Origin of the sequence: Campylobacter sp. CFSAN093233 (assembly GCF_011068165.1) — a bacterium.
GTDB classification, from domain to species: Bacteria; Campylobacterota; Campylobacteria; order Campylobacterales; family Campylobacteraceae; genus Campylobacter_D; species Campylobacter_D jejuni.
In genome coordinates, this window is sequence record NZ_JAAMWY010000007.1 from 1 (window position 1) to 56,909 (window position 56,909).

Sequence of the window (56,909 nt, forward strand, 5' to 3'; positions counted from 1 at the left end):
TAAGAAGAAAAGGTTTTAATCTTAGATAACTAGCTAAAAAGCTAGTTATCTCTAAATTTACTTATTGATTTAAAATTTGATTTTTACTCTTACATAAATTCTGCCAATTTGAAACACTTTTGATTTCAAGACATTGTTTTAAACTTTCTTTTTCAGCTTGTATATTTTGCATTCTTTCATAAGTTAAAGCTTGGATATATAAAGCTCTTGCCTTATCCTTATCTGAAAGTTTTAATTTAAGCAAATCTGTTAAAACAGCTAAACTTTCTTCATTTTTATTGATTTTAGCCAAAGTATCAAGATACATAAATTCCAAATTAGGACTAAAAAGATTTATACCTTTAAAATTTTGATAGTCAATGGCCTTAGGTGCGTAAGTTAAAATCGTTGTTTGCATATTATGATCATTAGCATAAGAAAGTAAAGCATCGTAGGCTTCTACCATACTAAAATTCATTGGAAAACTTTCTAAAATTTGCAAAATTTTAATAGCTTGATTGTAGTCATTTAAACGCAACAAAGACAAAAATTGCAAATAATAAGCCTTAAAATTCTCATCATCGCTTTTTAAAATTCTAGAATTAGCTATATCTTTAGAAATTTTGATCACCTGAGGATATTGTTTATTATCAAAAAGAATAGATGCTTTTTGAAGACCATAAAATATAGAATCTTCATTATAATTTTTATCTATATAATCAAGTGCTTGTTCAACATTAGAAGTTCTGATAAGACAAGCTAACATTTGTTTTTTATTCTCAATTTTCTGACCTATATCATAAGCACTAAAACGCATAAAAATATTTGCAGCATTGATACAATTATCAGCTTTTATGGCATTTTTTAAATCATTAATGGCTGCTTTCTCTAAAAATTGAGTAGCATTTGGAATTTTTTTACTTTCTATAAGATCTTTATAAGCTAAAATGGCACTAAAATTTCCCTCTTTATAATAAAGTGCAACATCTTCATCTAAAGCTTTATTTGCAATATTCTCATCTTTATTTGCATATTGCTTCATTAAATCTGTATAACGCTGATGCAAAAAGCTTGCATTATTATCACCTAAAGCAAAGAATACCTCATCACTTGCTTTTTTAATTTCATCTAAATACTTACCATCTAAATAATCATCCATATACAAATCAAGGTATTTTTTAGCATCACTAGATCTGTTAGCATGTGATAAAACCAAGGCTAAATCTTTTAAAGTTTCTTCATAACTTGGATCAAGTTTGGACATTTTAGCAAAGGCATCTTCATAAATACTTGCACTTATATCAAATTGTCCTTTTTGATTAAATAATTTAGCAAGTTCTAAAGATCTTGGAATATCTTTTCCAAAATATTCAGGATTGGCTTTTAAAATGGTATTAATATATTCTATAGCTTTATTTACTTGCTCATTTAAAAGCAAATTCTTTGCCAAACTCATAGCTGCTCTTGCAGCTAAATCTAAATTTTTTGTATTAAAATAAGTATTTTCATAGATATTTACAGCTTTTTCTTTTTCATTTAAATTATAAATATAATCTGCATAATCAAGTTTTGATAACTGAGTAAAATAATTATTAGGTTGTTCATTATCCAAAATCGACATTGTATACTCTACATCAGCACGCTGAGCTAAAGCGATATAAGTTTTTAACATTATATGTAAAACTTCTGAAAAATTTTTATCACTTGTAAAAGTACGCATCCAATTTTTAGCATCATCAATCATCTTTTCTAAAATTTGCTGATCGCGTATACTTGGATCTTGAGTGTAAAGTTTATTTTGAGCTCTTAATTTATAAAGTATAAATTCACTAGTAAAAATACTGCCACGATATCTATTGATAGCATTTTGTGCATCAATCACCACTTGATTGTAATTAGCCTTATCGTATTCTTTTTTGATGCGTAAATAAGTATTGATATCTGCACTTTGAGGAATAACAACAGGATCAGAATTTAAATCCAAAGCTCCAACATAAGGCAAACTCTCATGTGGAAAATTGATATTAAAATCAAGTCCATCATAGTCTTTAATAGGTGCTAGTTCTGGTGTAAAAATAAAAGTAAAAGCCTTACTTTTATGCGAACTTGATGAACTGAGTTCTTTATCTATATAAATATTTTGAGAAGTGTCAAACATTCTTGCTTGTATTTTTGGCAAAATGATCATTTTAATTTTTTGAGCTTCTTGTATAAATTTTAAATCAAAAGCAGAAAAACTCTGATCTTTTAATTTATTATCAACCATACCTGCAATATCACATTCAAAATGAACTTTTGCTTCGGTAATAAATTTTTGACATGTAAATTCTAAATCATTACTCGCATGTAAAACTGCAAAAGCTTGATTATTTTCGCGACCCGTGTTTAAAACAAGCTCAAAAGCAAAAGCATTTAAAAAACTTAATAAAATTAAAAATAATATTCTCATAAAATAATTATAGCAAAACTCTTATAACATTAACAATATAGCAAAAGTGCTTACACAAACACAAAAAGCTAAAATAAAATTTTGTATAAAACTAAACTTAATATTATGAACCCTATCATTTTTCATAAATAAAACATGAATTAAAATCTTTAAATACGCATAAAGCATAATAACAGAAGATAAAGCCACAAAAAGCGCCAAATACCAATATCCATTTAAAATTGCTGTATTTAAAATCATAAATTTACCCCAAAACACTCCAAAAGGCGGGATACCTGCTAAAGAAAGCACACTAATGCTTAAACAAAAAGCAATTAAAGGTTTTTTAACCAAAAGCCCATTTAAACTCTCATAAGAATTATTCTCATAATTGCTTAAAATCATAAATACAGCATAATTTGCAAAAGCAAATAAAGTCCAATATCCAAAAATAGCAAGCAAAATTCCATCAAAATTTTGTTCTTTTAATAAAGGAATGCAAGCTACCAAAACCAAAGAAGAATGCACTACAGAACTATAAGCAAACATTTTTTTGATATTGTTTTGACTTAGAGCCGCAAAAGCACCTATAAGCATAGAAAAAATCGCTAGAACTATTATGATATATTCAAAACCTGTATTATTTAAAAAATCAAACAAACGAATAACCACAACCAACATGGCAACTTTTGGCACAACTGAAATAAAAGCAACCAAATTTGTATGTGCTGCATAATACACATCTTTAAGCCAAAAATGAAAAGGTGCCAAAGAAAGCTTGATTGCACAAAGAACAAAAATCATCACTCCAGCACCCAAAAGCATGGGATCTTTTTGAAACTCATTTTTTAATGCTAAATTAGCAGATAAATCTAAAGTTCCTGTTTTTAAATAAATAAAAGCTACAGCCATAACAAAAAACCCAGCTCCTACAGCCGCTACACTAAAGTATTTTATCGCACTTGAAATAGCATTATCACTTCCGCGCGTTGCTATTAAAGTATAAAGCGCTAAAGAAGAACTTTCAAGTCCTATAAAAATAAGTACTAAATTTGAGCTTGAAACCATCAAAAGCAAAGATGCAATCATAAATAAAAATAAAGCATAAAATTCACCTTGATTTTCTTCTTTTTGCATTAAAAGATATAAAAATGAAAAACACAAAATTACCAAAGAAGCATAAAATGAAACAATATCATTATTTAAAGTGGCCAAAAAAGCTTTTGCTTCTAAGCCTTGAGCATTTGCATTATTTAAAATCAAAAAAGCACTTACAATTAAAGATAAAGAACTTATACCGATATAAAACGATCGATGAAATTTCCAAAAACCAGAGCAAAGCAAAAGAACTATTGCAGTTGTAATTAAAAATAAAAATGGATAAGATAAGCTTATATTTAAAAGTTCTAAATTTAAAAAATTATTTAACATTTGCCTCTCCTATTTTAGATAAAAAATCTAAAGTATTTTGCTCAACAGCTCTAATATTCATTGTTTTTATAAGATTATCCACATCTTTTTGTATCGGCTTTAAAAGTATATTTGGCATAAGCCCTAGTCCAAAAATCATTACTACAATACACACAAGTGCCACTATTTCTCTAAGGCGTAAAGAAAAATTCTCTATAAAGCTTTGTTTTTGCATGAAAAATATTTTTCTAAATACTGCGAACATATAAATCGCTCCCAAAATAATCACCAAACCTGCCAACAAAGCGTAAAATAAATTAATCTTTGCTATACCTAAAAGAATTAAAAACTCTCCCACAAAAGAAACAGTTAAAGGCAAAGAAACGCTTGCGAGTAAAATTAACATAAAGAAAATTGAAAATAAAGGTGCTTTTTTGGCCAAAGAATGGTAAAAAGAAATATCATAAGTATGATATCTTTGGTATAAAAGTTCAACCATTAAAAATAAAGTTCCTGTTACAATACCGTGTGCAAACATATAAAAAACTGCACCACTAATACCCAAAGCATTTAAAGAAAAAATTCCCAAAATCATCACACCAAGATGTGAAATAGAACTATAAGCGATCAATTCTTTAATATTTTCTGCTCTATAAGCAATTAAAGCATTATAAACGATACTCACTATACATAAAGCTACAATTAAAGGCATAAAATACACACTCGCATCTGGAAAAAGCGGTAAACAAAAAAGCAAAAATCCAAAAGGAGCCATTTTAAAAACTACAAGCATTACAGAAACAAGAACAGGCGAATTTGCATAAACCTTAGGTGCCCAAGTATGAAGTGGAAATAAAGGAGCTTTGATAGCAAAAGCGATAAAAAATGCTCCAAAAAGTAAAAGTTGCTCTGTAAAATTTACTGCCGAGGCATTATTTTTCCAAATTTCTAAGTCAAAAGTGAAGATGTTTAAAAGTTGATAATTTAAATAAGCTTGATAAATCAATGCCACAAGCATTAAAATTGAACCCGCAAAAGCATAGATAAAAAATTTCACCCCTGCTCTAAAATCTTTACCATAAACTCCCATAATATAAAGCAAAGGCAAAAGAGAAAATTCCCAAAAAACATAAAACAACAAACCATCTTTTGCGCTAAAAAGTCCCATAATAGCAAATTCTAAAAAGAATATACAAGATACAAGTGCTTTTTGTTCTAGTTTCAAAAATAAAAAGCTTAAAAATATCATCAAAGAACTTAAAAGCATCAATACAAGTGCGATACTGTCTACTCCTACATGAAGGCTAAAAAATTTCAAAATTTTAAAAGAGAGATTATAATCAAAGCTTGCCCCTTGTAAAAAATCCGCAAAAATATCCAAATTTAAAGCCAAAATCATAAAACTTACAACAACGCTAAAAACCTTAACGCCTCCACGATTTAAAAGCAAAACCACAAAAGCAGCAATCAAAGGAAAAAATATCAAATAATTTAGCATTTTACACCATCCATACCAAAATCAACAAAATCACAAAAGTTGCCACCAAAAACCTAAGCATTAGGTTTAAGCTGTTTGGCATAATCATTTTTTGTGAAATATTTTGAGAATACAAAGCAATTTTTTCAACTATTCTATCAAAAATATAAAGATCACAATGTTTTAAAATCGCACATAAACTTTCATATTTTGAAACGATAAATTGATGATAAAACCTAGGAATAAAATAATCATTACTTAAAAGTTTGTGAATTTTATTTTCTTCAATACTTTCTTTAAACCAAGAATTTTTATAAGCAAAAATAGCCAAAATTGCACCCAAAATAGCTGCTACACTCGCACAAATCATTACAATTTGATTTTGCGCATCAATAAAAACTAATTTTGTGCTTAAATATTCAAAAAAACTATGTTCGAAAAATCCTGGAATAATAGCTAAAACCATCAAAGGACTCATAGCCAAAAGTGCGATTTTACTTGCTTCATGTGGATATTCATCATGTCTTGCAGGGGTAAAAAATACCAACATTAAAAGTCTAAAGCTATAAAATGCTGTTAAAAAAGCTGCGATTAAGAGCACTAAAAAAATACCATGATGAAAAGAAATGAAAGAATATCCCAAAATCAAATCTTTAGAGAAAAATCCTGCAAAAGGATAAATTCCTGCTAAAGCTAAAGATCCTATACACATTAAAATAGCTGTAATTTTTAAAGGTTTAAAAAGTCCACCCATTTTTTTAATGTCTAATTTATCATTCATAGCATGCATTACATTTCCAGCACCTAAAAAAAGTAAAGATTTAAAAAAAGCATGCGTAGCTAAGTGAAATAAAGCTATACCATAAGCCCCAAGTCCTGCAGCCACAAACATATATCCAAGTTGCGATAAGGTAGAGTAAGCAATAATGCGTTTTAAATCCCTAACCACCAAAGCCATAGAGGCTGCAAAAATCGCTACAAAAGCTCCGAGTAAGGCAATAATATAAGAAACTTCAGGAACTAAATCATAAAGCGTACTCGCACGAATTACCAAATAAACCCCCGCTGTTACCATGGTTGCTGCATGGATTAATGCAGAAACAGGAGTTGGCCCTGCCATAGCATCAGCAAGCCAAGTGTGAAAAGGAAATTGTGCAGATTTTCCCATAGCCCCTATAAATAAACAAGTTGCGATTAAGATCAAAGCATTGTGATCTAGGCTTTGTGCCATGGAAAAAACTTCATCATATTTTAAAGTTCCTGCTTGCAAATAAAGCCAAAAAATTCCTAAAAGCATACCCAAATCCGCAATACGATTCATAATAAAAGCTTCATTAGCCGCAAAAGAATAAGTATCGTTTTTATACCAAAAACCTATGAGCAACCAAGAGCAAAGCCCAACGCCTTCCCAACCTACGAAAAGTCCTAAAAAATTATCACTCATGACTAAAAAAAGCATAGAAAAGACAAAAAGCCCCAAATAAGCAAAAAATTTATTAAAACCTTCATCATGAGCCATATAAAAAATACTATAAAAATGCACACAAGTGGCTACAATACCTACAATACTCATCATAGTAAGCGAAATAGCATCTATATCAAAACCAAAATTTACTCCAGCAAACCATTCAAACAAACTCACATTAAAAGCTTCATTGCAAAAAAGCAAATACAAAGAACAAAAAGTACTCAAAGCTACTAGAAGTGAACAAAATATCCCTACGAATTGTTTTTTCTCACTCAAAGCAAAACAACTTGCAAACAAAAAAGCTACAAAAGGACTAAAAAGAGAAATCAAAGCCAAATTTTGCATACTAAGCCTCCACTTCTTTTAAGCTTTTTAATTCCAAAGTGCCTTTTCTTCTATACCAAAGCACGCACAAAGCTACACCAACAGCTACTTCACAAGCCGCTACACCCATGATAAAAAGTGCAAAAACCTGTCCATTTAAATCATTGTGCATTTTAGAAGCCGCTACTAAGGCTAAATTAGCACTATTTAATAAAATTTCACTCGAAATAAAAAGCATGATGAGATTTTGTCTTTTTAAAATACCTACAAGCCCTATGACAAACATTAAAATAGCAACGAAAAAATACTTTTCTATCATTGTTTTTCCTTTGTAAGCTCTTTATGAGTAAGCACTATAGCACACACTAAAGCAATCAAAAGTAAAATAGCTATAAACTCAAAAGCCAAAAGATATTTTGAAAAAATCGCTAAAGCCAGTTGTTTATTAAAATCAAACAAAGCAGGATCATTTAAAGGCAAATCCGTGCTGATATTTTGGTATTTAAAACCTATAAGCATAGTCAAAAGTAAAATCGCACTTAAAACCACCAAAGTAAAAAAACTTTTTTTAGCTTTAAGTTGTTCTTTAAATTCTTTAGAAGCATCAAAAAACATCATCGCAAAACTATAAAGTCCAAGTACAGCTCCACTATAAACAATAATTTGTATCACGCCTAAAAACTCTGCATCAAGTAAAAAATAAAATCCCGATAAAAACACCATTCCACCTGCTAAAGCCGAAAGAGAATAAAGCATATTTTTACTTAAAACCGCAATGCCAAAAAAACCTAAAACCACTACACTAAAAAATACAAAAGCCAAATTTTCTATCATTTGTTTTCTCCTTGCTCTTGTGTGTTTTGATTTTCTAAGGCACTTTCAAGCATCGCATCGTAATAATTTGGCGTTTTTTTAACCCACAAATTTGCATCCTTTCTAAGACTTCCTGCTCCTTCAAATTCAACTTGATTTTTAAGCTTATCAATAGGAGTTAAAAAATCTTGCTTATAACCAAAATAAGATCTTTGCTCGGCCGCATTTTCATACTCTGTGCCATGCACTATAGCAAGTTCAGGGCAAACCTCAGCACAAAAACCACAATAAATACAACGCCCTAAATTAATACTATAATTTCCTACTTTTTTACGCCCATTTTCATCTAAAGAAGTTTCCATTCTAATACAATTGCTAATGCAAATTTTTTCGCAAAGCCCACAACCTATACATCTTTCGTTTTCACTTTCTATAAAACGCATCAGACGATGAACAGCACGGTAACGATTGTCAAGTTTTACCTTTTCAAAAGGATATTTAATCGTAGCGCTATTATTTCTCTTAAGTAATTCTCTCATCATCACAAAAAGCCCTACAAAAAGCTCTAGTTTAACGCTTCTACGCAAAGCTTGTGAAATTTTCTCCCAAGTGCTAACAGGAGTTTTTCTTTTCTCATCCACTAAATAATAATTTTTCATATCAAACTCCTATAAAAGAACTGCTAAAGCAGTGATTAAAAGGTTTAAAACCGCTAAAGGGATTAAGATCAAATAGCACATTTTCATCACTTGATCTGGACGCAATTGCGGAAAAGCTGCTCTTGCCCAAAAATACCAAAAGAAAATAAAACTTGATTTTACTATCATCATAATCCAACCAGGAATAATCCAAAAGCTATTAAAACCCCCTAAAAACAAAAGAGTTACTAAAATAGCTCCAGCTATCATAGAAGCATATTCACCTATAAAAAACATACCCCATCTTAAACCCGAATACTCCGTTCCATAACCCGCTACAATTTCAGCATCATTTTCCGTCAAACAAAGCGGAGTTCTATTAGTCTCTATAAATAAAGCAATTATAAAAAGCACAAAAGCCAAAGGCTGTTTAAAAATAAGCCAAGAAAAAAATCCATCGCTTTGATAATTGTTAATATCCACCAAAGAAAAAGAACCTACAAGCATTACAATAGCAATCAAAGCTAAAGCTCCTACGCTTTCATAGGAAATAATCGCTACAAGCCCTCTTGCAGCCCCTAAAATCGACCATTTATTATTACTTGCAAGTCCACCCAAAAACACCGCATAAAAGCAAAGTCCTGAAGTACCGATGACAAAAAGCAAAGCTACATTGATATCTGCCACTATAGGCTGAATTACCTTTCCAAATAAAGTAAATTCAGGTAGCATAGGAATAGCTGCTAAAGAAACAAAAGCACAAATAGCAGAAATCAAAGGTGCTATAGCAAAAATAAATTTTTGCGAATTTGAAGGGATTATATCTTCTTTAGTAAAAAGTTTTATCATATCAGCTACAAGTTGAATAAGCCCAAAAGGCCCTACCATATCAGGCCCTATGCGTCTTTGAAAATAAGCTAAAACCTTTCTTTCAGCATAAGTTGCAAGACCTGCTAAACTCGCAAATATTGCAATGATAATAATACATTTAATTAAAGCCTCTAAAGCAAAAAAAGCAAAATCACTCATGGCTTGCTCCTAATTTTTCTAAATTTGCCGCAACAAATCTTTCATCAAAAAAGCTTAGCGTATCAAGTTTTTCATCAAAATACGGCAAGAAAGCTCCATTTTTTATATCCTTATCCACACGCACGCTAAGGCTTAATTCTTTATCTTTTATTTTAAGTTTTACAAGATCTTTATCTTTTAAATTTTTCTCTTTAGCTAAATTTTCACTCACACCTAAAAAAATCACCTCATTAATCGCACTAGCACGATTTGAAAATCTACCAAATTGATAGCTAGGATTAGCACTATAAAGCAAAATTTCATCTTCTTTTAGGCTTAAATTTTCAAAATTTGGAGAGATGAATTCTTTTTTAGCAACTTGTTTGAAACATTCTAAATTAAGCTCATATCCCCTTTTACAATCGCCTGCATTGGTATAAAAATTGTCTAAATGATCAAAATCAATCGGAGAAAAACCTTTATTTATAGGGAGTCTCTTAGTATAATTTATAGTATATTCCTCATCAAAACCTAAAGCATTAGCCAAATCATTTAAAAAATATCCCTTAAATTCTAAAGCAGCATTAGTTGGTACCACTCTTTTATCATAATTTAAAAAAGTTCCTTCTTGCTGATTTAAACTCGCACTAGCTAAATTTGCATGCTCTTCATAAGAAAAACTAAAATCACCTTTTTCATTGTAGCCTAAAGTCTTGCCTTCTTGTGTATTGTTATCCAAATCACAAATCATAGCCACACCTAAGGTATTAGTATGCGTAGGATTTAAAAAGACTTTAAAAGGAGTAGTATTTTGGATCAAAGCAAGTAATTTAGCAAGTTTTTTCGCATTTTTATGAAAATAAAAATCACTCCCTACAACAAGAGTAAAATTTGCTTTTTTAAGCAATAAATCTTCTAATTTATCTTCATCTATGCCTAAATTTTTAGCAAAAACAGACCGTTGTACTTCTATGATTTTTTTTACTTTTTTAGGTACGACTTTTTTTACTTCTTTTTGAATTTCATTGCCTTCTTCATCTTTTTCTATGACTTGTTCTACAACTTCTTCGTTGATACTTTCTTCTATTTCTTTATTTTCACTAACAAAAAACTCTGCTAAATGAGTTTTGATACCTTCATCTTGGCTAAATTTTTGAAGTAAAAAATATAAAATTTGCTCTTCATCGCCATTTTTATGAATGTGCGGGATAAAATTTTTAGAATATTTTGCTATACCCATATCTTCCATAGGATGAAAATAAAGCCCTGAGCCTTTATTCATCACTAAAGCATTATTGATTTTATAACTAAGCGTTGGAGCATCATATCTTAAAAGCATTCCAGCCACAACCAAAAAATCACTTTTTGTTATATCTTGAGTATTAGCGCTATAAAACTCACCAGAATTAGCGATAAATTCTTGTAAAAATTCTTTAAATTTCAAAGCTTCTTCATTGATTAAAGAAAGATTAAATTTCTTTTTTAAATTTTGTAAAATCAAAGCTTCTTCATTGGTAATAAAACTATTAAATTTAATGTTTTTAATTTCATTTTTCTCAAAAAGCTCCACAAGTTCTTTAAAGGCTTTTTCATCTTTATCCGCCTCATTTTGCGTATCAAAAGCAAATCTTGCAGCCTTATTTAAACTTGCAAAGGCAAAATCATTACTCACACGATAAATTTTTTCTTTTTGATTGCTAATACCACTTTGCTTAATATCATAATACATCAACTCACAATCGCTTGAATGTGGATTTGAAGCAGGGATTCTTTTAAGTTCCCAAATATTTGAAGTGTATTGAAATTTCGAACCTATCAAAGCTCCTGTTGGACACACGCTTGTACATTCTCCACAAAATGAACAATCAAGCGCGTCGCCATTTGTAGGGCCTATCAAACTTTTTTGAAATTTAGTCCAAATCGCATAAGCATCTTTTCCCATGCTCTCTTTAAAGCTATTATCCACACTATCTCCGCCACGAGGAACAGTCTTTAAAGCACTTTCTCCGATTTTATCCTTACAAACTGTAATACAACGCTCACACACTATGCAAAGTGCGGGATCGTAATTAATCATTCCCCAATGTTTATGTGGTTTATGCGTGTCTTTAATCCAATGTTTTTGAACATTTACACGACTTTTATGAGTAAAATTTTGCAATTCACACTCGCCTGATTTATCGCAAACTCCACATTCTAAAGGATGATTGATACAATAAGCTTGCATGATCTCATTTCTTTCATCCCAAAGATTTTGTAAATCACTTTCTACAACCATACCCTCTTTTGCTTTAGTATTGCAAGAATATACCTTTTTACCATCAGCTTCAACCATACACATACGACAAGCCAAAGTAGGACTACAGCCCGAAAGATAGCAAATCGCTGGGATAAAAATATCATTTCTTCTTGCTATATTTAAAATATATTCGCCTTCTTCAAAGGCGCAATCTATACCATTAATCTTAACTGTCATTTTGCTTCCTTTATGCGAATTGGAGTAAAATCAAAACCATTGTTTTCATAATTTAAAAAAGCTATAGTGCCTTGTAAATTTTCATCTAAACAAAGCTTGGTTTTAAGACTAAAATCTTTAGCCAAAATTTCAACTTCACTTTGATCTTTGCATTTTGCAATTTGTAAAAATTGCTTTGAACAATGTAAATTTTTATCTTGTAAATTTGCTCTAAAAAGCACTAACCCGTCATAATTATCGAGTTCTTTTAGGGTGTTTAATTTTGCCTTTTTAAAATCGCATTCTTCTTCATCGCTATCTAAAATCTTTAATCCATATTTTACACTTAGGAAATTCAAAAAATATTTGATATTTTCACTATCTTTATAAGAATGGATATTTTTATCTATAATTAAATACTTAGTCTCTTTTAAAAAAGCAAGCACTTCGCCTGCTTCTTCCTCTCCAAAACAAGATTCAGCACTTAAATATCCCTCATCTAAATCGCAAAATTGTCCTTCATCGCTTAATTTACAAAGCAAGGCCAAAACAAAACTCAAACTTGCAATTTCGCATTTGTAAAATTTAGCTTTTAAGTTTTTATCTTCCAAACAAGAAATATTAATACTATTTACACCTATTTTTTCACATAAATTTTTGTTTTTAAGGCTTGGCATATCTAAAAAACAAAGAGCATTATCATAAATCATACTCTCTCCTTTTTTATAACAATAGTCCAATCGACTTGATTAAATTTCAAAGAATTTAAAAGCTCACAGCCTTGTTCTTTTACAAAAGAAAAACTTTTTTCAACAGGAGAAAAATCGCCGATTTCAAAAAGCACCACTAAAACCTCACCTTGTTTTGCTTCTTTTATGATTTGTGCTAAATCTTCAAAAAGCTCTTTGCTTTTTCTTAAATCTACCCTTCTCATCGATCTATCTCACCTAAAACTATATTTACATTACCCATAATGGCTACAACATCAGCTAAATAAGTACCTACAAGCATTTCTTCAAAAAACGCACAATGCCAATAACTAGGCGTTCTAGCCTTTAAACGATAAGGTCTTCCTGTACCATCACTATGGATAAAAAAGCCAAGCTCACCTTTTGGACTTTCAGTAGGCACATAAACTTCGCCTTTAGGGGGTTTTAAACCTTGAGTGATTAAAACAAAATGCTGCATTAAAGAATAATTCTGCGTTAAAATTTGTTCCTTTGAAGCACTTACATACTCAGGATGCGTAGCTAAAATTTCAGGTGGAGTATCTTTATAAAGCATGGCACATTGTCTAAGGATTTTCAAACTTTCACGAAATTCTTGCATATAAACTTTATATCTTGCATAAGAATCCCCTTGCGTAGCATAAGGCACGCCAAATTCGACTTCATTATAAAGCAAATAAGGCTCTTCTTTGCGTATATCGTATTTTATGCCACTTCCTCTTAGCATCACACCCGTACAACCCCAGTTTAAAGCTTGTTCTTTAGTAACTACACCTACATTTTCAGTTCTTAAACGCCAAATTCTATTATCATCTAAAAGATCTTCATAATCTTTTAAATCATTTGGAAATTTATCGCAAAATGCAAGCATTTCTTCTAAATAATTCTCAGGTAAATCAAGCATAACCCCACCTATTCTCATAGAAGAATGCGTAAGCCTTGCACCACAATACTTTTCTATCAAATCCAAAACATACTCACGTTCTCTAAAGCAGTATAAAAACACACTCATCGCACCAATATCAAGCGCATGAGTGGCAAGCCAAAGCAAATGTGATGTGATACGGTTTAATTCTAAAAGTATCATGCGTATCACTGCGGCACGGCGTGGAATCTCTAAACCACAAAGCTTTTCAACCGCTGCACAATAAGCATAATTATTCGCTGAAGCAGCGATATAATCCATTCTATCAGTAGTAGGAATAAACTCTTGATAAATCATATTTTCAGCCATTTTTTCCATACCACGATGCATATAACCTATACAAGGACGCGCTTTTACAACTTGCTCTCCATCAAGTTCTAAAATAAGGCGTAAATTTCCGTGTGCTGAAGGGTGTTGAGGGCCTAAGTTGATAATCATTTTTGAGTCTTCTTGCTCAAAAGCTATATTTTCATAATAAGGTTTTAACTTGCTAGGAATTTGCATTTTAACGCCTTTTCTCTAAAATTTTTGCTTCATCACGTTTTACTTTTTTTACAAAAGCCACGCCTTCATCTTCTTGATATTCTTGTTTAAAGGAAATTTCCTTCTTTTGACCACCTTTTGGCACTTCATGATAAAGTCTTGCAAAATTTAGCGTATCTTTATCATCAGCAAAACCAGAATCTCTTTGTTCTTCGCCCACTACTTCGCGGTATTCTTTGCCAAAAATTTTATCAATCTCATACCATCTTGCAAACTCATCGCCCTTTAAAGGATAAGTTTTCAAAAGCGGATGTCCAAACCAATCATCAGGCATTAAAATGCGTTTTAAATTGGGATGATTTATGATGAAAATTCCAAACATATCATAAATTTCTCTCTCACTCCAATTTGCTCCTTTAAAAATATGAGCCACGCTTTGCAAACGCTCTTTTACGCCTACAAAAGTTTTTATTCTCACTCTTAATCTTTTTTCTAAATTTAAAAGCTGATAAAACACTTCAAAACCATTTTTATCTGCTACAAAATCAATAGCACTTGCCTCTGTAAAACTTAAATACCCTAAAGTTTTAAGCATTTGCAAGGTTTTAACATTGTCTTCTTTTTTAATTTCTATTACCCAAAAATCAAGCTCTACAAAGGAATTTAAAATTTCTACTTGAGTTTTTAAAACTTCAAAATCCTCTTTAAAAACACTTTCATTAACATCAGATTTTACAGTGTGTGGCGCGTGATAAAATCTATCTTTGTAATAATTTTGAGTTTGAGCATTTTTTTTATCGCTATACTTTCTCATTATACCAACCTTTTAGGTGCGATTTTACGACTTGCTTTTTCTTTGCGGATCTTTTTTTGCAAAATCATCAAAGCAAACTGAAAACTTTCGGGGCGTGGAGCACAGCCTGGCACATAAATATCTACAGGTATAATTCTATCCACTCCTTGAACCGTAGAATAAGTATTAAACATACCGCCTGTATTGGCACAACTTCCCATAGAAATCACCCATTTAGGATCAGGCATTTGATCGTAAAGTCTTCTTGTAAATTCAGCATGCTTTTTACATAAAGTTCCTGCGATAATCATCACTTCACTATGGCGTGGTGAAGCTCTAAAAATCGTTCCAAATCTATCAAAATCATATCTTGAACCCCCAGCCGCCATCATCTCAATCGCACAACAGGCAAGTCCATAAGATAAAGCCCATAAAGAATTACTCCTGCCCCATTGAACTAGTTTATCAACACTAGTTAAAACTACGGGCAAACCACTTGCATAATTTACTTGATGCTCTGCCATGCAAACGCTCCTTTTTTATAAGCATATAAAAATCCAACTCCTAAAAGTACGATAAAAATAAAAACTTCTAAAAGCCCAAACCAACCTAAATCTTTAAAAATCAAAGCCCAAGGAAATAAAAACACAACTTCTATATCCAAAAGTATGAAGATTAAGGCGATGATGAAAAATTGAGAGTTAATCTTGTTAGCTTGTTTAACAGGAATAGGACCACATTCATAAATTCCAAGTCCTAATTTTTTGCGATTTTTTGCGGCAAAATTATTACCGATTTTTGAAGCTAAAAAAACCAGTCCGAAAAAAATAACACTAGCAAGTACTAGCATTAAAAAAATACCAAAATAAGGATGCGAAGCATCTATATGAGACATTTATTCTCCTTTTTTAAAGCACTTTAATCACTCCACAACAAAAATTAAATTTACACTTTTCTTTATTTTACTCTAAACTTTCTATATTGAAACTTATATTAAAAAATATTTTTTAAAGTTTTAATTTTTTATGATTAAATTTATAAAAAAGATCACTTTGATGGGTTATAAATATATAAGAAATATTATTTTTTTGCTGATAGTCATATAAAAAAGTTAAAATTTCTTTAGAAGTTTTAATATCAAGTGCTGAAGTAATTTCATCTAAAATCAACAATTTAGGATTTAAAATCAAAGCACGGATAAGACCTACACGTGTGGCTTCTCCTCCGCTTAACTCATAGGGTTTTTGTTCTAAAATTTGTTTTTTTAGACTAAAAAAATCAAAAAATTCTAAAATCAAGTCATCATTCTTTTGTAAATTAAAATTTTCCAAACCATCTTGTATAAGATTTTTGATTTTTTTATAAGGGTTTAAAGCCATTTTTTGATCTTGAAAGCAATACTGAATTTGCTTTCTTAAAAGTCTTTGTTTGTTTTTATCAAGCTTGTGTAAGTTAAGATTTTCATACCATACCTCACCCTCACTTGGATCTTCTAAAAAACAAAGAATTCTAGCTAATGTGCTTTTACCTGCACCACTTTTACCTAAAATTATTAAATTGTCATTTTCATTTAAAGAAAAATTGATATTATCAAAAATAATATGTCTTTCTTTTTTTAAATACCAATGCTTTTTAAGCTCATAAAACTTACTTAAATTACAAACTTTAAGCATTATAATACCTTAAAAACTCATTTAAGCTATATAAATTTGAACTATTTTTTTCTAGCATAAGAATTTCATCTGCTAAAGAATTTACCAAATTTAAATCATGAGTGATGCAAACTAAGGCTGTAGTATTTTTTAATTCTTTTAAAATCGATATAATCTTAGAAGCGTTTTCTTTATCCAAAGAAGCTGTGATTTCATCACAAATTAAAATTTGGGGTTGATTTAATAATGCCAAAGCTAGGCTCACCCTTCTTGCCATACCCAAACTTAATTCATTAGCATAAGAATGCCACAAACGATCAAGATTTTCAAATCCTAATTTTTGAAAATAAGAAAAAGCGTAATCTTTTCTTTCTTTTTGTTTTAATTTTGTATGAGTTTTTAAAACAAGATGACATAAATTTCCAATATCCAAATAAGGATAAAGACTAAGCTCTGCATCTTGCAAAACAAGTGCCACCTTAGAACGAAAATTTCTAAGCTCTTCTTTGTTAAAATTAAAAATACAAGAATTATGAAAACTTAATTCATCAAAACTTATTGTGAAATTAGAATCTAAAAGTCTTACCAAAGCTTTTCCCAACAAACTTTTGCCCACTCCACTTTGTCCTAGTATCATTAAAGTTTTGCCTGTTTTTATATCTAAATTAATATCCTTAAGCAATAAATTATTCTTCAAACTGATATTTAAATTTCTTACCTTCAAGATCTTATACCCCAAATTTTTTGTAAAAAATTACCCAACCATAAAAGAGGTAAAAACAACAAAAGCAAGCTTAAAAGTGGAAAAAGTATCATCCACCAAGCGCCTATAAAAACTGCTTTTGAAGACTCACTCAAAAGAGTACCTAAAGTTGGAATTTCAAATCCTAAACCCAGTCCAAAAAAACTCAAAGTAGCTTCTGTGGCTATAGCATGAACGATATTAAATATAAAAAGTGTAAAAATCAGTGTTTTTAAAGCAGGTATTAAATCTTTAAAAAAAGCTCTAAATTTAGTTCTTCCAAGCACTATATTTGCTTTGTAAAAATCTAAATTTTCAAGTCTTTTTAATTCACTTTCTATAATTCTTGCTATGAAACACCAATGAATTAAAGCGATTAAAAAAATCATCAAAAACACATCAGAAGTTATCATACTTTGAAAAAACATCATAAGTAAAAAAGCAGGCAAGGCTAAAAAAAACTCTAAAATACGCATCCAAAAAACGTAAAAAAAACATCGCGCTAAAAACAAATAGCACAAAGCAAAGATAATAGACAATAAAGATCCACCAACACCTATAATCAAAGAATTTCTCAAAGCAAAAAGCAAACGAGAAAACAAATCTCTGCCTAAAAAATCAGTCCCTAAAATATAAGTAAAATTAGGAGCTTGATGCAAATTTTCTAAATGAGTGCTTAAAATATCAAAAGGAGCCAAAAAAGGTGCAAACAAGGCGCATAAAAACAAAAAAATTAAAGGCGCAAGAATGATAAGAAATTTAAACAAAATCAAGCCTTCTTAATCTAGGATTTAAAATCCTAGCTACAATATCACTTAAAAATGTAAAAAATGTTGCAAGCAAAACGCTAAAAAATATAAGTGCAAGTACAACAGGATAATCTTTAAAAATAATACTTTTAAAAAGTAAAGACCCAAGCCCCTCGTAAGCAAAGACACTTTCTACCACATAAGTTCCCATCATAAAACTTAAAGCACTTCCCCCAAAATAAGCCACAATAGGACTTAAAGAATATTTCAAAACTAAAAAATAAATATCTTTCTCCCTTAAAGCTCTAGCGTATAAATTTTGAATAAAAATTTGAGAAAAACTTTCATTGATAAAATTTCTAGCAATCCTTAAAAATAACGCCAAATGTGATAAAACGAGCACCAAAACAGGCAAAATCAAATGCTCTAAACGATTTAAAAAATCATCTTCAAAGCCTATATCACTACTTCCCATAACAGGCAAAATTTTCCAAAAAATTCCAAAAATCAAAACAAACAATAAAGCCAAAACAAAAGGAGGTAAAGCAAAAAAATTAAAAGCTAAAAAAGTGATGATTTTATCTATAAAACTTTCTTTATAATAATATCCCAAAAGTGCCAAAAAAACACTGAGTAAAAATAAAAGCATTAAGGCACTAAAACCCAAAATAAAAGTATTAAAAATTCTTTCTTTTATAAGCTTTAAAACACTTTCTCCACTTAAAAAAGAAACTCCTAAATCTCCTTTTAAAGCCTTAAAAAGCCAAATTTTATACTGCTCTAGCAAAGGCTTATCAAGCCCTAAATTTTGTTCTATTCTTTGAACAAATTCTTTACTTTGTGAATTAACTCCATTAGCATAAGCTATACTGCCTTTACTAAAATGAAGTAAAACAAAACATAAAAAAGTGCTAAAAAATGCTACGACAATACTAAAAACTAAGCGTTTTAGCACTATTTACTCCACTCATAAACATTCCAAGTAAAACCCACTCCGTGATGACCTAAAGTCCTTGCTTTGATACCTTTTAAATCTTTATTATAAACTAAAGCAAAATCAAGATAGGCTAAAAAAATAAAAGGAGGATTTTCATACAAAGCATCTATAAAATCTTTATAATATTTTTTTCTCTCTTCCAAATTTGAAGTGTTTCTTGCTTTTTGCAAGGCTATATCCACTTTTTTATCATGATAATGTCCAAAATTCCAACCCTCATCATTTAAAGCACTATCTTGCGAACTTTCAAATACCCTAAAAGTGTGAAAATCAGGATCTAAAGGACTTCCCCAGCCTATTAAAAAACTATCTACTTTAGAATAATCAAAACTTCCAGCAGGTTTAGCCACCACCTTGCTTACAACTCCTATTTTTCTAAATTCGCTTTGCAAAATTCCAGCCAAACTTACCCTTAAAGGATCATTACTCATCGCCCAAATTTCAAATTCTAAAATCTTGCCATCTTTTTCAAAAATACCCTCATCGTTTTTCTTAAAACCTAAAGCCAAAATCAAATCTTGGGCTTTTTTAGGATTGTATTCATAAGTTTTAAAAGCTTTAGAATCCGCCCAAGAACGCTCTAAAGGATGATTGGCTACAAAACCATAATCATGCAAAAGATTTTTGACTATACTTTGCTTATCAATAGCATAATTTAAAGCCTTTCTTATTTGAATATCTTTTAAAAATTCATTCTCTAAATTAAACATTAAAGCTCTATAATCAGCAGATCTTTCACGCAAAATTTTAAAATTTTCATCCTTTTTAAAAATATTCAATAAAGAAACATCAATCAAAGCCGCATCAATTTTGCCATTTTTAAGCTCTACGCTTGCAACCGAAGGATCAAAAATATGTTTGATGATAAGTCTTGGGGTTTTTACTTTTGTAAGATAAAAATTCTCATTAGCTTTAAACTCTACATATTCGCCCTTTTTCCATTTTACAAATTTATAAGGACCTGTGCCTATGGGATTTTGATTAAAAGAAGCAGTATTTAAGTCTTTATCACTAAGTAAATGTTTAGGAAGCATTCCTATACTTAAAGCATCTAAAAATGCAGGAAAAGGTTTAGAAAGCGTGATTTTAAGATGATAAGGATTTAAAATTTCTATACTTTTAATATCTTCAAAATTCACATAAATAGAAGAATTATTTTTAGGATTTTTAAAAGCTTCAAGACTGAATTTAACATCATCGGCACTAAATTTCACTCCATCGTGCCACAAAACATCTTCACGCAAAAAGATATCATAGCTAAGTCCATCCTTGCTAACATTCCACGACGCAGCTAAATCAGGCTTTAAGCTCATATGCTCATCAAAACGCGTAAGTCCTGAAAATACAAGATTAATCACTGCATCGTGATCCTCACTATAAGCAGGATTTATCCTTGCGATTTCATTTTCAACTGCTATAATAAGTGTATCTTTTGGGATTTTTGCTTCTAAATTCACAAACAACAACATTGCAAAAATTAAAAATCTCAACATAAAAAACCTTTTTATTTTAATAACGCACAAAATTATAAAACAAAAAAACTCAACTCGCAAGCCTATACGGGGGATAAAGTTATATTTTAGTTATAAATTTATATTTAAATACTATTTTAATAAATTTTTATCATTATATTATTCAAATTTTTATTTTTTGAAGTTAAATTCATAAACGAAAAATTCATTATAAAGCCTATATTTAGGAGTTTTAAAGTCTTAATTTTAATTGAATAAAATTATTATTTGTACTATAATCGCAATTACTTTTTGTCACATAAATGTAAGGAGATAACACGGAACAAAATCGTAGAGATTTTTTAAAATGGAGTTCTTTGTTTGGCGGCTTAACCTTAAGTCCTATAAGTCTAAGTGCAAATTTATTAAAAACTCCACCATTGATCAGCAAATGGGCTGGATGTAATGTAAATTGCGAAACAAAATGTCCTGTAAAAGTGCATACTCAAGATGGAATTATTAAATATGTTAGTACTGATCATGAAGGTGATGATAGCTTTGATAATCGTCAAGCAAGAGCCTGTATTAGAGGGCGTAGTTCAAGATATAAAGTTTACAATGCAAATCGCTTAAAAAGACCATTAAAAAGAGTGGGAAAAAGAGGCGAAGGTAAATTTATGCCTATTTCTTGGGAACAAGCTTTTGATGAAATTTCTGCCAAAATGCAAGAAATTAAAGAAAAATACGGCAATGAAGCCTTTTATATAAATTATGCAACAGGAACAACAGGAACAACAGGAACAATAATCAATCGCTGTACACAAGGTCCATGGGCTAGACTTTTAAGTCTTTATGGTGGTTATTTAAATTATCATAATTCTTATTCTACGGCTCAAATTTCAAATGCTATGAATTTTTTCTATGGTGGATCTCCTGCTAGCGATATATACACTTTACACTCTGCAAAATTAGCTATATTTTTTAGAGCAAATCATGTTGAAACTAGAATGGGAGGTGGTGGAGTAGGCTATGCTTATCAAAAAGCCTTAGAAGAAAGTGGATGTAAAATAATTCACATTGACCCAAGATACAATGATTCTATGATAGGGCATTGCAATGAGTGGATACCTATAGCACCAGGAACCGATGCAGCTTTAATTGCTGCGCTAACTTATGTGATGATAAAAGAAGATTTACTTGATAGAACTTTTCTTGATAAATACACCATAGGCTTTAGCGAAAATACTCTGCCACAAGATGCAGCCAAAAACTCAAGCTATGAAAGCTATGTTTAGGACTAAACGATGGAGTAGAAAAAACTCCTGATTGGGCTAGCAAGATTACAAAAATCCAGCACGCCGCATAGTTCAACTTGCAAGAGAAATTGCCACCATAAAGCCTTGTTTTATAGAACAAGGTTGGGGAGTGCAAAGACATTCAAATGGAGAACAAAATGCAAGGGCGATAGCAACTCTAGCTTGTATTACAGGAAATATTGGCATAGAAGGCACAAATACAGGATGTCGAACAGGGTCAAGTAAAACATATGATATAATAGGTATGCCTTTTAAAAATCCAATAAAAGATTCTATTCCTTGTTTTTTATTCACAGATGCTATTTATCGTGGAAAAGAAATGACAGATATTAGCGATGGGGTGCGTGGCACAACACAATTAAAACAAAATATTAATTTATTTTCAATACAGCAGGAAATTGTCTTACAAATCAGCACAGCACAATTAAAGAAGTGCATGATATTTTAAGCGATGAGAATTTGTGTGAGTGTATAATAGATGTTAATGTAACTAGAACTCCGTCAAATAACTACGCAGATTATATCTTACCTGATGCAACTATGCTAGAGCAAGAAGATTTTATAAGACCTAGCGCAGGATATTATAGCAATAAGCCTTATATTATTTATTGTCAAAAAGCTATCGAGCCAGTTGGTGAAGCAAAACCTATTTATAAAATGTGTCTTGAACTTGCTAAAAGACTTGGCATAGAAAAAGAATTTAGCGAAGGAAGAACACAAAAAGATTGGCTAAAATACCTTTATGAAGAAAGTATGAAAAAAAATCCACTTTTGCCTAGTTTTGAAGAAATGTGCGAAAAAGGACTTGTAAAATTTGAGCCTGTAAAACCTGTAGTGGCATTACAAAGTTTTATAAAAGATCCTATCAATAATCCTTTAAAAACTCCTAGCGGAAAGATAGAAATTTATAGCACAAAACTCGCACAAATGCAAAAAACTTGGAAATTAAAAGAAGGACAACAAATAGTGCCTATTCCTGTTTTTGAAAGCCAAAGAGAAGGGATTTTAGATCCATTAAAACAAAAGTATCCTTTGCAATTTTTTGGCTATCACTACAAAGGTAGAACGCATTCTAGCTTTTGGGAAATTCCACAAATTAGAGAAGCTAATCCACAAGAAATTTGGATAAATACCATAGATGCAGAGCAAAGAAGTATCAAAACGGGCGATGTGGTGCAAGTAAGAAATGACTTAGGAATCATACAAGGCATAGCAAAAATTACTCCAAAAATCATACCAGGTTGTGCAGTAACCCCACAAGGTGCATGGGCAAAATATGAAAATGGTATCGATGTGGGAACTTGTGTGAATTCTTTGGCAAGTATAGTACCAACTGCTATTTCTAAAGGAAATGGACAACATTCTATTTTAGTTGAAATTGCAAAAGTTTAAGGAGAAAAAGATGAAATTAGAAGAAAATTCACAATTTGGTGTTATGCTAGATCAAAGCAAATGCGTAGGCTGTAGGACTTGCTCACTTTCTTGCAAGGATTATAAAAACATGCCTGTGGGAGTTAATTTTCGCCGTGTGTTTGAGACTGAAGGGGGAAATTGGACCTGTAAAGAAGATGGAAGTTTTGAGCAAAATGTTTTTGCTTACTACACTTCTATTTCTTGCAATCATTGTTCTAATCCATCTTGTCTTAAAGCTTGTCCAACTGGTGCAACAATGAAAATAAAATGGGGAATAGTAGCAATCGATGATAGTATGTGTATAGGCTGCAAAGCTTGTGCTATGGCATGTCCTTATGGCGCACCTCAATTTAACCATGAAAGTGGTCATATGAGCAAATGCGATGGGTGTTATGAGAGATTAAAAGAAGGTAAAAATCCAATTTGCGTGGACTCTTGTCCTTTTAGAGCATTAAAAGCAGGCGATATAACAAAACTGAGAGAAGAACATGGAAATTTAGCCTCTATCACACCTTTACCTGATGCTTCTATCACGCATCCGAATTTATGTATAGTGCCTGAAAAACATAGTTTGCCTTCAGGTAATAAAAGTGCGATTTTTCATCTACCTCAAAACTACCAAGGAGTTAAAAATGACATCATTTAATCACATTTTAAGCGAAATGCCTTTGGTGTTATTTACTATTTTAGCACAAGCTGTAATTGGACTTAGTTTGGTTTATGCACCTGCATTTATAAATGGTTACAAAAATTATGCAAATTTAAAGTCTTTTGGATTAGCCTTAGAATTGCAATGATGGTTGCTTTTATCCCTTCATTTTTTCATTTAAATGATATTACACACATTTTTAATGTATTAAATAGAATGGGTGTTTTTTATGCAAACAATGAGTGGCACATAGGCTGGATGAATAATGAAATTTTATTTGTATCTCTTGTGTGTGCTTTGGGCTTTTTGCTTTATCTAAAAACTTCAAATTGGGTGTTTTATCTTACGCTAATATGTGGAATTTTAGGACTTTTCTTTATGAGTGGAGCTTATATGGCTCCATGCAAGAAAGTGTGCCTACTTGGGATTTTAAGATCACTTTGCTTTATTTTTTTGCTAGTGCTATATTTTTAGGCGCTATTGTTTATTATTGTTTTTTTTGAAAATAGCAAACATGAAAGAAAAATGTCGTTTTTTACAGGACTTATAGGTATAGGGCTTTTAAACACTGCTATAGTTTTGCAAACCCTACATGTAGGACAAACTTGGATTATGGGGCTTGTAAACCCTTTTGAACTTTTAGGTGGAACCTATGATTGGTTTATATCGCTTTCTTTTGCATTCTTAGGACTTGGGACTGTTACTTGGTATTTGCATAATTATTTACATGAAAAATTTAAAAGTAAATTTTTTGCTTATTTTGCCCTACTTTGTGCATTTTTAGGGGTATTTACCACCAGAATGCTATTTTATGGACTTATAAGTACTCAAATCATGTTGGGACATTCTTAATGCAAAAATTGGCAATAGATATATTTATCAATTTTTGCAAAATCCACCTAATCATTTTTTGCTAGAAAAACTTAAAAAAGAAGAATTCTGGCAAAATTGGTTTTTAAAAATAATAGCAAATTGCAATACACCGCTTTAAAGCTTTTATCATCTTCAAACGAAGATGATAAATTAATAGCAAGTGATTTTACATCTTTGTTTTTAAGCGATGTTGATTATGTAAAAGCACCGCCTTTTGCTTCTTTTTATCTTGATGAAAATAAAGAAATTTATTCAGATAATTCTGATAAAATTAAGCAAATTTTTGTGCAAAATAACTTTTTTTCTTTTTTTAATAAAGAACCTGCAGATAGCTTGATAAATGAATTATTATTTATTAGTTTTTTAATCAAAAAACAAGATGATATAATTTTGCAAAAATTCTTAAAAGAAGAATTTTTTACTTGGTTTAACATGTGGAGTTTTGATGTTATCAATAAAGCTAAAACACATTTTTATAAAGCATTAACAATGTTAATGCAAGACTTTTTCAATCAACTAAATACAAAATTTTAACACAAGTCAATTTTTTTCTCCTTTTTAAGATATATAATATCTCTTTTACATTAAAAAGGAGAAATTATGACAAAAGAACAAATACAAATCATCAAAGATTGTGTGCCTATTTTGCAAAAAAATGGAGTAGATTTAACCAATGAGTTTTATAAAATAATGTTTAATGATTATCCTGAGGTAAAACCTATGTTTAATATGGAAAAACAAATTTCAGGAGAACAACCAAAAGCTTTAGCGATGGCGATTTTAATGGCAGCTAAAAATATAGAAAATTTAGAAAATATGAGAAACTTTGTTGATAAAGTTGCCATAACTCATGTTAATTTAGGGGTTAAAGAAGAGCATTATCCTATAGTTGGAGCTTGCCTTTTAAAAGCTATTAAAAATCTTTTAAATCCTGACGAAGCTACTCTTAAAGCTTGGGAAGTTGCTTATGGAAAAATTGCTGAATTTTATATCAATATAGAAAAAAAGCTCTATGATAAATAATATAAGCCCATTTTGGGCTTTAATCAAATTTTTCTACTAAATTTTTAGCTAATTCCTTTATATTCTCACCCTTTAATTCGCTGATTTCACCATTTTGAGCCAAGAAAATTCTATCAGCACTATCAAAATATGCATCATCATGTGTGATAGCAAAGATTGTTTTACCTTGCTCTTTTAGCAAAGGTAAAAGTTTTTTATAAAAAAATCTTCTAAAAACAGGATCTTGATCAGCCGCCCATTCATCAAGCACTAAAATATCCCTTTCTTCAAGCAAGGCTATAAGCATAGCTAAACGCTTTTTTTGCCCTGTAGAAAGTTTGGTTAAGGTCAGTTCATTATCTTTGACACTTGTTTTATCTTTAAGTTCTAAAAACTCCAACCAAAAAGCAATTTTTTCTTCGCTTGCAAAATTTTCTTTATTTAAGGTTTTAGTAAAAAGATGAAAATCGCTAAAAACAGCAGAAATAAGAGATCTATACTCATCTAAATTTTTATCATCTATAAGCGTATCATCAACATAAATTCCGCCTTTGCTTGGCTTAAAAAGTCCTGTCAAAAGCATACAAAAAGTGGATTTACCACTTCCATTTTTACCTATTAAAAATACCAATTCACCTTTTTTAAGTTCTATATTTACAGGATTTAAATGAAAATTTTCTTCATAAGCAAATTGAGTATTTCTAAAAGAAATTTTTTTCCATTCACTGATATAATGTGTTTTTTTAAAACCTTCTATATAATCATCTAATTCCAATTTTGCGATCTTATCCAAAGCGATTTTTGCCAAAAGCAAAGTAGGAAAAGATCCTATCATAGATACTAAAGGGGTTCGTAAAAACAAAATAGAAAGAGCTATAGTTGTAGCATCTGCAACACTTGCCCATTCAAATTTTAAAGCTAAGTAAAACTCTACACCCACTAAAACCAAAAGAGTTACATTTGTCCAGTTGTTTGAGAGATTGTTAAAAAGATTACCTAAAGTACTATTTTTCTTTTTCAATCTTGCATTATTTTCAAATTCATCTTCATAATAAAGCTTAGCTCTATCACGATTGATCAAAAGTTCTTTATGTCCATCTAGTATATTTTGGTAATTATTTTGCAAAGCATCATCATTTTCCCTTGCCTTTCTAAAATACTGATATACTTTCATCATCAAAAAATTATTAGTAATAAAAATAACCATAATCCATACCACACACAAAGCAAAAATTTGTGGTGAAAGATAACATAAATAAACACTAGTGCATAAAATCAATATACTTGATTGTAAAAAATCAGGCAATCTTAAAAGCCCAAAAGATATATTTCTCACATCACTTCCCAAAGAAGCTAAAATTCTAGCCTTACCTACTTTAGCGACTCTTAACAAAGGGGTGTCTAAGATCTGCTTTACTACGCGCCTTTGCATTTTAAAAATAAAATTTTGTCCAAAAATACTAAGTCCAAGTTCAACTATGGTAGAACTTATAAAAAAAATCAAAAGCAAAACAATAAAATAAAAAATAGGAATGTTTTGTGCATTTTTAAGCAAATAATCATTGATAAAAACAAGAGTTAAAACTCCAACAGCGCTTGTAATAAAAGAAAAAAGCAAAAAAGAAATCAACTTTAATTTATTTTGCTTAAGTAATTCCATAATAAAAGGCATTTATAAACTCCAAAATATAATTTTAATTATAACATTTTAAGAGTGATTATCAAAATTTTATTTTATCTTTTACTATAAAAACAGCACAAATAGCCAATAACGCTAAAAAAATCATATATATACTCATACCATATAAAAATGGATTGTCATTTTTACTCGCAAGTGTATTAAGCCAAAAAACGAGTTGCGGAGTAATACCGCCTGAAATTGCATAAGCAATATTATAAGAAAAAGAAATTCCTGAAAATCTTATTTTAGCTCTAAAAACTTCACTCATTAAAATAGGTGCGAACACATTAATTCCACCTAAAAAACAAACAATCGAATACAAAATACACACCAAAACCAAATTTTTAAGCTCATATAAAGCATAAAAATATAAAAAAGAAAAAAATACAAAAGCTAAAGAAAAGAAAATGCAAATTTTAAATAAACCAAATTTATCTACAAGATAACCCATAAAAACCCCGCCTAAAGCTATTCCCAAAATTCCTAATATCTGTAAATAACTTCCTTCAACTCCACTTAAATTTAAAATACTGGGCATAAATTTAGGCATTAATAAAACAAGCACAATAACACAACCTGTTAAAACCCAAGTCATCATCATTGATGAAAATAAATTTTTTACAATATCCTTTTCTTTAAATAAATCTTTAAGTGGAAAAGAACTAAGCGATGATTCTTTTTTCATTTGTTTAAAAACAGGAGTTTCTTGCAAAAATCTACGCAAATAAATAGAAATAATCCCAAAAATTCCACCTACAAAAAAAGCAATACGCCATGCATAAGCAGCAATTTCTTCTATGCTAAAAAAAGCATTAATGATTAGAAATACTATACTTCCTAACAAAATTCCTAAAGCCATAGCTGAATTTAAACAGCTTAAAAAGAAAGCTTTTTGTTTTTCTTGACAATACTCTCTTACAAAAACCCAAGCTCCAGGCAATTCTCCACCTATAGCTATGCCTTGAAAAATTCTTATAAGTATCAATAAAACAGGAGCTAAAAACCCAAGAGTTTCATAACCTGGAATAAAAGCTAAGACAAAGGTAGGAAGAACCATTAGTAAAATACTTAGCATAAACATATTTTTACGCCCAAATTTATCTCCAAAATGTGCCATAACTATACCACCTAAAGGACGTGCTAAATATCCAGCTGCAAATGCTCCATAAGTATTTAATAAAGCCCAAAATTCACTCATATCTTTAGGAAAAAATACATTAGCTATATATTCAGCAAAAAAGACAAAAATAATAAAATCATAAAATTCTAAAGTTCCTCCTAGTGAAGAAAGTCCTAAGATCTTAATTTCCTTTGTTTCAAATTTTGATTTTCTCATTGATTAATTACCTTAAATTTTAAAAACATTGTTTTTATTATACTATAATCATTTCCAAAATATTATCTAAAAATTTAAGGATAAATATGTTTAATTTTATAACCACTCTTTTAAAAACCAATCTTTATTTTTTAGAAGAAAAAACCACAAGCAAAAGTTCAAATCAAACCCATATAATCTCTCTTAAACAATCTGATGATGAATTTTTAAATTTATTATTTTCTTTTTTAGTGCCACAAAGCGATGAAGATAAGAATTTTATAGAAAAAACTCGCACAAAAATCAAAAGAAATGAGCATAATATTGCTCTGATAAAAAATCCAAATTTTAATGCTTTAATAGACACAGGGTTTTTAGATACTATTGATACATTAAAAGAAAAATTACATATCCACAAAACCGATTTTAAAGATATCACTCATATTATCTTAACACACGCGCATCCTGATCATATAGGTGCTTTAATGAGCGAAGAAAATCTTTTTCCAAAAGCTCAAATTTTAATCGATAAAAAAGAATATGATTTTTGGATCAAAAGCGATAGACAAGAAATTAAAAACACCTTGCTTAAACTTAAAAATATAGAATTTATTAACCACTCTAAAGATTTAATCTTTCAAAATTCAGGCATTAAAGCCATACCTGCTTATGGACATACCCCAGGACAAAATGCTATAATAATTGATGATAAAATAGTCTTTTGGGGAGATTTACTTCATCTTTATGATATACAAATTCCAAAACCTAAAATCGCTATAAAATTTGATATAGATCAAAATGAGGCTATACAAACAAGGGAAAAACTACTTAAAGAATTTAAAGAAAGAAAACTCAAAGTTATAGGGACTCATGTGCCTTTTATCGAACCTAAATTTTTAGATTAATTACTTAAAAATTACTAAAAATTAAGTAAAAATTTTAATAATTTTTGCTAAAATTATAGCCTTTTTATTTCATGAAAGGAGAAAATTTTGGCAAAAGATGATGTAATTGAAATTGATGGCACCGTACTTGAAGCATTGCCTAATGCAAATTTCAAGGTTGAACTTGACAACAAACATGTAATTTTATGTCATATTGCAGGAAAAATGCGTATGCATTATATAAGAATAATGCCAGGTGATAAAGTAAAAGTAGAACTTACACCTTATAGCCTTGATAAAGGGCGTATAACTTTTAGATATAAATAATCTAAGTTATTTAAAAGCTAATTTTAGATAAAATTAGAGTTTTTGCGACAAATTACATCGAACTATATGAAGAAGTATTTTTAAAATCCACCACTTATTTTGAAAATAGTTGGTTATTCATAAAACCTGATGTAGTCGTAAATCAAGTGGAATTCATTCAAGGAGACGCTCATGAAAGTGAGACCATCGGTTAAAAAGATGTGCGACAAGTGCAAAGTAGTTCGCCGTAAAGGCGTGGTTCGCATTATTTGCGAAAATCCAAAACATAAACAAAGACAAGGATAAACATGGCTCGTATTGCAGGTGTGGATTTACCAAAGAAAAAAAGAATTGAGTATGGACTAACCTATATTTATGGTATAGGACTTTTCACTTCAAGAAAAATTCTAGATAAAGTAGGAATTTCTTATGATAAAAGAGTTCATGAGTTAAGTGAAGATGAAGCAGCAGCTATCCGTAAAGAAATTCAAGAAAACTATATGGTTGAAGGGGACTTGAGAAAACAAGTTGCTATGGATATTAAAGCGCTTATGGATTTAGGAAGCTTTAGAGGTTTAAGACACAGAAAAGGGTTACCAGTTCGCGGACAAAAAACAAAAACAAACGCAAGAACTAGAAAAGGTAAGAGAAAAACTGTTGGTGCAAAATCATAAGGATAAATCATGGCAAAAAGAAAAATCGTAAAGAAAAAAGTAGTTAAAAAAAATATAGCAAAAGGTATTGTTTATATCAGTGCGACTTTTAACAATACTATGGTTACAGTAACTGATGAAATGGGAAATGCTATCGCTTGGAGTAGTGCAGGTGGTTTAGGATTTAAAGGTTCTAAAAAATCAACTCCTTATGCAGCACAACAAGCAGTAGAAGACGCTTTAAATAAAGCAAAAGAACACGGAATTAAAGAAGTAGGCATTAAAGTACAAGGACCAGGAAGCGGTAGAGAAACTGCTGTTAAGAGTGTAGGTGCTATGGAAGGAATCAAAGTAACTTTCTTAAAAGATATCACTCCATTAGCTCACAATGGTTGCAGACCGCCTAAGCGTCGTCGTGTCTAAGATATAAGAAAAATTTAGGAGAATATTATGGCAAGATATAGAGGACCAGTAGAAAAATTAGAAAGACGCTTTGGTGTTAGCTTAGCATTAAAAGGAGAAAGAAGACTAGCTGGCAAAAGTGCACTAGATAAACGCCCTTATGCACCAGGACAACACGGAGCAAGAAAAGGTAAAATTAGTGAGTATGGACTTCAATTAAGAGAAAAACAAAAAGCTAAATTTATGTATGGAGTAAGCGAAAAGCAATTCCGTCGTTTATTTGCTGAAGCAGCAAGAAGAGAAGGAAATACAGGGGTATTACTTATCCAACTTTTAGAACAAAGATTAGACAATGTAGTATATAGAATGGGTTTTGCTACAACACGTCGTTTTGCAAGACAACTTGTAACACATGGACATGTTTTAGTAAATGGTAAAAGAGTGGATATTCCTAGCTTTAGAGTAGAAGCAGGTGCTAAAATCGAAATTATCGAAAAAAGCAAAAACAATCCTCAAATTACAAGAGCTATCGAACTTACAGCACAAACTGGAATCGTTGCTTGGGTTGATGTTGAAAAAGATAAGAGATTTGGAATTTTCACAAGAAAACCTGAAAGAGAAGAAGTTGTCATTCCGGTTGAGGAAAGATTTATCGTTGAGCTTTACTCTAAATAATAGGGGCTAAATATGAGAAATATTACAACATCTGCTTATACGCCAACAGAATTTACAATAGAAAACATTAGTGATACTGTGGCTAAAATCAGTGCTTGGCCTTTTGAGATCGGCTATGGAATCACCCTAGCCCATCCTTTACGCCGTTTACTTTACACTAGCACCATAGGATATGCTCCAACTGCGATTCATATTGATGGCGTAGCTCATGAATTTGATAGCATGCGTGGTATGCTTGAAGATGTAGCACTTTTTATCATTAATCTAAAAAAACTACGCTTTAAAATTAAAGGCGAATCAAATAAAGAAATAGTAGAATTTAGCTTTAAAGGCTCAAAAGAAATTTACGGCAAAGATCTAAATAATGATCAAGTAGAGGTAGTAAACAAAGACACCTATCTAGCAACTATCAACGAAGATGCTGAACTCAAATTCACATTGATCGTTGAAAAAGGTATTGGCTATGTACCAAGCGAAGAAATTAAAGAGCTTATAAATGATCCTAAATTTATAGCTTTAGATGCTTTCTTTACACCTGTAAGAGAAGCAACCTATGATATTGAAAAAGTTTTGTTTGAAGATAATCCTGATTATGAAAAAGTGGTTTTAACTGTAACAACTGATGGACAAATCACTCCAAATGAAGCTTTTCAAAATGCTCTAGAAGCTATGTATAAACAATTATCAGTATTTGATAAAATCACCAATGTTAGAAGCGTAATTAAAAATCAAGCAACAAGCAATGAACTAGAAAATACTAAATTATTGCAAAACATTACAGATTTAAATTTAAGTGCTAGAAGTTATAATTGTCTTGAAAAAGCAGGAGTAGTTTACATAGGCGAGCTTGCTTTGATGAGTGTAAGTGAACTTGCAGGGCTTAAAAATTTAGGTAAAAAATCTCTTGATGAAATTAAAAACATCATGGAAAGTATAGGTTTTCCTGTGGGAACTTCTAAGCTTAGCGATAATAAAGAAATACTTAAAAATAAAATCGCAGAATTAAAAGCACAAAACGAAGGATAAAGAATGAGACATAAACATGGATATAGAAAACTTGGCAGAACTTCATCTCATCGTGCTGCCTTATTAAAAAATTTAACTATAGCTTTAGTAAATAGCGGAAAAATCGAAACTACTCTACCAAAAGCTAAAGAATTAAGAGGTTATGTAGAAAGATTGATTACTAGAGCAAGACTTGGAGATTTTAACGCTCATAGAGCAGTTTTTGCTTCATTACAAGATAAAAACGCTACTAATAAATTAGTGACTGAAATTGCTCCAAAATTCAAAGATCGCAATGGTGGATATACAAGAATCATCAAAACAAGAATTCGCCGTGGTGATGCTGCTGAAATGGCTTTCATCGAATTTGTAGCTTAATCAAATCCTAGCTTTTGCTAGGATTAATACTTCAATTAAATACCTTAAAAATAAAAAGTTTTAAATAATTATTTTAAATAAAATTAAATTTATTTATTTTCTAAAACCCTTGCTAAAAATTCAACTACTTATGCTAATATAAGTTTTTAATTTTTAATTTCAAGGATATGTTATGCAAGAAAACACTCGTTTACGCATTGCGATACAAAAATCAGGTAGACTTTCAAAAGAATCCATAGAGCTTCTTTCAGAATGTGGTGTTAAAATGCATATCCATGAACAAAGCTTGATCGCTTTTTCTACAAATTTACCCATAGATATTTTACGCGTTAGAGATGATGATATCCCTGGGCTTATTTTTGATGGGGTTGTAGATTTAGGCATTATAGGGGAAAATGTTTTAGAAGAAAATGAACTTGAACGCCAGTCTTTAGGAGAAAATCCAAGCTATAAGCTTTTAAAAAAGCTAGATTTTGGATATTGCCGTCTTTCTCTTGCCTTACCTCAAGAAAATAAATTTCAAAATTTGAAAGATTTTGAAGGCTTAAGGATAGCTACTTCTTATCCACAACTTTTAAAGCGTTTTATGAAAGAAAATGGGATTAATTATAAAAATTGTACGCTTACAGGTTCTGTTGAAGTAGCCCCTAGGGCAAATTTAGCCGATGCGATTTGCGATCTTGTTTCAAGCGGGGCAACTTTACAAGCAAACAATCTTAAAGAAGTTAAAGTCATTTATGAATCTCGTGCTTGTTTGATTCAAAAAGAAAATGCTTTAAGTAAAGAAAAACAAGCCTTAGTGGATAAAATTATGTTGCGTGTAGCAGGAGTAATGCAAGCAAGAGAATCTAAATACATTATGCTTCATGCTCCAAAAGAAAAGCTTGATAAAATTCAAGCCCTACTTCCAGGAGTTGAAAGACCGACTATCTTACCTTTAGCACACGATGAAAAAAATGTAGCTTTACATATGGTAAGTAAAGAAAATCTTTTTTGGGAAACCATGGAGGCTTTAAAAGAAGAAGGTGCGAGTTCGATTTTAGTTCTGCCTATAGAAAAAATGTTAAAGTGAGTAAAAAATGCAAATTTTAGTATATGATAATTTGGATGAAAAACAAAAAGAAGAAGCGTTAAAACGCCCTGCTATAAGTGCGAAAGATGAAATTTCAAAAATAGTAAGTTCTATCATTAAAGAAGTGCAAGAAAAAGGCGATGAAGCTTTGATAGAACAAGCTTTGAAATTTGATAAGGCTGAAATTTCAAAGATTAAAATCACTCAAGAAGAAATCACTCAAGCAAGCAAGCATTTAGATAAAGATTTACAAGAAGCTATTTTAGTGGCTTATGAAAATATCAAAAAATTTCACGAAGCCCAAATCCCACATGAAATCGCTCTTGAAACTACAAAAGGCGTTAAATGTGAAGTTTTAACACGCCCTATAGAAAAAGTAGGACTTTACATACCAGGGGGTTTGGCACCTTTGTTTTCAACGGTTTTAATGCTAGCTATTCCTGCAAAAATTGCAGGTTGTGAAAAAATCGTTTTAGCAAGTCCTGCAAAAATCAATGATGCTGTGCTTTTTTGTGCTAAGCTTTGTGGCGTGGATGAAATTTATCAAATGGGTGGTGCAGGAGCTATAGCAGCTTTGGCTTACGGTACCCAAAGTGTTTTAAAGGTGGATAAAATTTTTGGCCCAGGAAATGCCTTTGTAACCGAAGCAAAACGCCAAGTAAGTAGTGATATAAACGGAGCAGCTATTGATATGCAAGCAGGACCTAGTGAAGTTTTAGTCATAGCTGATGATTTAGCTAATGAAAAATTTGTAGCTAGTGATTTGCTTTCACAAGCTGAACATGGTGCAGATTCTCAAGTGATTTTAGTGTGTTTAAGTCAAGATTTTGCTAAAAAAGCAAGTGATGAAGTCCAAAGTCAATTAGAACTTTTGCCTCGCAAAGAACTTGCAAGCAAAAGCATTGCTAATTCACGCATTATCATAGCTAAAGATTTAAATCAAGCCTTAGAAATTTCAAATCTTTACGCCCCTGAACATTTGATCATACAAACTCAAAATCCACGAGAACTTTTAAAAGGTGTAAAACACGCAGGATCAGTATTTTTAGGAGCTTATTCCCCAGAGTCTATGGGTGATTATGCAAGTGGGACAAATCATGTTTTACCTACTTATGGACTTACTAAAACGCATTCTAGTTTAGGTTTGGCAGATTTTAGCAAAAGAATGACCGTTCAAGAGTTAAGTAAAGAAGGTTTTTTAGCTTTAGGTAAAAGTGTTGAAATTTTAGCACAAAATGAGCATTTAGACGCGCACAAAAATGCAGTAACTTTTCGTTTGGAAAGCTTAAAATGAGTCAAAAAATCCTTTTTATAGATAGAGATGGCACTTTAATAGAGGAGCCAAAAAGCGATTTTCAAATCGATACTCTTGAAAAATTGCGTTTTGAAAAAGATGCTATTCCCACTCTTTTAAAACTAAAAAAATTTGGATTTAAATTTGTTATGGTAAGCAATCAAGACGGTCTTGGAACACCAAGTTTTCCAAAGGAAAATTTTGAAATCGCTCATGAAAAAATGCTTGATATTTTAAAAAGTTGCGGTATAGAATTTCAAGATATTTTTATTTGTCCGCATTTTGAAAATGAAAATTGTGCTTGCAGAAAACCTAAAACCGCTATGTTAGAAGAGTATATCAAACACGAACTTTATGATAAGGAGCAAAGTTTTGTTATAGGAGATCGTGAGAGTGATATGATCTTGGCTTCAAATTTAGGCGTGCATGGTTTAAAATACGGCGAACTTTCTTGGAAAGAAATAGAAAATGAAATTTTAAGTTCTTTTAGAAGCGCGAGTTATCAAAGAACTACTAAAGAAACAGATATAAAAGTAAAGGTATGCTTAAATGGGGGTAAGGTTAGCATTAAAACAGGTATTGATTTTTTTGATCACATGTTAGAGCAAATCGCTGTACATGGAGGTATAGGGCTTGAAATTTCTTGTAAAGGAGATTTGGAAATCGATGAGCATCATAGCGTTGAAGATGTAGCCTTAGCACTTGGAGCTTGTATCAAAAAAGCTTTAGGGGATAAAATCGGCATTGCAAGATATGGTTTTGCTTTACCTATGGATGAGTGTTTGGCAAGTTGTGCGATGGATTTTTGCAATCGTCCCCATTTAGTCTATAAAGCCAAATTTAAAAAATCTCATTTAGGGGCTTTAAGCACAGAAATGATCGAGCACTTTTTTTATTCTTTAAGCTATGCTATGGGCGTGAGTTTGCATTTAAAAGTTAAAGGCAAAAACGATCATCATAAAGCCGAAGGGCTTTTTAAAGCCTTTGCAAAAGCTTTGAAAATGGCAGTAAAAATAGAAAGTGAAAATTTAGCCAGCTCTAAAGGAGTGATATGAAAATCATCATCATCGATACAGCCTGTGCGAATTTAGCATCTTTGAAATTTTGTCTAGATAGATTAGGTTTTAATGCAACTATCAGTAGGGATTTAAAAGAACTTGAAAGTGCGGATAAGCTTTTTTTACCTGGAGTGGGTACCGCAAAAGAAGCAATGAAAAATTTAGAACAATTTAATCTTATTGATTTTATTCAAAATACCAAAAAACCTTTGCTTGGTATTTGTTTAGGTATGCAAATTTTAGGAAATTTTTCTGAAGAATTAAATCAAGAAACCTTAAAACTCATAGATTTTACAACTCAAAAATTTAAAACTAAAGAAGGCTTTACTTTTCCACATATGGGATGGAATGAAGTTTATAGCTCTCATGCTTTGTTTAAAGGCTTAGAAGGGGCTTATTTTTATTTTGTGCATAGTTATTGTGTAGGACTTGGGAAATACACTATAGCAGATTGTGAGTATTCGCAAAAATTTAGCGCAAGCGTAATGAAAGATAATTTTTACGGAGTGCAATTTCACCCTGAAAGAAGTAGCGAGGCTGGGGAAATTTTAATTTCAAATTTTATTAAGGATATAGGATGACTCAAATCATACCCGCACTCGATCTTATAGATGGCGAAGTGGTGCGTCTTGTAAAAGGGGATTACGAACAAAAAAAAGTATATAAATACAATCCCTTAAAGAAATTTAAAGAATACGAAAAAGCAGGAGCGAAAGAACTTCATCTTGTAGATCTTACAGGTGCAAAAGATCCTAGCAAAAGACAATTTGCTTTGATAGAAAAATTAGCCAAAGAAGTCAGTGTCAATTTGCAAGTAGGTGGAGGTATACGCTCTAAAGCAGAAGTTAGAGCTTTGCTTGATTGTGGAGTAAAAAGAGTAGTTATAGGATCTATGGCAATTAAAGATGCGACTTTATGTCTTGAAATTTTAAAAGAATTTGGTAGTGAAGCTATAGTTTTAGCCTTAGATACGATTTTAAAAGAAGATTATGTTGTGGCTGTAAATGCTTGGCAAGAAGCAAGCGATAAAAAGCTTATGGAAGTTTTAGATTTTTATAGCAATAAAGGCTTAAAACACATACTTTGCACAGATATTTCAAAAGATGGCACCATGCAAGGAGTAAATGCAAGACTTTATAAACTTATCCATGAAATTTTTCCTCATATTTGCATTCAGGCAAGTGGTGGAGTAGCAAGCTTAAAAGACCTTGAAAACTTAAAAGGAATTTGTAGTGGGGTTATCGTAGGAAAAGCTTTATTAGACGGAGTTTTTAGTGTAGAAGAAGGGATAAGATGTCTGGAAAATTGACCTATAAAGAATTAATTATAGAAGTTTTAAAACAAACTAAAAAGCCTTTAAATGTGAGTGAAATTTGGCAAAAAGCTCTTGAAAAAGGCTTAGATAAAAAGCTTTCTAGTATAGGACAAACACCCACTCAAACAATTTGGAATAGGTTGCTTACAGATAAAATTAACTTTCTTAAAACCTCAATAAAACCTACAACTTTTTGGCTAAAAGAAAGAGAAAATGAACTTTTAAAGCTTGATAATAAAAATGAAATTACCAATGAAAAACAAGAAAAAAATAAATTTCATGAAAGAGATTTACACCCCTTGCTTGTAAAATTTTTATATGAAAATTTAGATTTTAATTTAAATTGCAAAACAATTTATCACGAACAAAGCAAAAAGGGTAAGGGCGGGGAAGATAAGTGGAATTATCCTGATATTGTAGGGGTTTATTTTCCTTACGATGATTATGAAAAAGAGACCATAACACTTTTAGAAAATATCAAACAAAATAGTTATAAGCTTTTTTCTTTTGAACTTAAAATTGCTTTAAATTTTTCAAATTTAAAAGAATGCTATTTTCAAGCTGTAAGCAATTCTAGCTGGGCAAATGAAGGCTATTTGGTTGTTTTACAAGAAATTGATAGCGAAGTTTTAAGTGAGTTAAGACGCTTAAATCAAAGTTTTGGCATAGGAGTGATAAAACTTGAAAAAGATATTTCAAATTCTCAAATTTTAATTAGTGCAAAAGAAAAAGAACTTGATATTCAAACACTAAATATGCTGATCAATAAAAATCCAAATTTTAAAGAATTTATTGATGATATAAACAAACAAATTAAAGTGGGCAAAGAAGCAAAAATTCAAGCTAATTTTGATGAAATTAAAAGCGATGAAGAAATGGAAAAATATCTTAAAGAAAAATGTATTTTGGAGAAATAAATGCTTACAAAACGCATAATTGCATGTTTAGATGTCAAAGATGGCAGAGTAGTAAAAGGAACACAATTTAAAAACCATAAAGATATGGGAGATATCATAGAGCTTGCTAGGTATTATTCTCAAAATGGTATTGATGAGCTTGTTTTTTATGATATTGCTGCAAGTGCTAGAAAAGAACGCATATCAAGAGAATGGGTAAGTGAAGTAGCAAAAAATATCAATATTTCTTTTTGTGTTGCAGGGGGTATTAAAAGCGAAGAAGATGCAGCTGAACTTTTGGCTAATGGGGCAGATAAAATTTCTATCAATTCTCCTGCTTTAAATGATCCAAGCCTAATCACACGCCTTGCTAAAAGCTTTGGCGTGCAATGCGTAGTAGTAGGGATTGATAGTTTTAAAGATGAAAATGGAAATTTAAAAGTATTTCAATACACAGGGGATGAAAAAACAAGTAAACATAGTGGAAAAAGCACTTTAGAATGGGTTAAAAAAGTGCAAGATCTAGGTGCAGGCGAAATTGTTTTAAATATGATGAATCAAGATGGTGTTAAAAATGGCTATGATTTAGAACAATTAGAAGCTGTATATAAAATTTGTAAAGTACCTTTGATCGCAAGTGGGGGAGCGGGAAAAATGGAACATTTTTTAGAAGCTTTTAAACTAGGTATAGATGGGGCTTTAGCTGCTTCTGTTTTTCATCAAAAACTTATAGACATTAAAGAATTAAAAATTTATCTTAAAAATCAAGGCTTAAGTATAAGGATATAATATGCAAAATTTCAAAGAACTTAATGAAAAAATCGCTTGGCAAAAAGTGGATAATCTTTTACCTGTCATCATCCAAGATGCAAAAACTTGCGAAGTTTTAATGCTAGGCTTTATGAATAATGAAGCCTTAGAAAAAAGCTTAGAAAGTGGCAAAGTAGTCTTTTTTTCACGCACAAAACAGCGTCTTTGGATGAAGGGTGAAGAAAGTGGAAATTTCTTAAATATCATAGATTTAAGCTTAGATTGTGATAATGACACGCTTTTAATTTTAGCAAATCCTGTAGGGCCTACTTGTCATACGGGCGATATTTCTTGTTTTGAAAAAATTTCTAAAAATGCAGATTTTGTTTTTCTAGCCAGACTTGAAAAACTTATTAATGCACGCAAAAATGCCGATGAAAATACTTCTTATACAGCAAAACTTTTCAAAAGTGGTACAAAACGCATCGCACAAAAAGTTGGTGAAGAAGGCGTAGAAACAGCTTTAGCAGCGACAGTAAAAGATAAAGAAGAGCTTATTTGTGAAGCAGCGGATTTAATGTATCATTTAAGTGTTTTACTTGCAGATGCAAATCTTAGTTTCTCAGATGTGATTTCAAAATTAAAAGAAAGACATAAAGCTTAAAGCTTTATGTAAAATAAATTTATATCAATGCAAGGCTTCATTAAGTTTGACTGCTTTTTTATTTAAAGCTACTATCATAGCACCACTTATAGAATCTTGACGGAAATGTAGCCCATTTAAACCTTTAAGCTCTAAGCCTTTGTAAATTTCTTTATCAAAATTAAAATAAGGATTAAGTTTAGCAAGTTCTTCGGCATCTTTGAGTAAAAATTTCGTTCCTTCTAGCACTGCAATACCTGCATCAACTATACAATTATCCCCTAAAGGAATTCCTGTCACTGAATTAGCCCCTAAAAGACAAGCCTTGCCTACGCTTATAGCATTGCCACTTGTTCCACTTAAAACACCTAAAATCGAAGCTCCGCCACCTACATCAGAACCTTCTCCTACTATAGCACTTGAACTAATACGCCCTTCAACCATACAAGCTCCTGTTGTACCTGCATTAAAATTCACATAACTTGCCCCTGGCATGATGGTTGTTCCTGCTGCTAAAGACGCACCCATTCTTACTTTAGAACTTTCTAAAATTCTTGTATTATCCTCAGGGATAATATGTGCTAAAAATCTTGGGAATTTATCAACAAAATCGATTTTTGGATATTGATTGCTCATTTTTAAACGCATTTCATTTGCTCTTAAATACTCAAGCTCGATAGGCTTATCATCACTCCAAGCTACATTGCTTAAAAGTCCAAAAGCTCCATTTAAATTGATACTTCTTAAAGGTACTTTTTTAGTAGAAAGCAAATAAAGTTTTAGATAAATACTTTCTACACTTAAAGGTTCTTTATCTTCAAAAAGACAAACAAAAGAAAATTCATCGTCTTTAAATTTATCTTTGATAATCTTTAATAAATCAATATTTTGATGCCCATCTTCTTCTAAAAAAGGTTTAAAACAAGAAAGTGCAAAATCAATATCTTCTAATTTCAAAGTTTGCACAAACTCACTCGCATTAAAATCAATCTCCACGCCCCTTTGCATAAAAGCTTCAAGCATGATTGCCGCTGAGCCAAAATTTTGCTCATAGTTAATCAAAGCAAAACTTGCTTGTAAGATTTTATTTTTATTTAACTGTCCTCTATCAAGCCTTGCTATACCAAAAGCTTTAGGTTTTTTATAGCCACTTTTTTGCTCGATTTGTTTGATTAAAAGTAAAAAATCTTCTTTAGTATTAATCATTTTCTTTTCCTTATCCACTTAATTTTTAATGCGAACACGCACTTTTTCCATTCATCACAGGTTGTATAGCAGAATTATCCGCACCACCTTCATTGTTAATCTTTTCTATAAAACTCCAAATTTTTTCAGCCGCCATTAAATAACGCCTTGAACTCACACTTTCAGGGTGATAAAAACTCACAGGCTTGCCTTCATCTCCACCTTCTCTTACTATCATTTCTATAGGAATTTGTGCTAAAACTTCACTTTTATAGGCTTTTGCCATATCTTCAGCTGTTCCTTTACCAAAAATATCATACTCTTTACCATTATCAGGACATAAAAATCCACTCATATTTTCAATCACACCCGCTATAGGAATATGAAGTTTATTAAACATATCTAAAGCTCTTTTGCTATCGTCTAAAGATACGGTTTGAGGCGTGCTTACACAAACTCCTGCAGTAATAGGAATACTTTGCGCAGAAGTAATTTGTGCATCGCCTGTTCCTGGAGGCATATCTAAAAACAATACATCAAGTTCAGGCCAAATCACATCAGCTAAAAGTTGCTCGATTGCTTTCATAATCATAGCTCCACGCCACATAAGGCCTTGACCCTCTTCGATCAAAACCCCCATACTCATCATATAAACACCATGAGTTAAAATAGGCTTTAATCTCTGCCCTACTACTTCAGGCTGAGTTTTGGTTTCACCTAGCATTCTTGGAATATTTGGCCCATAAATATCCGCGTCTAAAATACCTACTCTTTTTCCCATTTTAGCCATGGAAATTGCTAAATTTACTGTAGTTGTAGATTTACCCACACCACCTTTTCCACTTGAAACCATGATGAAATTTTTTACTTGTGGAGCGATATTTTTTCCACTTCTTGAATTACTTTTTTCTTCAGGAATTTTTGGAGTAATGATATTAAGTTCAATATTTTTTAAAGCCAAACTCAATAAAGCTTCAATAATATTTTTACGAATTTCATTAGCTACTTCAGGATTTGCTGAAACGATTTCTATATCAATGAATACACCATCATCTTGAATTTTAATATCTTTTACAAAGTTAAAACTCACTATATCCTTTTCAAAACCAGGATATTTTACAGTTTTTAATTTCTCTAAAATTTGTTCTTTCATATTTTTTCCTTGTCTTTTAAAAAAATCAATTTTACTAATAAAATGATAAAATTTAGCTTTTTATAAGTGTATAATATGGTAACATTATAAAAACCAACAATATTAAAAAGAGGAATGAAAAAATGAGTGAAATGAGCCTCATTATGTTAGCAGCTGGAAATTCTACTCGTTTTAATACAAAGGTAAAAAAACAATTTTTACGACTTGGAAATGACCCTCTTTGGCTTTATGCAACAAAAAATTTAAGCTCTTTTTATCCTTTTAAAAAAATAGTTGTTACCTCTAGTAATATCACTTATATGAAAAAATTTACTAAAAACTATGAATTCATAGAAGGTGGTGATACCAGAGCAGAATCCTTAAAAAAAGCCTTAGAGCTCATAGATAGCGAATTTGTTATGGTAAGTGATGTAGCAAGGGTATTGGTGAGTAAAAATTTGTTTGATCGTTTGATTGAAAATTTAGATAAAGCAGATTGTATTACCCCTGCTTTAAAAGTTGCAGATACAACACTTTTTGACAATGAAGCCTTGCAAAGAGAAAAAATCAAACTCATTCAAACCCCGCAAATTTCTAAAACCAAATTGCTTAAAAAAGCCTTGGATCAAAACCTAGAATTTACAGATGATAGCACAGCTATAGCTGCAATGGGTGGAAAAATTTGGTTTGTTGAAGGTGAAGAAAATGCAAGAAAACTAACCTTTAAAGAAGATCTTAAAAAACTTGATTTGCCTACACCTAGCTTTGAAATTTTTACTGGCAATGGTTTTGATGTGCATGAATTTGGAGAGAATCGCCCTTTGCTTTTAGCAGGAGTGCAAATTCATCCTACTATGGGGCTTAAAGCACACAGCGATGGAGATGTTTTGGCTCACTCTTTAACCGATGCGATTTTAGGTGCTGCAGGACTTGGAGATATAGGAGAGCTTTATCCTGATACTGATATGAAATTTAAAAATGCCAACTCCATGGAGCTTTTAAAACAAGCTTATGATAAAGTCAGAGAAATAGGTTTTGAACTCATTAATATAGACATTTGCGTCATGGCACAAAGCCCTAAACTTAAAGACTTTAAACAAGCTATGCAAAGCAATATAGCTCATACTTTAGATTTAGATGAATTTAGAATCAATGTTAAAGCCACAACAACGGAAAAATTGGGTTTTATTGGAAGAAAAGAAGGTATGGCGGTGCTTAGTAATGTAAATTTAAAATATTTTGATTGGACAAGATTATGAAAGTTTTAATTATTGAAAATGAAATTTATCTAGCGCAAAGCATTAGCATTAAACTAAGTGATGCTGGATATAGCTGTGAAATTATTAACTCGTTTGATGAATACAATGGTGAAAAATACTATGACATTATACTGCTTTCTACAAATACTAATAATTTTCTAAAAGCCGTAGGTCAGTTTAAACATAGTATTATTATTTTGCTTATTTCTTATATAAGTACAGATACAGTTTCAAATCCTTTGAAATTAGGTGCTAGTGATTATATTCAAAAACCCTTTATGATAGAAGAGCTGATTAGAAAAATAAAGCATTATCAGGATTTTAGAAAACTTTCAATTCTTAATAAAGCTTATCAAAGCTATATCAAATCAAGATTAGAAACAATCAAAATTCCAGAGTATAATTATAAAAAATTAAAACTTCCATTGATATTAAAATCCAACAAGCAAAGCAGTGCTGATGCTTTTGTTTTTAATTATGCAAATGAATGTGACATTACTCTTTCTTTTATTGATTTAACATCTACAAATTCAGTTGAAAAAGTTATGAAACTTCCCACAGAAAACAATCTCTTATTTTTGAGTAATTTTCAAGCATTAAAAGCAACAGAAAAGGAAAAACTCCTAGATTTTATACAAAACAAAAATGTTATTTTGCATACCAATTCAAATACAGATGATTTAAAAATAAACTGCATTAATTTAAATGATAATGAAAAAAATATCAATAGCAATGAAATTTTAACTATAGATGAGTATGTAAAATATGTTATTATAAATTACCAAAATATATTTCCTGATACTGATCTTTCAAAAAAATTAGGCATTTCACGTAAATCTTTATGGGAAAAAAGGAAGAAATATGAAATCAGCAAGAAAAAATAAAAACATTACCATAGATCAAAATGAATTTGGCATCTTGTCACTTATTAAAGAAGGTTTGCTAGGTACTTGCACTCATTTAATGAATGAAAAAGAAGTCAATGAAATCATTAAATCAGGAAAATTTAAAGGAGAAAGTTTTCCCTATCCCTTAAGCTTTGCACCAAAAAATGCTGAAGAAGCACTAAATGATATAAAATCTGGCGATAGAATCGATCTCATACTAGATGAAAAAGTAGTAGGACATATAGATTTTAAAAGCCAATTTAAAAATAATAAAAATTTTTCTGATATTTTCAGTCCTAACACTTGCTCTTTAGAAGACATGGGAACAACTTGCATAAGTGGAAAAATAGAAATTTATAATTCTCAAATTGAAAAAATAAAAGAAAATTTTCAACAAATCAAAAACAATCTTAATGCACAAAAAATTACTGCTATAGTTTCAAGTTTTGATCCTTTGCATCGTGCCCATGAAAGAATGTTTCGTTGGACTATTGATAAAGCAGATTTAGTTGTAATTTTTCTTGTAGAATCTTTTGATGTAAATGGGTTTGAATTCGAACTTAAAGAAGCATATTTGAAAAAATTTATTCAAAACTATCTTCCACCGGATAGAATTTTCATTTTTCCATTAAAAAATATTAATATTTTTCACGCTCATTTAAATCCTGGCTTAGAAAGTATTATCGCAAAAAGTCTAGGTTGTACCAAACTAGTAGTAGGACAAAATCATACAGGACTTGGAATGTTTTATGACGATAACCAACCAAAAACCATACTTGATGATTTTTCCAAGGACTATGGCATAGAAGTGATCGTTTTGCCTGAATTTGTATTTTGCGATCAATGTCGCATGATTGTTAGCACAAGATCTTGCCCTCATGGTTGTCATCACCATTTGCACTATAATTCTCAGTCTTTAAAAGATTTACTAAGAGCGGGTATCATTCCTCCAGCAATTTTCATGCGCAAGGAAGTATCTAGTGTTATTTTAACTTCTCTTTTTCCAAATAGATTAAAAAATATGCAAAAAATTTATAATGAGCTTTTTCCAACTGATGGAATTTTAGAATACAAAAATGATGAAGAATTTTATCAAAAACTTTTAGAAATTCATCAAATGTCTTATATGGTGTAATAAAATGCAAAAATTATTTTTAACTTTTTTTTATTCAGGTTCTGTAAAAAAGGCAAGTGGGACTTTTGGTACTATCGCTGCTTTAATACCTGCTTTTTTTATACTTAAATATCTCGGGATTAATACTTTGTTTTTACTAAGCATTTTAATTTTTGTTGCAAGTATTCGTGTTATAGATGATTATGAAAAAAAAACAGGAATTCACGATGACAAACACATAGTTATCGATGAGGTTGCTGGAGTTTTTCTTGCTTGTGCTATTGCAGCAAGTGTTGAAAACTCGATAGTCAATTTTATTTTGGCTTTTGTTTTATTCAGACTCTTTGACATTACAAAACCTTCTATTATTGGTAAGATAGATAAAAAAGTCAAAGGCGGACTAGGTGTAATGCTTGATGATATGTTAGCAGGATTGTTTGCTGGACTTTTAAGTGCGGTAATTTATGGATTTTTACTTAAATTTAATTTAGTTTTTTGGGATATAAATTTAAAAGACTTATTTTGAAATTTTGCTTAAATTAATTAAATTTTAAATTTTATTCTTATATAATTTAGTCTTTAATTTCAAAAAAGGAAAATATAAATGGCAAACCATAAATCTGCTGAAAAAAGAGCAAGACAAACTATTAAAAAAACAGAAAGAAATAGATTCTATAGAACAAGACTTAAAAATATAACTAAAGCCGTAAGAGAAGCTGCAGCAAATGGAGATAAAAATGCTGCTAATGAAGCTTTAAAAGTAGCTAATAAAAGCATTCATGCTATGGTAAGTCGCGGTTTCATTAAAAAACAAACTGCTTCTCGCCGTGTAAGCCGCTTAGCCCTTTTAGTAAATAAAATCGCATAATTTTCTATATAGTTTTTAATGTTAGCTAGCAAACTAGATCCTTTTTTAAAACGCTTTGAAGAGTTAAATTCTCTTCTTAGCAGTTCTGATATAATCAACGATATCAGTAAAATGACTACACTCTCTAAAGAACAAAAAAATTTAGAACCTATCGTTTTAAAAGCTAAAGAGTATTTAAAAACTTTAGACAATATAGAAGAAAATAAAGCTTTGCTAAACGATCCAGAACTTGGGGAACTTGCGAAAGAAGAACTAAAAACTTTAGAAGAATTAAAACCAAAGCTTGACGAAGAGATTAAAATTTTACTTCTTCCTAAGGATCCCAATGATGAAAGAAATATTTTTCTTGAAATTCGCGCAGGCGCAGGTGGCGATGAGGCATCTTTATTTGTAGGAGATCTTGTAAAAGCTTATGCAAGATATGCTGAAAATCGTGGCTATAAACTTGAGATTGTAAGTTCTAGTGAAGGAAGTGTAGGTGGATTTAAAGAAATCATCATGCTTGTTAAAGGAACAGGAGCTTATTCAAGACTTAAATATGAAGGTGGAACGCACCGTGTTCAAAGAGTTCCTCAAACAGAATCCCAAGGACGCGTGCATACTTCTGCTATCACCGTGGCAGTAATGCCAGAAGTTGATGATATAGAAATCGAAATCAATCCAAACGATCTTAAAGTTGATGTTATGCGATCTTCAGGACATGGTGGACAAAGTGTAAATACTACTGATTCAGCTGTTCGTATCACTCATATCCCTACAGGTATAGTTGTAGTCAATCAAGATGGAAAAAGCCAACACAAAAATAAAGAAAGTGCGATGAAAGTCCTAAAAGCAAGGCTTTATGAAATGCAAGAGAGTGAAAGACTGGCAAAAGAAAGTGAAGCAAGAAAATCACAAGTAGGAAGCGGAGATAGAAGTGAACGCATTCGCACTTACAATTTTCCACAAAATCGTATCAGCGATCATAGAATAAATCTTACTTTATATCGCTTAGATGCCATTATGCAAGATGGGCTTTTTGATGAAATCATAGAACCTTTAATCACTCATCATCAAGCCCAAGCTTTACAAGAACAAAATTTATAAGATTTTATATAAATTAATGCTTATGTAGGAATTTATGTGGATTTCCACTAGCACCTACATGTATAACATTTCCATTTTCTATATCATAAGCTTGGCCAAAACCTTTTACAAAGCGTCCTTTTTTAAATTCAAGCTTTACTAGATGAAAATCAAGCATCTTGCGTATAGTTTTAATGCCTCCTTCTCCTCCGGTTTGTTTTTCAAACTCATCATAAATTTGATCAAATCTTTCACCTCTCTCTAAAAAGCTTGCATTTACTCTATAGCGCAATCTTTTGCGAAGTATCACAGAAGCGGCTTTACTCTCATCCTCTAAAAACATTATTTCTATATTGTTTGGATTTACTTTGATGTTGTTAAAATGTTCGCTTACTTCACTTATATAAATATAATTTCCCCATTGTGTGCTTACAAAAGGTGCATACGAGCAAACAACTTCTCCATTTGCATTTAAAGTTGCCAAAGCTACAGAATTAAAACTTAGCATAAATTCATTTAATTCTTTTTCTACGCCACTAAAATTTTGCTCGCTCTTTGCACTCATGCAAAGGGATATTATAGCATCTTTAATCGTGTTTTCATCGGCTTTTTTAGGAAATTCCACTCGTAAATTTTCTTTATCATTGTAAACAAGATCTAAGCCATTAAAATCAACACTTTTTAGAAAAACATCTTGTACTTGCTCAATACCACCAAATTTTTTACAAAGATCGACTAAATTTGATTTATGATGATCATTCATATGAGAAATAATGCTTTCAAAATTCATTTTTATCCTTTCTTGATTTTAAAATAAAATATTAAAAAAAATGGTATCAATTATCAAATTAAAAAGCACTTAAAATATATAAATTATCTATTTTAACAAAAATTTATACTAGATTAAGTTAATAAAGGATAAATTTATTTCTAAATTATTATGATATAAATTATCATTATTTATTTTATTTAAGGAGTAAAATTTGCACCCAAATAAAAAAGCTTTTAAATTATCTTTATTTGCATTATTGCTAATAACTAATTTAAATGCACAAGAATCAAATAAAGCTATCAATCTACAAAAAGTTGTTGTTAGTACAACAGGTTTTGAACAAGATGCGGATTCAAATTTACGCAATGTAATCAGCATAGAAGGCAAAGATCTACAAAATAAAGGTTATGTTTCTTTAGAACAAGCCTTAGAAAGAATTTCGGGCATTAGTTTTGTAAATTTTGGACTTGGACGCAATATAGATATGCGTGGACAAGGAAATAAATCCAATATAGCTGTAAAAGTTATGATTGATGGGCATGCTATTAATGTTCTTGATAATTCCCATGGTGTAACCCCACTAGATAGTATCAATTTAGATAATGTAGAACGCATAGAAATCATACCTGGGGGTGGATCTGTGCTTTATGGAAGTGGTACTAGAGGTGGCGTGATTAATATCATTACAAAAAAACAAAAATCAGATGCTTTTGCTATAAATTTAAAAAGCAGTACCTATAATCATGGTGGACTAGGTGGAAATTTAGGTATCAATGGCGCCAAACAAATAAATGAAAATTTAGCTTTTAGCTTTGATATACAAAGTTTTAACCTTGATGGATATCAAAAAGGTTATAATGAAAAAGGCTATTTTATCAACACAAAAACCTATATTGATATCAATGATAATAGCGACTTAACTTTGGGTTATAATTATTTTAAAAGCAAAAATACCAGCAGTGGCTATCTAACAAAAGCACAAGCTCAAAGCGATCCAACCCAAAAAGGCAATAGTGACAATATCACACAAATCAATCGCCCTGAAATTTCTTTGGATTATCATTACTATTTTGATGATATATGGGAATTTAACCTAGAAGCTTTTTGGCAAAATCAAAAGATCAATTATCTAAAAGATGAAATTTCTATGATGGGAACTACAGCTTATCAAAATGGAAGTGGTTTTGAAGACACACTTACAGGGATAAGTTTAAAAAACAAGCTAAATTATGCAAATAATTCTTATTTTATTTTTGGTTATGAATTTACAAACCATGATGCAAAAAGAAAGAGTTTGGTGTATTATAGCGTTCCAGGTGTCATAAATTATCACAGGATGACAACTTTAATGGATATGACTAAACAAAGCCATTCTATTTTCGCTCTTGATTCTCATAATTTTAATGAATTTTTCACTTTATCCGGTGGAGCTAGATATGAATTTAGCACTTATAATACCAATAGATCTTATAGAAATGAAATGAGTATGAACGGAAGACCGCCATCATCAAATCCTATAATCACAGACTCAACAACCCTTTTTGATACCGATAAAAACACCAATAATTTTGCTTTTGAAATCACCCCTAACTTTAAATACTCTGACACAGGCAATCTTTATCTTAAATACGAAAGAGGTTTTGTTTCTCCTACACCTGCTCAATTTGTCAATCGCAACAAAACTGGTAATGGAATACCACCCTATTATTCGTCGAACCTAAAAGCTGAGATCTTTGATACCTTTGAACTAGGTATTGATGATTTTTGGTGGGATTTTTACGGCTTTAATCTAACTTTATTTTACACCCTAAGCAAAGATGAAATTTCTTATCTTGGAAACCCTCATTCTACTAGTGGATCTTGGTGGAAATATTATAATATAGATCAAACTCGCCGTTTAGGAGTAGAATTAAGCCTGAGTCAAAATTTTTTAGATGATGATTTAATCTTTAGAGAAAGTCTAACTTATCTTGATGCTAAAATTTCTAAAGGTGTTAATGACGGCGTGAGAATTCCTTATGTTTCAAAAATCAAAGCCACAGCTGGGCTTGAATACGCTTGGAATAAAAATTTCTCAAATTTTATTGATTTAACCTATTTTTCTAGAGCAAAAGATGGTGGAACTATAGATGAAAATACAGGAAAAATGTCTAAAAATTCTTGGATAAGGGATTATTTTTTAACAGATATTGGCATGAAATATAATTATAAAAAATTACAAATTTTAGCAGGAATTCGCAATCTTTTCGATAAAAGATACTACACCTATCAAGACAGTATAAATGATCAATACCTAGTTGGGAATGGCAGAAACTACTATGTTGAATTTAAATACGCATTCTAAAATTTTAGTGATTATAGGGCTTTTGGTAGCTTATATAATCGCTTCTTTTATAGCACTTTGCTTAGGAGATGAGAATTTAAACCCAAAAGAACTTTTTTCATATATCTTTAGCCAAGATGAAATTTTAAGACAAATCATCATAGATGGACGCTTACCACGCATTATAATGGCGATTTTAATCGGTATGCTTTTAGCTAGTAGTGGGGCTATCACTCAAAATGTATTTTCAAATCCTATAGCCGATCCTTATATCATAGGTATAGCTTCTGCGGCAACCTTTGGAGCGGTTTTGGCGTATTTGTTAAAATTGAATGATTATTATTATGGAATTTTAGGTTTTGTTTGCTCTGCCTTTTTTGCCCTAGGAGTTTTTAAAATTTCTTCTAAAGCTTCTATAGCGACTTTACTCATTATCGGCATAGCAGCTTCATCTTTTTTAGGAGCTTTTACTTCTTTTTTCACTTATCTTATAGGCGAGGATTCTTTTAAAATAGTCGCTTGACTTATGGGAAATATAGGCAATGCTTCTTGGTTTCGTGTGGGAATTTTAATCTTGCCTTTAATTTTTTGTTTGTTTTATTTTTACGCTCATAAAAACGAATTAAACATACTTTTAAGCGGAGATGATGAAGCTAGAAATCTAGGGGTAAATGCTCAAAAATTAAAGATAAATTTACTCATCGTCTCATCCTTGGCTGTATCTTTTGCGGTTGCTTTTAGCGGACTTATAGGCTTTGTTGGACTCATCATTCCTCATACTATAAGACTTTTGCTTAAAAATTATGATAATGCCTTAGTTATCCCTTTATGTACAGCATTTGGAGGATTATTTTTACTTATTTGTGATACTTTAGCAAGAACTCTTTTAGCCCCTGTACAAATTCCGATTGGAATTTTAACTGCATTTTTTGGAGCTCCTATTTTTTTATACTTGGCTTTAAGCGCTAGGAGATTTTTATAATGCTAAAAATACATGATTTAAGCTTTGCTTATCACCAAAAAGATTTACTAAAAAATATTCATTTAGAACTTAAAAACCAAGCTTTTATAGGAATTTTAGGGCCAAATGGCTCAGGCAAAAGCACTCTTTTAAAACTTATACTTAAAAATTTAAGTCCAAATAAAGGAGTGATAAGTCTTTTTAACACAAATATCAAGGATTTTTCTCTTAAAGAATTTGCCAAAATTTGCGGATTTGTGCCTCAAAAATCAGAATTAAACACCCCTTTAAAAGTCATCGATGTGCTTTTAATGAGCAAATATGCGAATTTAAAACACGCTTTTAGTTCTTATTCTAAAGAAGATATTTTAGAAATTAAAAAATTTGCTAAAGATTTAAGACTTGAAAATTTTCTAGAAAGAAGCATACTTTCTTTAAGCGGAGGTGAATTTCAAAGAATGCTTTTAGCAAGAGCTTTACTTAAAAAGCCAAAAATTCTTTTTTTAGATGAACCCACTTCAGCCCTTGATTTAAACTATGCTATAGAGCTTTTAAGCCTTTGCGAAAAACTAGTTAAAGAAAAAAATATAGCCGTTGTTGCTATCTTGCATGATTTAAATTTAGCTTCTATGTTCTGCGATAAAATCCTTTTTTTAAAAGAAGGGGAGATAAAGTATTTTGGAACGAGTAAAGAGCTTTTTACTCAAGAAATTTTAAAAGAAATTTATGATTTAAACTGCGAGATTATTTATAAAAATTCTAAACCTTATATTTTAGCTTTAAAGGAGAAAAAATGAAAAAAATTTTAATTATTATGAGTTTGTTTTTAATCACACTAAATGCAAAAGAACGCCTTGTAGTGCTTGATCCTGCAAGCATAGAAACCCTTTTTATGCTTAAGGCTGAAGATCAAATCGTAGGCATTGCCACTTTACAACACTCAAATATCTATCCTAAAGATCAAACCTCAAAACTTACAAGCGTAGGCACTTTTTCAAATCCTTCACTTGAAAAAATAGTAGCACTAAAACCAAGTTTGGTGATTTTAAGCTCTTATTCTTTAAATTTAGAAGAAGGACTTAAAAATTTTGGTATCAAAAGTATCAATTTAAAAGCCGAGCGTTTAGAAGATATAACAAAAAATATCACAACCTTAGGCCAAATCACCAAAAAAGAAAAAGAAGCAGAGCTTTTAAAACAAGAATTTGCTCAAAATTTAAAAAAATTAAGCGATAAACCCCTAAATAAAAGTGCGATTTATCTTTATTCTAGCAACCCTTTAATGGCCTTTAATGATAATTCTTTAATAGCTGATATTTTAAGACTCATAGGGATTAAAAATTTAAGTCCGCAAAGTCGAATTTCAAGACCTGTTATATCAGCAGAATACATACTTAAACAAAATCCAGATATACTCATTCTTGGAATAGATGCCAAAAATAATCTTTTAGATACAAATGCTTTATTGAAAAATACCAAAGCAGTTAAAACAGGAAGTATTTATTTTAACAAAGATACACATATATTATTACGTCTTAGTCCTAAGATAATAGATAGAATTCAAGAATTTAAAACAAAGCTAGAAAATAACAATTTTTAATCACTCAATCTTGCTTTAAAAAATTCGCAAGTTTGACAAAGTTTTTCTATGCGTTTATCTTCTTCAAAAGCTTTTTTCATCATCTTTATACGCGGTGATTTAAAAAGCTTATCAAAGTTATTTTCAAAAACATTTCCCAAGTTAATATCTGCTTTAGTATCCAAACAGCAAGGCACTAAACTTCCATCACTTAAAATCCCAATTTGCTCTTTTAAAGCATGACATTTTCCTTTTTTATAAAGGGGTTCATCTTTTAAATTTGGCCATTTAAAAAGTTTATTTTGATGAAGCAAAATATGTCTTTGTAAGCGATTTTTACTTAAGTTTGCATCGATCTTAGCTTCAAATTCTTTGGCCAAAAACTCATAAATTTTTAAATTTGACTTAGGCACTTTAAAATTAGTGTCTAAATTCCAAAGTCTTAGATTGATAAAAGAAAGGCTTTTTTGCTCTAAATGCTTTTTGCAAAGTTCTAAAATAGGCTTAAAATACTGCTCTAAAGAAATTTTGCTTTGACTTAAAAAAGACATTAAAGAAATATTGATTTGATGGATATTCTCATACCCTAACAATAAAGCTTGATTTTTAGAATTTAGATAAAAGCCACTTGTAGTGATTTCAAGTTTCATAGCTTCATCTTTTGCGATTTTTAGATAATTTTCCAAATTAGGCAAAAGCAAAGGATCACCCAAAAGATGAAAGGTAAAAAGCTCAGCTTTATTAGAAATTTCATAAGCTAAGTTTTGAAATTTTTCTTCACTCATTACCCCGCGATTTCCTTTTTGAGAAGGACAAAAATCACATTTTAAACCACAAATATCGCTTAATTCTATATATATTTTTTTAAATTTCATTGTATTTCCTAGAGTAAACATTTTACTGAAATTTATTAAAATATGTAACATTTTTATCAATATTTTTATCTTTTTTATTTCTCTTCTTTATTTTTAAATATATTAAACAAAAATCACACTATACTTAAATAAAAATCACACTATACTTAAATAAAAATCTAAAATTAAGGAAGGGTTTATGCAAGAGCTTACTCGCACGAAAAAAATTCGCTCTATTATTGCTGCAAGTAGTGGAAATTTAGTAGAGTGGTTTGACTTTTATATCTATGCTTTTACAGCAACTTATTTTGCTCATACTTTTTCAACTTCAGATAATCCTGTTATCCAGCAAATCAATGCCTTTGGAGTTTTTGCAGCAGGATTTTTTATGCGTCCTATAGGTTCTTGGCTTTTTGGTTCTTTGGCTGATAAAGTAGGTCGTAAGAAATCTATGGTTATATCAGTGGTTTTAATGGCTTTGGGCTCTTTTATGATAGCAGCCTTACCAAGCAAAGATACAGTGGGCGATCTTGCTATTATCTTGCTTTTAATAGCAAGACTTATTCAAGGTCTTAGTGTAGGCGGGGAGTATGGCATAGCAGCTACTTATCTTTCAGAACTTGCTACGGAAGGAAAACGCGGTTTTTACTCATCTTTTCAGTATGTAACCCTAATAGGTGGTCAACTTTTGGCCGTTGCAAGCATTAGTATAATGTTTTTATTTTTTAGCATTGATGATATGAAAGATTATGCTTGGAGAATACTTTTTGCAATAGGCGGAATTTTAGCACTAGGCTCGCTTTTTGTAAGAAAAATGATGAATGAAAGTGCTACAAAACTTCACCAGCATGAAGATCGTGGTACTTTAAAGGCATTATGCAAATCTTGGAAACCTTTTTTAATGGTACTTGGGGTTACCTCTGGAGGTTCTTTAGCTTTTTATACTATTACAACTTATACTAAAACTTTTATGGAAAATACGGGTATGGATAAAATGCTTGTTAATAATCTTTTCTTAGGTGCTTTATTTATACTAATGATCATTCAACCTCTTTTTGGATATATAGGAGATAAAATAGGTCACAAACGATCTTTAATTGTATTTTGTATTTTGGCATTGGTAGGAATTTATCCTATTTTTTCACTTATAGCCAATAACGCACAAAATAATCCTTCTTTGACATTTATGTTGGTGGTATTATTGTTTGTTATTTTAAGTTTTTATACTTCAGTTGCTGGGATTTTTAAAGCAAAACTTTTTCCTGAACATGTAAGAGCTTTAGGGACAGGTTTGGGTTATGCTATTTCAAATGCTGTTTTTGGAGGATCTGCTCCTTGGGTTGCTTTACAATTTAAAAATGCAGGTATAGAAAATGGCTTTTTTATATATATAGCTATTTTTACAATCATCATGCTTATAGCTACTTTATGTTTGCCTAAAAAATCAGAGCTTAATTAATTTTAACGCTTTTAAAGAAAGTGCCGAAAGTGCGGTACTTTCTAACTCTTTTAAGGTTTTAAATTTATAATTTTTATTTTCATTGTTTAAAATTTGATGATAAACCTTGATATTAAGTTTATACTTAGTATAGCTGTGCTTAAACTCCCCTACAAAACCCATATCTTTAGAAAGTTTATACTCTCCTTCTTTAAAAAAAGGAAAATTATACATACCCTTATAAAGCTTATCTTGGCTTTTCTGTATCGCAAATTTTTTATTAAATTCAAACAAAAAAAGATTTAAATTTAAACTCTCATAAAGTATTTTTTTAGCTCTTGGATAAAGCTCTGTATGAAATTTGCCTTGACAAAAATCATACAAAGGACAAATCCCACACTTTGCATTTTTACCCACACAAACCAAAGCCCCTATATCAAGCAAAGCTTGGTTGTGATCAAAGGCATGATTTAAATTTAAAAGCTCTTTAGCTCTTTTTTCAAGTTCTTTCATGCTAGGATTTTCCAAAGCAAAAAGACGAGAAAGCACACGGCGTATATTGCCATCAACAAAAGAAACCTTTTGATCGTAGCCAAAACAAGCTATAGCGCCTGCTGTATAAGCTCCTATACCACTTAATTTTTTTAGATCCTCAACTTCTTTAGGTAATTTAGCCCCAAACTTATCCACGCATTCTAAAGCTGCCTTTTTTAAATTTCTAGCACGAGTGTAATAACCAAGTCCTTGCCAAGCCTTTAAAAGCTCGTCTTCATTAGCATTAGCCAAACTTTCTAAAGTAGGAAATTTTTGCAAAAAGGGGAAATAAAACCTTTCTAAAACTGATTTAACTTGAGTTTGTTGAAGCATAATTTCGCTGATATAAACCCCATAAGCTCTATCAATATGCTTTAAACTTTCATCACAATTTTGACTTTGTAAATTACGCCAAGGCAAAGTTTTGCGTCCATTTTTTTCATACCAAAGAAGTAAATTTTCTTGTAGTTTTTCAAGCTCTTTTTTTTGCATAAATGAGAGTATAACAAAAAATTTTAAAATTTTTTGCTAAAATTAGCTCAAATTAAATTATTAAGGATATCCATGTTAGCTTTTTTTAAAGGTTTAGGTGTAGGTTTTTTATGTTTATTACTTTTTGTTGCAGGCGTGGTTTTTAATGTAGAATTTTTAGGCAAAAAAGACTCTAATCATGATTTATATTTTTCAAGAAATATAGAAGTAAGCAATACGCTAAAACCCGATATTTTATATGCAAATATTAATTTTTGGGCAAATGAAAATTTAAGTTCAAAAATTACATTAGACAATAGTGAAAAAGCTGAAATCACAAATACTTTCAATCAAATTTTAGAACGCT

General features: G+C 30.8%; 63 protein-coding genes and 1 pseudogene (1 of these 64 running past the window's edge). 37 read left to right on the forward strand and 27 right to left on the reverse strand.

The annotated features are described in order from the left end of the window. Positions 1 to 61 precede the first annotated feature (61 nt). From FBF15_RS06235 to FBF15_RS06330, 20 genes are all read right to left on the reverse strand, one after another. On the reverse strand, positions 62 to 2,428 hold the full coding sequence (locus tag FBF15_RS06235) for a hypothetical protein (protein WP_002892155.1): 2,367 nt from the start codon (positions 2,426 to 2,428) through the stop codon (positions 62 to 64). 21 nt (positions 2,429 to 2,449) lie between these two features. Further along, a complete protein-coding gene (locus FBF15_RS06240; RefSeq protein ID WP_002865111.1) occupies positions 2,450 to 3,838 on the reverse strand; it encodes an NADH-quinone oxidoreductase subunit N in 1,389 nt (462 codons plus the stop codon). Next, the gene (locus FBF15_RS06245) at positions 3,828 to 5,315 is read right to left on the reverse strand and encodes an NADH-quinone oxidoreductase subunit M (protein WP_002896950.1); all 1,488 of its coding nucleotides are present in this window, start codon (positions 5,313 to 5,315) and stop codon (positions 3,828 to 3,830) included. Before FBF15_RS06245 ends, FBF15_RS06240 begins: the two co-directional genes overlap by 11 nt. A gap of 1 nt (position 5,316) precedes the next feature. Then, positions 5,317 to 7,107: an NADH-quinone oxidoreductase subunit L gene (gene nuoL / locus FBF15_RS06250; RefSeq protein WP_165434609.1), complete on the reverse strand. Its 1,791-nt coding sequence runs from the start codon at positions 7,105 to 7,107 to the stop codon at positions 5,317 to 5,319. Position 7,108: 1 nt separating this feature from the next. Continuing rightward, a complete protein-coding gene (nuoK, locus tag FBF15_RS06255; protein ID WP_002851490.1) occupies positions 7,109 to 7,405 on the reverse strand; it encodes an NADH-quinone oxidoreductase subunit NuoK in 297 nt (98 codons plus the stop codon). Beyond that, positions 7,402 to 7,920 (reverse strand): NADH-quinone oxidoreductase subunit J, encoded by a 519-nt coding sequence (locus FBF15_RS06260; RefSeq protein ID WP_002867593.1) that lies wholly within the window; start codon positions 7,918 to 7,920, stop codon positions 7,402 to 7,404. The genes nuoK and FBF15_RS06260 overlap by 4 nt, the downstream gene beginning before the upstream one ends. After that, positions 7,917 to 8,558 (reverse strand): NADH-quinone oxidoreductase subunit NuoI, encoded by a 642-nt coding sequence (gene nuoI, locus FBF15_RS06265; RefSeq protein ID WP_002867592.1) that lies wholly within the window; start codon positions 8,556 to 8,558, stop codon positions 7,917 to 7,919. Before nuoI ends, FBF15_RS06260 begins: the two co-directional genes overlap by 4 nt. Positions 8,559 to 8,567: 9 nt before the next feature. Beyond that, positions 8,568 to 9,566: an NADH-quinone oxidoreductase subunit NuoH gene (gene nuoH, locus FBF15_RS06270; protein WP_002867591.1), complete on the reverse strand. Its 999-nt coding sequence runs from the start codon at positions 9,564 to 9,566 to the stop codon at positions 8,568 to 8,570. After that, positions 9,559 to 12,021 carry an NADH-quinone oxidoreductase subunit G gene (locus tag FBF15_RS06275; RefSeq protein ID WP_002867590.1) on the reverse strand — a complete coding sequence of 821 codons (2,463 nt, stop codon included), beginning with the start codon at positions 12,019 to 12,021 and terminating at the stop codon, positions 9,559 to 9,561. The genes nuoH and FBF15_RS06275 overlap by 8 nt, the downstream gene beginning before the upstream one ends. Then, on the reverse strand, positions 12,018 to 12,710 hold the full coding sequence (locus tag FBF15_RS06280; RefSeq protein ID WP_002870002.1) for a hypothetical protein: 693 nt from the start codon (positions 12,708 to 12,710) through the stop codon (positions 12,018 to 12,020). The genes FBF15_RS06275 and FBF15_RS06280 overlap by 4 nt, the downstream gene beginning before the upstream one ends. Continuing rightward, positions 12,707 to 12,934 (reverse strand): NADH-ubiquinone oxidoreductase subunit E family protein, encoded by a 228-nt coding sequence (locus tag FBF15_RS06285; RefSeq protein WP_002824979.1) that lies wholly within the window; start codon positions 12,932 to 12,934, stop codon positions 12,707 to 12,709. Before FBF15_RS06285 ends, FBF15_RS06280 begins: the two co-directional genes overlap by 4 nt. After that, positions 12,931 to 14,157: an NADH dehydrogenase (quinone) subunit D gene (gene nuoD, locus FBF15_RS06290; protein WP_002858926.1), complete on the reverse strand. Its 1,227-nt coding sequence runs from the start codon at positions 14,155 to 14,157 to the stop codon at positions 12,931 to 12,933. The genes FBF15_RS06285 and nuoD overlap by 4 nt, the downstream gene beginning before the upstream one ends. A 1-nt stretch (position 14,158) precedes the next feature. Then, positions 14,159 to 14,953 carry an NADH-quinone oxidoreductase subunit C gene (locus FBF15_RS06295; RefSeq protein ID WP_072224518.1) on the reverse strand — a complete coding sequence of 265 codons (795 nt, stop codon included), beginning with the start codon at positions 14,951 to 14,953 and terminating at the stop codon, positions 14,159 to 14,161. Then, positions 14,950 to 15,453 carry an NADH-quinone oxidoreductase subunit B gene (locus FBF15_RS06300; protein WP_002777888.1) on the reverse strand — a complete coding sequence of 168 codons (504 nt, stop codon included), beginning with the start codon at positions 15,451 to 15,453 and terminating at the stop codon, positions 14,950 to 14,952. The genes FBF15_RS06295 and FBF15_RS06300 overlap by 4 nt, the downstream gene beginning before the upstream one ends. Continuing rightward, entirely contained in the window at positions 15,435 to 15,824 is a 390-nt protein-coding gene (locus tag FBF15_RS06305; RefSeq protein ID WP_002870000.1) for an NAD(P)H-quinone oxidoreductase subunit 3, read from the reverse strand. The genes FBF15_RS06300 and FBF15_RS06305 overlap by 19 nt, the downstream gene beginning before the upstream one ends. A gap of 112 nt (positions 15,825 to 15,936) precedes the next feature. Continuing rightward, positions 15,937 to 16,602, reverse strand: a complete 666-nt coding sequence (locus tag FBF15_RS06310; protein ID WP_002875185.1) for an ATP-binding cassette domain-containing protein — start codon at positions 16,600 to 16,602, stop codon at positions 15,937 to 15,939. After that, positions 16,595 to 17,305, reverse strand: coding sequence for an ATP-binding cassette domain-containing protein (locus tag FBF15_RS06315; protein WP_016818313.1), 711 nt, complete (start codon positions 17,303 to 17,305; stop codon positions 16,595 to 16,597). The genes FBF15_RS06310 and FBF15_RS06315 overlap by 8 nt, the downstream gene beginning before the upstream one ends. Next, positions 17,302 to 18,096, reverse strand: coding sequence for an ABC transporter permease (locus FBF15_RS06320; protein ID WP_002858931.1), 795 nt, complete (start codon positions 18,094 to 18,096; stop codon positions 17,302 to 17,304). The genes FBF15_RS06315 and FBF15_RS06320 overlap by 4 nt, the downstream gene beginning before the upstream one ends. Further along, positions 18,083 to 19,027, reverse strand: a complete 945-nt coding sequence (locus FBF15_RS06325; RefSeq protein ID WP_038816631.1) for an ABC transporter permease — start codon at positions 19,025 to 19,027, stop codon at positions 18,083 to 18,085. Before FBF15_RS06325 ends, FBF15_RS06320 begins: the two co-directional genes overlap by 14 nt. Further along, positions 19,027 to 20,562, reverse strand: coding sequence for an ABC transporter substrate-binding protein (locus tag FBF15_RS06330; protein WP_038816630.1), 1,536 nt, complete (start codon positions 20,560 to 20,562; stop codon positions 19,027 to 19,029). The genes FBF15_RS06325 and FBF15_RS06330 overlap by 1 nt, the downstream gene beginning before the upstream one ends. 335 nt (positions 20,563 to 20,897) lie before the next feature. Here FBF15_RS06330 and FBF15_RS09905 point away from each other — a divergent pair, with 335 nt between their 5' ends. From FBF15_RS09905 to cgb, 9 genes are all read left to right on the forward strand, one after another. Continuing rightward, a complete protein-coding gene (locus FBF15_RS09905; RefSeq protein WP_278184516.1) occupies positions 20,898 to 21,815 on the forward strand; it encodes a molybdopterin-dependent oxidoreductase in 918 nt (305 codons plus the stop codon). 130 nt (positions 21,816 to 21,945) lie between these two features. Then, positions 21,946 to 22,284, forward strand: a complete 339-nt coding sequence (locus FBF15_RS09910) for a hypothetical protein (RefSeq protein ID WP_050554035.1) — start codon at positions 21,946 to 21,948, stop codon at positions 22,282 to 22,284. Further along, entirely contained in the window at positions 22,269 to 23,228 is a 960-nt protein-coding gene (locus FBF15_RS09955) for a molybdopterin dinucleotide binding domain-containing protein (RefSeq protein WP_050554034.1), read from the forward strand. Before FBF15_RS09910 ends, FBF15_RS09955 begins: the two co-directional genes overlap by 16 nt. 10 nt (positions 23,229 to 23,238) lie before the next feature. Continuing rightward, positions 23,239 to 23,895 (forward strand): DMSO/selenate family reductase complex B subunit, encoded by a 657-nt coding sequence (locus tag FBF15_RS06340; protein ID WP_038816629.1) that lies wholly within the window; start codon positions 23,239 to 23,241, stop codon positions 23,893 to 23,895. After that, positions 23,882 to 24,046, forward strand: a complete 165-nt coding sequence (locus FBF15_RS09480) for a hypothetical protein (RefSeq protein ID WP_171823040.1) — start codon at positions 23,882 to 23,884, stop codon at positions 24,044 to 24,046. The genes FBF15_RS06340 and FBF15_RS09480 overlap by 14 nt, the downstream gene beginning before the upstream one ends. Further along, on the forward strand, positions 24,046 to 24,372 hold the full coding sequence (locus FBF15_RS09485; RefSeq protein ID WP_171838251.1) for a hypothetical protein: 327 nt from the start codon (positions 24,046 to 24,048) through the stop codon (positions 24,370 to 24,372). Before FBF15_RS09480 ends, FBF15_RS09485 begins: the two co-directional genes overlap by 1 nt. A gap of 6 nt (positions 24,373 to 24,378) precedes the next feature. Next, a complete protein-coding gene (locus FBF15_RS09490; RefSeq protein WP_171823042.1) occupies positions 24,379 to 24,750 on the forward strand; it encodes a hypothetical protein in 372 nt (123 codons plus the stop codon). 96 nt (positions 24,751 to 24,846) lie between these two features. Next, positions 24,847 to 25,305, forward strand: coding sequence for a molecular chaperone TorD family protein (locus tag FBF15_RS06350; protein WP_002892190.1), 459 nt, complete (start codon positions 24,847 to 24,849; stop codon positions 25,303 to 25,305). Positions 25,306 to 25,371: 66 nt separating this feature from the next. Then, positions 25,372 to 25,794: a single-domain globin Cgb gene (gene cgb, locus FBF15_RS06355; RefSeq protein WP_002871946.1), complete on the forward strand. Its 423-nt coding sequence runs from the start codon at positions 25,372 to 25,374 to the stop codon at positions 25,792 to 25,794. A gap of 19 nt (positions 25,795 to 25,813) precedes the next feature. Here cgb and FBF15_RS06360 read toward each other — a convergent pair whose 3' ends face one another. Beyond that, the gene (locus FBF15_RS06360; protein WP_038816628.1) at positions 25,814 to 27,445 is read right to left on the reverse strand and encodes a multidrug ABC transporter permease/ATP-binding protein; all 1,632 of its coding nucleotides are present in this window, start codon (positions 27,443 to 27,445) and stop codon (positions 25,814 to 25,816) included. 49 nt (positions 27,446 to 27,494) lie between these two features. After that, complete coding sequence (locus FBF15_RS06365; protein ID WP_038816627.1) at positions 27,495 to 28,790, reverse strand: MFS transporter; 1,296 nt, start codon at positions 28,788 to 28,790, stop codon at positions 27,495 to 27,497. An 86-nt stretch (positions 28,791 to 28,876) separates the two neighbouring features. Between FBF15_RS06365 and FBF15_RS06370 the strand changes: the two genes are divergently transcribed. The 16 genes from FBF15_RS06370 (at position 28,877) to hisIE (ending at position 40,121) form a co-directional block, all read left to right on the forward strand. After that, positions 28,877 to 29,674: an MBL fold metallo-hydrolase gene (locus FBF15_RS06370; RefSeq protein ID WP_038816626.1), complete on the forward strand. Its 798-nt coding sequence runs from the start codon at positions 28,877 to 28,879 to the stop codon at positions 29,672 to 29,674. Between the two features lie 87 nt (positions 29,675 to 29,761). Beyond that, the gene (gene infA, locus FBF15_RS06375; protein WP_002781436.1) at positions 29,762 to 29,980 is read left to right on the forward strand and encodes a translation initiation factor IF-1; all 219 of its coding nucleotides are present in this window, start codon (positions 29,762 to 29,764) and stop codon (positions 29,978 to 29,980) included. 171 nt (positions 29,981 to 30,151) lie between these two features. Next, positions 30,152 to 30,265, forward strand: a complete 114-nt coding sequence (gene rpmJ, locus FBF15_RS06380; RefSeq protein ID WP_002781429.1) for a 50S ribosomal protein L36 — start codon at positions 30,152 to 30,154, stop codon at positions 30,263 to 30,265. Between the two features lie 2 nt (positions 30,266 to 30,267). Further along, positions 30,268 to 30,633: a 30S ribosomal protein S13 gene (gene rpsM, locus FBF15_RS06385; protein ID WP_002800121.1), complete on the forward strand. Its 366-nt coding sequence runs from the start codon at positions 30,268 to 30,270 to the stop codon at positions 30,631 to 30,633. Between the two features lie 9 nt (positions 30,634 to 30,642). Further along, complete coding sequence (gene rpsK, locus FBF15_RS06390; protein ID WP_002779544.1) at positions 30,643 to 31,035, forward strand: 30S ribosomal protein S11; 393 nt, start codon at positions 30,643 to 30,645, stop codon at positions 31,033 to 31,035. A 27-nt stretch (positions 31,036 to 31,062) separates the two neighbouring features. Then, on the forward strand, positions 31,063 to 31,689 hold the full coding sequence (rpsD, locus tag FBF15_RS06395) for a 30S ribosomal protein S4 (protein ID WP_002856574.1): 627 nt from the start codon (positions 31,063 to 31,065) through the stop codon (positions 31,687 to 31,689). A 12-nt stretch (positions 31,690 to 31,701) separates the two neighbouring features. After that, positions 31,702 to 32,715 carry a DNA-directed RNA polymerase subunit alpha gene (locus FBF15_RS06400; RefSeq protein WP_002862241.1) on the forward strand — a complete coding sequence of 338 codons (1,014 nt, stop codon included), beginning with the start codon at positions 31,702 to 31,704 and terminating at the stop codon, positions 32,713 to 32,715. Between the two features lie 3 nt (positions 32,716 to 32,718). Further along, positions 32,719 to 33,072: a 50S ribosomal protein L17 gene (rplQ, locus tag FBF15_RS06405; RefSeq protein ID WP_002851332.1), complete on the forward strand. Its 354-nt coding sequence runs from the start codon at positions 32,719 to 32,721 to the stop codon at positions 33,070 to 33,072. Between the two features lie 172 nt (positions 33,073 to 33,244). Continuing rightward, positions 33,245 to 34,144: an ATP phosphoribosyltransferase gene (gene hisG / locus FBF15_RS06410; protein ID WP_002858407.1), complete on the forward strand. Its 900-nt coding sequence runs from the start codon at positions 33,245 to 33,247 to the stop codon at positions 34,142 to 34,144. 7 nt (positions 34,145 to 34,151) lie between these two features. Then, positions 34,152 to 35,438, forward strand: a complete 1,287-nt coding sequence (gene hisD / locus FBF15_RS06415) for a histidinol dehydrogenase (RefSeq protein WP_038816625.1) — start codon at positions 34,152 to 34,154, stop codon at positions 35,436 to 35,438. After that, positions 35,435 to 36,493: a bifunctional histidinol-phosphatase/imidazoleglycerol-phosphate dehydratase HisB gene (gene hisB, locus FBF15_RS06420; protein WP_038816624.1), complete on the forward strand. Its 1,059-nt coding sequence runs from the start codon at positions 35,435 to 35,437 to the stop codon at positions 36,491 to 36,493. Before hisD ends, hisB begins: the two co-directional genes overlap by 4 nt. Next, the gene (gene hisH / locus FBF15_RS06425) at positions 36,490 to 37,077 is read left to right on the forward strand and encodes an imidazole glycerol phosphate synthase subunit HisH (protein WP_038816623.1); all 588 of its coding nucleotides are present in this window, start codon (positions 36,490 to 36,492) and stop codon (positions 37,075 to 37,077) included. The genes hisB and hisH overlap by 4 nt, the downstream gene beginning before the upstream one ends. Then, complete coding sequence (gene hisA / locus FBF15_RS06430; RefSeq protein ID WP_002860060.1) at positions 37,074 to 37,805, forward strand: 1-(5-phosphoribosyl)-5-[(5-phosphoribosylamino)methylideneamino]imidazole-4-carboxamide isomerase; 732 nt, start codon at positions 37,074 to 37,076, stop codon at positions 37,803 to 37,805. Before hisH ends, hisA begins: the two co-directional genes overlap by 4 nt. Then, positions 37,790 to 38,728: an HTH domain-containing protein gene (locus FBF15_RS06435; RefSeq protein ID WP_002860061.1), complete on the forward strand. Its 939-nt coding sequence runs from the start codon at positions 37,790 to 37,792 to the stop codon at positions 38,726 to 38,728. The genes hisA and FBF15_RS06435 overlap by 16 nt, the downstream gene beginning before the upstream one ends. Continuing rightward, a complete protein-coding gene (gene hisF / locus FBF15_RS06440) occupies positions 38,729 to 39,496 on the forward strand; it encodes an imidazole glycerol phosphate synthase subunit HisF (protein ID WP_002851492.1) in 768 nt (255 codons plus the stop codon). 1 nt (position 39,497) lies between these two features. Next, complete coding sequence (gene hisIE / locus FBF15_RS06445; RefSeq protein ID WP_002851143.1) at positions 39,498 to 40,121, forward strand: bifunctional phosphoribosyl-AMP cyclohydrolase/phosphoribosyl-ATP diphosphatase HisIE; 624 nt, start codon at positions 39,498 to 39,500, stop codon at positions 40,119 to 40,121. A 24-nt stretch (positions 40,122 to 40,145) separates the two neighbouring features. On the opposite strand, the gene FBF15_RS06450 is transcribed toward hisIE, so the two are convergent. Both FBF15_RS06450 and FBF15_RS06455 read right to left on the reverse strand, forming a co-directional pair. Next, entirely contained in the window at positions 40,146 to 41,306 is a 1,161-nt protein-coding gene (locus FBF15_RS06450) for a 2,3,4,5-tetrahydropyridine-2,6-carboxylate N-succinyltransferase (RefSeq protein WP_002851311.1), read from the reverse strand. 25 nt (positions 41,307 to 41,331) lie between these two features. Further along, complete coding sequence (locus FBF15_RS06455; RefSeq protein WP_165434610.1) at positions 41,332 to 42,438, reverse strand: Mrp/NBP35 family ATP-binding protein; 1,107 nt, start codon at positions 42,436 to 42,438, stop codon at positions 41,332 to 41,334. Between the two features lie 122 nt (positions 42,439 to 42,560). Here FBF15_RS06455 and FBF15_RS06460 point away from each other — a divergent pair, with 122 nt between their 5' ends. The 6 genes from FBF15_RS06460 (at position 42,561) to prfA (ending at position 47,631) form a co-directional block, all read left to right on the forward strand. Beyond that, the gene (locus FBF15_RS06460; RefSeq protein ID WP_002868302.1) at positions 42,561 to 43,676 is read left to right on the forward strand and encodes a bifunctional 2-C-methyl-D-erythritol 4-phosphate cytidylyltransferase/2-C-methyl-D-erythritol 2,4-cyclodiphosphate synthase; all 1,116 of its coding nucleotides are present in this window, start codon (positions 42,561 to 42,563) and stop codon (positions 43,674 to 43,676) included. Then, positions 43,673 to 44,560 carry a response regulator gene (locus FBF15_RS06465; protein WP_002868301.1) on the forward strand — a complete coding sequence of 296 codons (888 nt, stop codon included), beginning with the start codon at positions 43,673 to 43,675 and terminating at the stop codon, positions 44,558 to 44,560. The genes FBF15_RS06460 and FBF15_RS06465 overlap by 4 nt, the downstream gene beginning before the upstream one ends. Next, positions 44,538 to 45,698, forward strand: a complete 1,161-nt coding sequence (locus FBF15_RS06470; protein ID WP_002868300.1) for a sulfate adenylyltransferase — start codon at positions 44,538 to 44,540, stop codon at positions 45,696 to 45,698. The genes FBF15_RS06465 and FBF15_RS06470 overlap by 23 nt, the downstream gene beginning before the upstream one ends. A gap of 4 nt (positions 45,699 to 45,702) precedes the next feature. After that, positions 45,703 to 46,203: a phosphatidylglycerophosphatase A gene (locus FBF15_RS06475; RefSeq protein ID WP_002851418.1), complete on the forward strand. Its 501-nt coding sequence runs from the start codon at positions 45,703 to 45,705 to the stop codon at positions 46,201 to 46,203. Between the two features lie 78 nt (positions 46,204 to 46,281). Continuing rightward, on the forward strand, positions 46,282 to 46,545 hold the full coding sequence (gene rpsT / locus FBF15_RS06480; protein ID WP_002856547.1) for a 30S ribosomal protein S20: 264 nt from the start codon (positions 46,282 to 46,284) through the stop codon (positions 46,543 to 46,545). 18 nt (positions 46,546 to 46,563) lie between these two features. Further along, a complete protein-coding gene (prfA, locus tag FBF15_RS06485) occupies positions 46,564 to 47,631 on the forward strand; it encodes a peptide chain release factor 1 (RefSeq protein WP_165434611.1) in 1,068 nt (355 codons plus the stop codon). 13 nt (positions 47,632 to 47,644) lie between these two features. Here the strand turns inward: prfA and FBF15_RS06490 are convergent, their stop codons facing one another. Beyond that, the gene (locus tag FBF15_RS06490; protein WP_038816620.1) at positions 47,645 to 48,400 is read right to left on the reverse strand and encodes a HugZ family heme oxygenase; all 756 of its coding nucleotides are present in this window, start codon (positions 48,398 to 48,400) and stop codon (positions 47,645 to 47,647) included. A 193-nt stretch (positions 48,401 to 48,593) separates the two neighbouring features. On the opposite strand from FBF15_RS06490, the gene FBF15_RS06495 reads away from it, so the two are divergent. The 4 genes and pseudogenes from FBF15_RS06495 to FBF15_RS06510 all read left to right on the forward strand — a co-directional run bounded on the left by FBF15_RS06495 (position 48,594) and on the right by FBF15_RS06510 (position 53,266). Next, on the forward strand, positions 48,594 to 50,726 hold the full coding sequence (locus FBF15_RS06495) for a TonB-dependent receptor (RefSeq protein WP_038816649.1): 2,133 nt from the start codon (positions 48,594 to 48,596) through the stop codon (positions 50,724 to 50,726). Further along, positions 50,701 to 51,687: pseudogene (locus FBF15_RS06500) on the forward strand (iron ABC transporter permease). Before FBF15_RS06495 ends, FBF15_RS06500 begins: the two are co-directional and overlap by 26 nt. Continuing rightward, positions 51,687 to 52,463 carry an ABC transporter ATP-binding protein gene (locus FBF15_RS06505; protein ID WP_038816651.1) on the forward strand — a complete coding sequence of 259 codons (777 nt, stop codon included), beginning with the start codon at positions 51,687 to 51,689 and terminating at the stop codon, positions 52,461 to 52,463. Before FBF15_RS06500 ends, FBF15_RS06505 begins: the two are co-directional and overlap by 1 nt. After that, positions 52,460 to 53,266: an ABC transporter substrate-binding protein gene (locus tag FBF15_RS06510; protein ID WP_165434612.1), complete on the forward strand. Its 807-nt coding sequence runs from the start codon at positions 52,460 to 52,462 to the stop codon at positions 53,264 to 53,266. Before FBF15_RS06505 ends, FBF15_RS06510 begins: the two co-directional genes overlap by 4 nt. Here the strand turns inward: FBF15_RS06510 and FBF15_RS06515 are convergent. Then, a complete protein-coding gene (locus FBF15_RS06515; RefSeq protein ID WP_207307112.1) occupies positions 53,263 to 54,120 on the reverse strand; it encodes a radical SAM/SPASM domain-containing protein in 858 nt (285 codons plus the stop codon). The two genes, FBF15_RS06510 and FBF15_RS06515, sit on opposite strands and share 4 nt — an antisense overlap. A 178-nt stretch (positions 54,121 to 54,298) precedes the next feature. On the opposite strand from FBF15_RS06515, the gene FBF15_RS06520 reads away from it, so the two are divergent. Then, positions 54,299 to 55,558: an MFS transporter gene (locus FBF15_RS06520; protein WP_002874088.1), complete on the forward strand. Its 1,260-nt coding sequence runs from the start codon at positions 54,299 to 54,301 to the stop codon at positions 55,556 to 55,558. Here the strand turns inward: FBF15_RS06520 and mutY are convergent. Further along, positions 55,544 to 56,563, reverse strand: coding sequence for an A/G-specific adenine glycosylase (gene mutY / locus FBF15_RS06525; protein WP_038816653.1), 1,020 nt, complete (start codon positions 56,561 to 56,563; stop codon positions 55,544 to 55,546). The two genes, FBF15_RS06520 and mutY, sit on opposite strands and share 15 nt — an antisense overlap. A 72-nt stretch (positions 56,564 to 56,635) precedes the next feature. Between mutY and FBF15_RS06530 the strand changes: the two genes are divergently transcribed. After that, a protein-coding gene (locus tag FBF15_RS06530; protein WP_002909849.1) for a hypothetical protein crosses the window boundary here: on the forward strand, positions 56,636 to 56,909 show its 5' portion. It continues 479 nt past the right edge of the window; 274 of the gene's 753 nt are visible here — the first part of the coding sequence; it begins with the start codon at positions 56,636 to 56,638; the stop codon falls past the right edge of the window.

What these genes read in the sequence shown, in the direction of transcription:
- FBF15_RS06235 (WP_002892155.1), bottom strand. Translation starts at nt 2,428, where the DNA reads ATGAGAATATTATTTTTAATTTTATTAAGTTTTTTAAATGCTTTTGCT.
- FBF15_RS06240 (WP_002865111.1), bottom strand. Translation starts at nt 3,838, where the DNA reads ATGTTAAATAATTTTTTAAATTTAGAACTTTTAAATATAAGCTTATCT.
- FBF15_RS06245 (WP_002896950.1), bottom strand. Translation starts at nt 5,315, where the DNA reads ATGCTAAATTATTTGATATTTTTTCCTTTGATTGCTGCTTTTGTGGTT.
- nuoL (WP_165434609.1), bottom strand. Translation starts at nt 7,107, where the DNA reads ATGCAAAATTTGGCTTTGATTTCTCTTTTTAGTCCTTTTGTAGCTTTT.
- nuoK (WP_002851490.1), bottom strand. Translation starts at nt 7,405, where the DNA reads ATGATAGAAAAGTATTTTTTCGTTGCTATTTTAATGTTTGTCATAGGG.
- FBF15_RS06260 (WP_002867593.1), bottom strand. Translation starts at nt 7,920, where the DNA reads ATGATAGAAAATTTGGCTTTTGTATTTTTTAGTGTAGTGGTTTTAGGT.
- nuoI (WP_002867592.1), bottom strand. Translation starts at nt 8,558, where the DNA reads ATGAAAAATTATTATTTAGTGGATGAGAAAAGAAAAACTCCTGTTAGC.
- nuoH (WP_002867591.1), bottom strand. Translation starts at nt 9,566, where the DNA reads ATGAGTGATTTTGCTTTTTTTGCTTTAGAGGCTTTAATTAAATGTATT.
- FBF15_RS06275 (WP_002867590.1), bottom strand. Translation starts at nt 12,021, where the DNA reads ATGACAGTTAAGATTAATGGTATAGATTGCGCCTTTGAAGAAGGCGAA.
- FBF15_RS06280 (WP_002870002.1), bottom strand. Translation starts at nt 12,710, where the DNA reads ATGATTTATGATAATGCTCTTTGTTTTTTAGATATGCCAAGCCTTAAA.
- FBF15_RS06285 (WP_002824979.1), bottom strand. Translation starts at nt 12,934, where the DNA reads ATGAGAAGGGTAGATTTAAGAAAAAGCAAAGAGCTTTTTGAAGATTTA.
- nuoD (WP_002858926.1), bottom strand. Translation starts at nt 14,157, where the DNA reads ATGCAAATTCCTAGCAAGTTAAAACCTTATTATGAAAATATAGCTTTT.
- FBF15_RS06300 (WP_002777888.1), bottom strand. Translation starts at nt 15,453, where the DNA reads ATGGCAGAGCATCAAGTAAATTATGCAAGTGGTTTGCCCGTAGTTTTA.
- FBF15_RS06305 (WP_002870000.1), bottom strand. Translation starts at nt 15,824, where the DNA reads ATGTCTCATATAGATGCTTCGCATCCTTATTTTGGTATTTTTTTAATG.
- FBF15_RS06310 (WP_002875185.1), bottom strand. Translation starts at nt 16,602, where the DNA reads ATGCTTAAAGTTTGTAATTTAAGTAAGTTTTATGAGCTTAAAAAGCAT.
- FBF15_RS06330 (WP_038816630.1), bottom strand. Translation starts at nt 20,562, where the DNA reads ATGTTGAGATTTTTAATTTTTGCAATGTTGTTGTTTGTGAATTTAGAA.
- FBF15_RS06340 (WP_038816629.1), top strand. Translation starts at nt 23,239, where the DNA reads ATGAAATTAGAAGAAAATTCACAATTTGGTGTTATGCTAGATCAAAGC.
- FBF15_RS09480 (WP_171823040.1), top strand. Translation starts at nt 23,882, where the DNA reads ATGACATCATTTAATCACATTTTAAGCGAAATGCCTTTGGTGTTATTT.
- FBF15_RS09485 (WP_171838251.1), top strand. Translation starts at nt 24,046, where the DNA reads ATGGTTGCTTTTATCCCTTCATTTTTTCATTTAAATGATATTACACAC.
- cgb (WP_002871946.1), top strand. Translation starts at nt 25,372, where the DNA reads ATGACAAAAGAACAAATACAAATCATCAAAGATTGTGTGCCTATTTTG.
- FBF15_RS06360 (WP_038816628.1), bottom strand. Translation starts at nt 27,445, where the DNA reads ATGCCTTTTATTATGGAATTACTTAAGCAAAATAAATTAAAGTTGATT.
- FBF15_RS06365 (WP_038816627.1), bottom strand. Translation starts at nt 28,790, where the DNA reads ATGAGAAAATCAAAATTTGAAACAAAGGAAATTAAGATCTTAGGACTT.
- FBF15_RS06370 (WP_038816626.1), top strand. Translation starts at nt 28,877, where the DNA reads ATGTTTAATTTTATAACCACTCTTTTAAAAACCAATCTTTATTTTTTA.
- rpmJ (WP_002781429.1), top strand. Translation starts at nt 30,152, where the DNA reads ATGAAAGTGAGACCATCGGTTAAAAAGATGTGCGACAAGTGCAAAGTA.
- rpsM (WP_002800121.1), top strand. Translation starts at nt 30,268, where the DNA reads ATGGCTCGTATTGCAGGTGTGGATTTACCAAAGAAAAAAAGAATTGAG.
- rpsK (WP_002779544.1), top strand. Translation starts at nt 30,643, where the DNA reads ATGGCAAAAAGAAAAATCGTAAAGAAAAAAGTAGTTAAAAAAAATATA.
- rpsD (WP_002856574.1), top strand. Translation starts at nt 31,063, where the DNA reads ATGGCAAGATATAGAGGACCAGTAGAAAAATTAGAAAGACGCTTTGGT.
- FBF15_RS06400 (WP_002862241.1), top strand. Translation starts at nt 31,702, where the DNA reads ATGAGAAATATTACAACATCTGCTTATACGCCAACAGAATTTACAATA.
- rplQ (WP_002851332.1), top strand. Translation starts at nt 32,719, where the DNA reads ATGAGACATAAACATGGATATAGAAAACTTGGCAGAACTTCATCTCAT.
- hisG (WP_002858407.1), top strand. Translation starts at nt 33,245, where the DNA reads ATGCAAGAAAACACTCGTTTACGCATTGCGATACAAAAATCAGGTAGA.
- hisD (WP_038816625.1), top strand. Translation starts at nt 34,152, where the DNA reads ATGCAAATTTTAGTATATGATAATTTGGATGAAAAACAAAAAGAAGAA.
- hisB (WP_038816624.1), top strand. Translation starts at nt 35,435, where the DNA reads ATGAGTCAAAAAATCCTTTTTATAGATAGAGATGGCACTTTAATAGAG.
- hisH (WP_038816623.1), top strand. Translation starts at nt 36,490, where the DNA reads ATGAAAATCATCATCATCGATACAGCCTGTGCGAATTTAGCATCTTTG.
- hisA (WP_002860060.1), top strand. Translation starts at nt 37,074, where the DNA reads ATGACTCAAATCATACCCGCACTCGATCTTATAGATGGCGAAGTGGTG.
- FBF15_RS06435 (WP_002860061.1), top strand. Translation starts at nt 37,790, where the DNA reads ATGTCTGGAAAATTGACCTATAAAGAATTAATTATAGAAGTTTTAAAA.
- hisF (WP_002851492.1), top strand. Translation starts at nt 38,729, where the DNA reads ATGCTTACAAAACGCATAATTGCATGTTTAGATGTCAAAGATGGCAGA.
- hisIE (WP_002851143.1), top strand. Translation starts at nt 39,498, where the DNA reads ATGCAAAATTTCAAAGAACTTAATGAAAAAATCGCTTGGCAAAAAGTG.
- FBF15_RS06450 (WP_002851311.1), bottom strand. Translation starts at nt 41,306, where the DNA reads ATGATTAATACTAAAGAAGATTTTTTACTTTTAATCAAACAAATCGAG.
- FBF15_RS06455 (WP_165434610.1), bottom strand. Translation starts at nt 42,438, where the DNA reads ATGAAAGAACAAATTTTAGAGAAATTAAAAACTGTAAAATATCCTGGT.
- FBF15_RS06460 (WP_002868302.1), top strand. Translation starts at nt 42,561, where the DNA reads ATGAGTGAAATGAGCCTCATTATGTTAGCAGCTGGAAATTCTACTCGT.
- FBF15_RS06465 (WP_002868301.1), top strand. Translation starts at nt 43,673, where the DNA reads ATGAAAGTTTTAATTATTGAAAATGAAATTTATCTAGCGCAAAGCATT.
- FBF15_RS06470 (WP_002868300.1), top strand. Translation starts at nt 44,538, where the DNA reads ATGAAATCAGCAAGAAAAAATAAAAACATTACCATAGATCAAAATGAA.
- FBF15_RS06475 (WP_002851418.1), top strand. Translation starts at nt 45,703, where the DNA reads ATGCAAAAATTATTTTTAACTTTTTTTTATTCAGGTTCTGTAAAAAAG.
- rpsT (WP_002856547.1), top strand. Translation starts at nt 46,282, where the DNA reads ATGGCAAACCATAAATCTGCTGAAAAAAGAGCAAGACAAACTATTAAA.
- prfA (WP_165434611.1), top strand. Translation starts at nt 46,564, where the DNA reads ATGTTAGCTAGCAAACTAGATCCTTTTTTAAAACGCTTTGAAGAGTTA.
- FBF15_RS06490 (WP_038816620.1), bottom strand. Translation starts at nt 48,400, where the DNA reads ATGAATTTTGAAAGCATTATTTCTCATATGAATGATCATCATAAATCA.
- FBF15_RS06505 (WP_038816651.1), top strand. Translation starts at nt 51,687, where the DNA reads ATGCTAAAAATACATGATTTAAGCTTTGCTTATCACCAAAAAGATTTA.
- FBF15_RS06510 (WP_165434612.1), top strand. Translation starts at nt 52,460, where the DNA reads ATGAAAAAAATTTTAATTATTATGAGTTTGTTTTTAATCACACTAAAT.
- FBF15_RS06515 (WP_207307112.1), bottom strand. Translation starts at nt 54,120, where the DNA reads ATGAAATTTAAAAAAATATATATAGAATTAAGCGATATTTGTGGTTTA.
- FBF15_RS06520 (WP_002874088.1), top strand. Translation starts at nt 54,299, where the DNA reads ATGCAAGAGCTTACTCGCACGAAAAAAATTCGCTCTATTATTGCTGCA.
- mutY (WP_038816653.1), bottom strand. Translation starts at nt 56,563, where the DNA reads ATGCAAAAAAAAGAGCTTGAAAAACTACAAGAAAATTTACTTCTTTGG.